This is a genomic window from Actinomyces bowdenii (genome assembly GCF_017592395.1).
Taxonomy (GTDB): Bacteria; Actinomycetota; Actinomycetes; order Actinomycetales; family Actinomycetaceae; genus Actinomyces; species Actinomyces bowdenii.
Genome location: NZ_JAGFOU010000003.1, coordinates 57,672 through 114,867 on the forward strand (window position 1 = coordinate 57,672; position 57,196 = coordinate 114,867).

Sequence of the window (57,196 nt, forward strand, 5' to 3'; positions counted from 1 at the left end):
TCCCGTGCATCATCGGCCCCCTCTCATCACTGCCTGCCGCTGATCCTCACCGCGCATGAGGACCGCGCGCACCGTCTCGCACGCGATCCGCAGGTCGCGGACGATGGTGAACCGGCGCACATCATCCAGATTGAGCGCCATCTTGGCCGGCAGCACCTCAGTCACATACACATGATCCACATCGTGGACCCCGGACAGCCGCTGGGCCTCGTCCTTGAAATGAATGCTCGCCGTCGAGGTCACTCCTGCCGGCAGCAGCAGGGTGGCCCTCATCTCCGGGGTGTACCGGCGCACGTACTCGGGAATCTCCGGCCGGGTCCCGACGAAGGTCATGGTGCCCCGCAGGACGTCGATGAGCTGGCCGATCTCATCGAGCCGGTACCGGCGCATGAAAGCGCCGACCCTGGTCACCCGAGGGTCATCGCCCACTGTGACCCGGGCTCCCGTGGGACCTGATCGATGGGCCATGGTCCGGAACTTGAAGATCCGGAACTCCCCGCCGAGCCGGGTGACCCGGCGCTGCCTGAAGAACACCGGCCCGGGGGAGTCGAGCTTGATGACCACTGCCAGGATGAGGAACAACCAGCCCAGGGCGATCATGAGGACTCCGGCCCCCAGAACGTCCAGGACGCGCTTGAGCACCAGCTCCGGGCCCCGCATCGCCAGCGCCTCGTAGTACGGGCGCACCGCCTCGGTCCGCATATCGGAGGGCAGGTCCTCCCATGGGGGCACCCTCATCCGCCCGCCCCCTTCCGGGGGGCCGTGCCCAATGGTCGGGCACCGCCCAGTGGGCACCGCCTGACCGGGGCGCCCAGAGGCGCAGGGCGCTCAGCGCCGGGGCATCGAGGAGTATGGGGATCATCAAGGATGGATCTCAGCGGTCGCATGGTCATGCTGCACCTGTCGCTATGGGATATGGGAAGGGGGTGGTGAATGAGCGCGCGCAGCACAGGCGCGGAGCGCATGGGGCGCTCTGACGAGGCAGGTCGCCACCGCTTTCCTGGCGCATGGCACTCGGAGTCACCGGCGAAGTGTCACCAGGGGCGCCCGATGAATCACGCGAGAGCCCCTGTGAACAATACGAGCATAACACTTCGGGAACAGCGCCTCCGCTGTCCCGGAGTCAGCCCCGCGGCATCACTTCCCAGCGCCCCGGAAAATCCATCAAAGAACGCCTCCCCTCCTTGTGGGCTCACTACAAGAATAATCTCGACCCAGGAGCCCGAAGCAGGAGTCAGACTATCGGGGCGGGTGGGGAGTCGGGCTTCGCAGACAAAACTCATCCCCTTCTCTTGTGCGGATCATGAGGGATGATCGGGAGGTTTCTCGATCCGAGACAATATTGCGCCGATCATTCCTTCCGCCTCGCACAAGCCGCGCCTGCGGCGGCCGCCGGTGGTCGGAGGCGGGGGTGCCGGCCCGGGTCGCGGGCGCTGAGGTGCTGGCCGGGCGTCTAGACTGACCGCATGGCACAGGACGGACCAGACCCGCGGAGCGCCAAGAGCCCTGAGGGCCGGGGCGGGGGATCATCGACCGGCACCGGCCTGGCCGTCGGCATCTCGGTGGGCTGCACGGTGGGGCTCCTGCTGTTCATGCTCACCGACAGCATCCTGTGGACCGGGTCATGCGTGGCTTCAGGGATAGCGCTGGGAACGGCCTTCGACCACAGGCAATGAGCATCCGCCCCGGTCCTGCCCGGTGCCCAGCGACTGCGGCCGGTGGGGCCGCCCGAAGGCCCCTGTCGGGTGAGGCGGGCGGCCGCCCGCATCCTGCCGGAGGCCCTCACTGATCACCCACTCCGGTCACGGCCTCCCAGGGAAGGGGCGCCCGGACCGCCACCTGTGAGGGTCCGGGCGCCCGGCCCCCTCAGCGCTCGGCCTCGACCAGCTCGATGAGCTCGCCGACACCCTCGTGGATGCCGAAGGGGCGGAAGGGGAAGGTCTCGATCTGCTCCAGGCGCGTGGAGCCCGACAGGACCAGGTGGGTGCGCAGGCCGGCCTCGATGCCGGCCTGGATGTCGGTGTCCATGCGGTCGCCCACCATGGCGGCGGCCTCGGAGTGCGCCCCGATGCGGTTGAGCCCGGCGCGGATCATCACCGGGTTCGGCTTGCCGATGAAGTAGGGGGCCCGGCCGGTGGCCGCCTGGATCATGGCGGCGATAGAGCCGGTGGCCGGCAGCGCTCCCTCATCGGAGGGGCCGGTGACATCGGGGTTGGTGGCCACGAACTTGGCGCCCGCCTCGATGAGGCGGATCGCCTTGGCCAGGGTGGAGAAGTCGTAGGAGCGGGTCTCGCCCAGCACGACGTACTCGGGGTCCTGATCGGTCATGATGTAGCCCGCCGCGTGCAGGGCGGTGGTCAGGCCCGCCTCCCCGATGACGAAGGCCGTGGACTGCGGGGACTGCTGGGCCAGGAATGCGGCGGTGGCATTGGCCGAGGTCCAGATGCGCTCCTCGGGCACGGCCAGCCCCGAGCGGGCCAGGCGGGCCGAGAGGTCGCGGTTGGTGAAGATCGAGTTGTTCGTCAGCACCAGGAAGGGCATCTCCTTGCGCTTGAGGGTGTCAAGGAACTGCTGGGCGCCGGGCAGGGCCCGGTTCTCCTTGACCAGGACGCCGTCCATGTCGGACAGCCAGGCGGTTACGGGTGGTAGCTCACTCAGGGGCAGGGGCGCTTCGAGCACGGGATCCTCCTCAAGGGCGGGCGGCCGGCCAGGGGCTCCTGGACGGCCGGATCGATCTGGGCTGCGTGTGGCTCCCACTGTAGGCAGCCCCGGGCCGTGGCGGCGGGGCGCCGCAGGGGCCTGCGGGTCATGGCCCCGACTCCGCCCGGGCCCGGCGGGGCGGGGGCTGGCCGGGCATGAACATGCTACTCAGGTCGGCCCCCTCCATCTCCAGCAGGCGCCGCTTGTGATCGACGCCCGAGGCGTAGCCGGTCAGGTTCCCACTGGAGCCCACCACCCGGTGGCAGGGGATGATGAGCGAGATCGGGTTGCGCCCCACCGCGCCGCCCACGGCCTGGGCCGCCACCCGCTCCCGCCCGGTGCGCTGGGCCACTTGCGCGGCGATCTGGGCATAGGTCATCGTCTGGCCTGAGGGGATGGAGCGCAGGATCTCCAGGACCATCCTCCTGAACGGCGATCCGTCCACGGCCAGGGCCGGGGCGGTGAGCGGGGCAGTGGAGGGTCGCGAGGACTGCTGCGGGGACGGCTGCGGGCCTCCGGCCGGACCGCCGAAGTAGGCGTCCAGCCACTGGCGGGTCTCCTGGAATATCGGCAGGTCCTCCTCCTGCACTGCCTGCTCGTCGAGGGTGGCGCGATCGTGCTTCTGCCCGTCGAACCACAGGCCGGTCAGGTGCTTGCCGTCGCTGGCCATCGTCATGGGCCCCAGAGGCGAGTGGTAGTGGCTGTAGTAGTGCATGTCGTCCCCCCTGTGCGCGGCGCCGCGGCGAGCCTGGTGAGCCGCTCGGCCCTCCGACGCTCCCAGGTCGGCGGCCGCTGCGCAAGCCTGTCGCCCCAGGGCGGACGGTGCCGGAGCGCCGTTGCACATCTTCAGGCACCGATCCACCTGCCAGCCTCGGCCTTCCCGCAGGATTCCGCGGATCTGCTCGACCGGGACGGGCTGAAGATGTGCAACGCGGGCGCCGCTGCACATCTTCAGCGCCCCCAGGCGGGTCTTGAGCTGGAGGTGCCGCGGAATCATGCGGGTCGACCAGTCGGTCGATTCTTGAAGATGTGCAGCAAGCGGGGCAGCTGGGGCGGATGGCAGATCCTGCGCAGCCCGTCTTCCCGGTCTCCTGAGGAGGGCCCGGGCGGGGATGAGGGCCCGGTGCCGGCAGGGCCGCCCCGAGCGGGAGCCGGTGCGCTCCGGGGGCGGGGCGCCGGGGTGCGGTAGTGTGCACGGGCTCAGGCAGGAGCGCAGATGGAGGATGCCGCGATGAGTGATGAGAAGAACCGGTCCGAGGGCGGGGCCGGCCACCCGGGAGCGGCCTTCGGCATCCCCGAGGGGGCCAGCGGTGAGGAGGTCGTCGACGCCGTCTTCGGGCAGGCCGTCGGCGCGCCGGGCGCCGGGGGGGAGGAGGGCATCGACCCCGAGCTCCTGCCCTACCTGGAGGCCGCGGGCCGCACCGACGGCTCGGCCCTGGTGGGCGGGCTGTCCCTGGCCGAGGCCGAGCGGGAGGGGCTGGAGGCCCAGGCCGCCGCCGAGGCCCAGGAGCAGGAGGACCGCGAGGCGCTGAGCGCCCTGGTGGCGGCCAACCTCATCCCCGGCGGGGACCTGGACCGCCTCGAGGAGCTCCTGGCCCAGGCGGATGCCGATGACGGCGATGACTGGGAGTCCTGGGAGCCCCAGCTGCCCGACATCCCCACCGGGCTGGACGGACGGGGATCCCTCAGTGAGGAGGAGGCCCACCTGGAGGACCTCCGTACCGCCGCCCGGGCCATTGAGACCGGTGAGCGCATGCGCCGGATCGAGGCCCAGATCCTGGCCCGCGCCCCCGAGCACCAGGTCCAGCCCTCCCTGGAGCGCGTGGAGATGGTCCTGGACATCCTGGGCAACCCCGAGCGCACCTACCGCACCGTCCACATCACCGGCACCAATGGCAAGACCTCCACGGCCCGTATGGTCGAGCGGCTCCTGGCGGCCACCGGCATGCGCACCGGCCGCTTCACCTCTCCCCATCTGGCCTCGATCCGCGAGCGCATCGCCCTGGACGGCGAGCCGATCAGCCCCGAGGGCTTCATCGCCGCCTGGGAGGACGTGGCCCCTTACATCGAGATGGTCGATGAGCGCTCCCAGGCCGCCGGAGGGCCGCGCCTGTCCTTCTTCGAGGTGCTCACGGTCATGGCGCTGGCGGCCTTCGCCGACCACCCGGTGGATGTGGCCATCATCGAGGTGGGCATGGGCGGGCGGTGGGACGCCACCAATGTCATCCCCGCCGATGTCGCCGTCATCACGCCTGTGGGGCGGGATCATGAGCGCTGGCTGGGCTCCTCGCTGACCGAGATCGCCGCGGAGAAGGCCGGCATCATCAAGGATGGCGGGACGCTGATCACCGCCCACCAGGAGCCGGTGGTGCGTGCGCAGATCGATGCCGCCGTGGCCGCCCGCCGCGTGGTGGAGTGGCGTGAGATCGACCCCCAGGAGGATCCGGGCGAGCCAGGGGCGGGAGTCCTGGAGGTGGGGGAGCGGCAGATCGCCGTCGGCGGCCAGCTCGTCACGCTGCGCACGCCCGCGGCGGTCTATGAGGATGTCTTCGTGCCCCTGCACGGGCAGTACCAGGCCCATAACGCCCTGCTGGCGCTGGCGGCCAGTGAGGCGGTCTTCGGGGGCGGCGCCCTGCCCGCGCGCGTCGTGGAGGACGGGTTCGCCTCGGTCACCAGTCCGGGGCGCCTGGAGGTGCTGCGCTCCTCCCCCTCGGTGCTGGTCGACGCCGCCCACAACCCCCATGGCGTCGAGGCGCTGGTGGCGGCGGTGGAGGAGGTCTTCGGGCTCCGCCACCTGGTGGCGGTGGTGGGGGCCATGGCCGACAAGGACGTCGAGGGGATCCTGGCGGGTCTGGAGCCGGTGACCGACGCCGTGGTCTGCGTGCCCATCGACACCCCGCGGGCCATGGAGGCCGCCGATCTGGCCGAGGTCGCCCGGGAGGTCTACGGGGCCGAGCGCGTCGTGGTCGCCGAGACCCTGAGCGAGGGGGTGGAGCGGGCGGTCTCGCTGTCCGAGGGCTTCGATGCGCCGCTGACGGCCTCGGGGGTGCTCATCGTGGGCTCGGTGATCCTGGCGGCGCAGGCCCGGGCCCTGTTCGGGCGCGCCTGAGGCGCTGGTGTCGCAGGCGCGGGTCGGACCCAGTGCCGGGCCGTGCGCCCAGAGGGCCCATCGGGTGCACGGCCCGGTGGTGATTCCAGGAGCGGGTTGCGCCACGAAGGGATGTGTCGCGGGTCATAGGATGTAACCCTTCCTGGCTTGTGCGCACAAGTGCATACTTGTGCGCACAAGTGGTCCGCGCGGGTGCCCGCCCCGGGCCATCAGCCTTCCCCAGGAGAGCAGCCCCATGTCCTTCCACGACAAGGTCGTCTACCAGATCTATCCCAAGTCCTTCCGCGACACCACGGGCAACGGGGTCGGTGATCTGCGGGGGATCATCGAGAAGGCCGACTACATCGCCTCCCTGGGGGTGGACATGGTCTGGCTCAACCCCTTCTTCCCCTCACCGGGCAATGACAACGGCTACGACGTGTCCGACTACTGCGCCATCGACCCGGCCATGGGCACCATGGAGGACTTCGAGGAGATGGTCGAGGCCCTGGCCCGGCGCGGCGTCGGCGTCATGCTCGACATGGTGCTCAACCACACCTCCACCGAGCACGAGTGGTTCCAGCGCGCCCTGGCCGGAGACCCCGCCTACCAGGACTACTACATCCTGCGGCCGCCCAAGGAGGACGGCTCCCTGCCCACCAACTGGGTCTCGAAGTTCGGGGGCCCGGCGTGGGCGCCGTTCGGGGAGACCGGGCTGTACTACCTGCACCTGTTCGACACCACCCAGGCCGATCTCAACTGGCGCAACCCCGCGGTGCGCGCCGAGGCCGCCCGTGTGGTCAACTTCTGGCGGGCCAAGGGGGTGCACGGCTTCCGCTTCGACGTCATCAATCTCATCGGCAAGGACGAGGTGCTGCGCGACGCCCCCGCCGGCACCGATGACCGCGCCATGTACACCGATGGGCCGCTCGTCCACGACTACCTGCGCGAGCTGGCCGCCTCCAGCTTCGGCCAGGACCCCGACGCTGTGACCGTGGGGGAGATGTCCTCCACCAGCGTCGAGGCCTGCGTGGGCTACTCCAACCCCGACAACCGCGAGCTGAGCATGGTCTTCAGCTTCCACCACCTCAAGGTCGACTACGCGGGCGGCGCCAAGTGGACGCGCATGCCCTACGACCTGGCCGCCCTCAAGCGCATCCTCGACCAGTGGGCCACGGGCATGCAGGCCGGCGGCGGCTGGAACGCCCTGTTCTGGAACAACCACGACCAGCCCCGGGCCATCGACCGCTTCGCCGACCCCGAGCACCACCACGCCGAGTCCGCCACCATGCTGGCCACCGCCATCCACCTGCTGCGCGGCACCCCCTATGTCTACATGGGCGAGGAGATCGGCATGACCGATCCCGCCTATCTGGGCATCGAGGACTACGTCGACGTCGAGGCCCGCAACGCCTATGAGGAGCTGACCTCCGGCGGCATGGACCCCCAGGAGGCCTTCGCCATCGTCCACGCCAAGGCGCGGGACAACGCCCGCACCCCCATGCAGTGGACCGAGGAGGACCCCGGTGCCGGCTTCACCTCCGGGACGCCCTGGCTGCGCCCCACCAACCAGCGGTCCATCAACGTGGCCAAGGAGGAGCGGGAGGGCCGGATCCTGCCCTACTACCGGCGCCTCATCGCCCTGCGCAAGGAGAACCCCGTGATCTCCCGGGGCCATTACGCCCCGCACGCCGCGGACCACCCCGATGTCCTGGCCTACACCCGCGAGCTGGACGGCACCCGCCTGCTCGTCATGTGCAACTTCCGGGGCCACGAGGCGGCTGTCGAGCTGCCCGAGGGCCTGGAGGCCCAGCGGGTGCGGACCCTCATCGCCAACTACGAGGACCGCGGGGCCGAGCCCCTGGCCCAGGGCGATGGTGGGACCGTGACCCTGCGCCCCTACGAGGCCCTGGCCCTCATCTCCTAGGCGGCACGGGCCCTCTCGGTCCCGCGCCCCGACCCCCGTACCGACGACCCCTTGCTTCCACCGCATTCCACCGCGCTCCGAGAGGAACCCTCATGTCACAACCCGCTGCGGACCGCCAGGTCCAGATCGTCTCCCCGGTCACGGGAACGGTCCTCGACCTGGGCGACGTCCCCGATCCCGTCTTCTCCTCCAAGGCCGTCGGCGACGGGCTCGGCGTCGAGCCCGAGGCCGGCGCCGCCAGCACCCAGGTGCTCTCCCCGGTCCGGGCGGAGGTGACCATGGTGGCCGGCACCGGCCACGCCGTCGGGCTCAAGACCGACAACGGCCTGGAGGTCCTCCTGCACCTGGGCGTGGACACCGTCGAGCTGGAGGGCAAGCCCTTCTCCCTGGAGGTGGCCCTCGGCGACACCGTCACGGCCGGCCAGCCCCTGGGCACCATGGACCTGGCGGCTGTGCGCGAGGCGGGCAAGGAGACCACCGCCATCGTGGTGCTGACCAACACCATGACCCACCTGGGGTCCCTGGAGGTCACCACCGGCCCCATCCAGGCCGGCGAGGCCATCGCCACCGCCACCCTCAAGGGCCAGGAGCCCGCCCCGGCCGCCGCCCCCGCCGGGGCCGCCGTGGAGGCGGCCGGATCCGGCGAGCGCACCGATGGGCTGACCGGCTTCGACGCCACCGCCGCCGACATCATCGCCGGCATCGGCGGGCCCGACAACGTCCGCTCCGTCATCCACTGCATCACCCGCGTGCGCTTCTACCTCAAGGACGAGTCCGTGGCCGACGACGCCGGCGTGGCGGACCTCGACGGCGTCATCGACGTGGTCAAGTCCGGGGGCCAGTACCAGGTGGTCATCGGCCCCGAGGTCGTCGACGTCTACGAGGCCATCGTCGCCCAGCTGCCCGGGGTGGGCGCCGGCGGCGCCGAGGAGGCCGTGGAGGTCGTCGAGCGGCCCTCGACGCCGTGGGGATGGGTCAAGCTCGGCTTCTCCTCCCTCATCGGGGTCATCACCGGCTCCATGATCCCCGTGGTCGGCATGCTGGCCGCCTCCGGCATCCTCAAGGGGATCCTGGCCCTCCTCACCCAGTTCCAGGTCGTCGTCCCCGACTCCGACACCTACCGGTTCATCGACGCGATGAGCTCCTCGATGTTCTTCTTCCTGCCCATCATCGTGGGCTTCACCGCCGCGCGGCGCCTGGGCTCCGACCCCATCGTCGTGGCCATCATCGGCGGTGTGCTGGCCTACCCCTCGGTGGTGGAGATGTCCAACCCCGAGTCCGAGGGCTACCACGTGGTGGCCCGCGTGGGCCGCACCGTGTTCAACGCCGACTTCTTCGGCATCCCGGTGTCCCTTCCCGAGGGCAATGCCTACGCCTACTCGATCTTCCCCATCATCGTGGCCGCCTGGCTGGCCTCCAAGATCGAGCCCGTGCTCAAGCGGATGATCCCCGCCGTCGTGCGCTCCATCTTCATGCCGCTGATCGAGATCTTCGTGGTCTCGGCCCTCATCCTGCTGGTCTTCGGCCCCATCGTCATGTTCATCTCCGGTGGCATCGCCGCCCTGATCAACGCGGTGCTGTCCTTCAACTACGCCATTGCGGGCCTGCTCATCGGGGGCTTCTACCAGTGCCTGGTCATCTTCGGCCTGCACTGGGCGGTCATCCCGCTCATCTCCTCGGAGCTGGCCGCCACCGGCAGCTCCCACCTCAACGCCATCGTCTCGGCCACCATGATCGCCCAGGGCGGCGGCGCCCTGGCCGTGTGGGCCAAGGTCAATAAGGCCAAGATCCGCGGCATGGCGGGCACGGCCACCATCTCCGCCTTCTGCGGGGTGACCGAGCCGGCCATGTACGGCCTCAACCTCAAGTACGGGCGGATCTTCCTGACCGCATCCACCGGCGGGGCCGTGGGCGGCCTGCTCACCGGCTTGCTGAACGTCAACATGTACGGCTTCACCGGCGGCTTCGTGGGCTTCCCCTCCTTCGTCAACCCCGAGGGCATCGACGCCGGCTTCACCGGCTTCTGGATCGCCTCGGCCGCGGCCCTGGTGGTCTCCTTCCTGGCCACCTACTTCTTCGGCTTCAAGCTCGCCGACTTCGACGCGGGCCGGGATGTCAAGAAGGTCCGCCTGGGCAACCGCGAGCCGGTCGCCAAGTAGTGCCCTCAGCCGCCTCGGCTCTTCCGAGCGCCATGTGAGTGCCATGTCAGTGCGCCGGCACCCCCCGTGGGGTGCCGGCGCACTCACATGCCGGTGATCGGCTGGCGGGGCAGGCGGTGGGCGGTGGCCTGGAAGGTGAAATCCACGGGGGAGTGGCGCGAGCGGGTGTACTCGAAGGGCGTGCCCGTGGAGTCGAAGACGGTGGAGGCCACCACCACCACGCAGTCCATGCCCCCCAGGTGGAGGAACTGGCGGTCCTGGGGGCTGGCGAGGCCCACGCTCACCTCGCGACTGGCCGTGGCCACCCGGATCCCCAGCTCGCCCTCGATGTAGCGGTAGACCGAGGCCTCCACGATCTGCTGGGACAGGCCCGGCACCATCTCGGTCAGGAAGCAGCTGCGGTCCCGGATGAGGGGGACGTTGCCGATGAGCCGCAGGCGCTCGACGACGGTGATGGGGGCCCCCTGGGCCAGGCCGCTGGCGGCGGCGAGGTCGGGGTCCACCGTGGTGCGCTCCAGGGAGATCATGTGGGTGGACAGCTCGATGTTCAGGCGGGAGGCGGCCTCGCTCATGGACTCGATGCCCCCGATGGTGAAGGTCGAGGCCGGGCGGGGGCGGTGGATGACCTGCACGCCCCGGCCCTGCATGGTCTGGACCAGGCCCTGGGCCACCAGCAGGGCGATGGCCTTGCGTACGGTGTTGCGCGTGCAGTCGAACTCCTGGGCCAGGGCGTTCTCCGAGGGGAGGAACTCCAGGAAGCCGTAATAGCCCGAGGTGATGCGCTCGTGAAGATCCTGGAATATCTGGTCGTACTTGGCCTGGGCCACCGAGGGCTCCTCCTGCTGCATGCTGCGGGTGTGCCGGACAGGCACTGCGGTTGTGCGCACAAGTATGGTGCCACGGGCGGTCCCCGGAGGCACCGACACGAGCGGCACCCGGGGCCGGGACCGACCCGGATCCTCGCGCGGCCCCCTCCCGGGCCCGCGCGCGACCGGCGCTGCCGCGGGCCCGCACTTGCGCCGGTGGCGGTCCCGTGAGCACCATGGCCTGCGCCCGCCACCCATGGCCGGGCGGCCCCCTCCCGGGCCCGGAGGGCCACTGACGCCGAAAGGACATCCCCCATGCCCCAGCCCACCGCCGGCCGCATCCTCATCCTCATCAAGCCCGACGCCGTCGAGCGCCGGCTCGTCGGCGAGATCCTGCGCCGCATCGAGGACAAGGGCTACAGCCTCACCGCGCTCAGGACCGTCACGCCCACCCCCGGGATCCTGGCCGAGCACTACGCCGAGCACGCGGACAAGCCCTTCTACCCCGGCATCGTGGAGTACATGACCTCCGGGCCCGTCGTCGCGGCCGTGGCCGAGGGCCAGCGCGTCGTGGAGGGCGTGCGCTCCCTCATGGGCCCCACCGACCCCACCACCGCCGCGCCCGGCACCATCCGGGGCGACCTGGGGCGCGACTGGGGCACCAGTGCCATCCAGAACCTCGTCCACGGCTCGGACTCCGAGGACTCCGCCGCCCGCGAGATCGCCATCTGGTTCCCCGAGCTCGCCGGCTGACCCCCGGCGATCGCCGGGCCGGTCCCCGCGGCTGCGCGCCGGGCCCAGCACCGCCAGCTATGGTGGGCCCGTGCACCTCAAGACGTTGACGATCAAGGGATTCAAGTCCTTCGCCTCGTCAACCACCCTCCGCCTGGAGCCGGGCATCACCGCCGTGGTGGGCCCCAACGGCTCGGGCAAGTCCAATGTGGTCGACGCCCTGACCTGGGTGATGGGGGAGCAGGGGGCCAAGAACCTGCGCGGCGGGTCCATGGCCGACGTCATCTTCGCCGGGGCGGGCTCGCGGCCCGCCCTGGGGCGCGCCGAGGTCAGCCTCACCATCGACAACACCGATGGCGCCCTGCCCATCGACTACACCGAGGTCACCATCTCGCGCACCCTCTTCCGCGGGGGCGGCAGCGAGTACCACATCAACGGCACCCAGTGCCGCCTCCTGGATGTCCGGGAGTTGCTGTCCGACACCGGCCTGGGCCGCCAGATGCACTCCATCGTGGGCCAGGGACGGCTCGACGCCGTCCTGAGCGCCACGCCTGAGGACCGCCGCGGCTTCATCGAGGAGGCCGCCGGGGTCCTCAAGCACCGCAAGCGCAAGGAGCGGGCCCTGCGCAAGCTGGAGGCCATGGGGGCCGACCTGGCCCGCGTGGCCGACCTGGCCCAGGAGCTGCGCCGCCAGCTCGGCCCCCTGGCCCGCCAGGCGGCCGTGGCCCGGCGCGCCCGCACCATCCAGATCGAGGTCCGCGACGCCTCGGCCCGCCTGCTGGCCGACGACGTCGTCCAGGCGCAGTCCCTCCTGGAGGCCGGGCAGGAGGACTCCGCCGTGCGGGAGCGCCGCCGCGCCGACGCCCAGCAGGCCCAGGACCGGGCCCGCGCCCGCCTGGAGGGCCTGGCCCAGGAGGAGGCCGCCTGCGCCCGGCGCCTGTCCCGGGCCGCCGAGGTGTGGGAGGACCTCACCGGCGCCGCGCAGTCCCTGGCGGCCCTGGAGCAGGTCGCCGCCGAGCGGGTGCGCCTGCTGGCATCCGCCACCGCCCCGCCGCGCGGGCCCGATCCCGCCGAGCTCGAGCGCCGGGCCCAGGAGGCGGCCCAGGAGGAGGCCGACCTGTCCCGGGCCGTCGAGGCCGCCGGAATCGCGCTGGAGGAGGCCTCGCGCCAGCGCGGCGAGGCCGAGGCCGCTGAGGCGCGCGCCGAGCAGCGCCTGGCCGCCCTCCAGCGCCGGCAGGCCGAGCACCGCGAGGCCCTGGCCCGCGCCGGGGGCCGCCTGGCCTCGGCCCGCAGCAGGCATGAGGCCTCCCAGGCGGCCCTGGACCATGCCCGCGCCTCCCTGGACTCCGCCCAGGGGCGCCAGGCCCGCGCCGAGGCCGATCTGGCCCGGGCCCAGCGCGACCAGTCCGGGGAGGGCGCCGGGAGACCGGCCGAGCAGGGGCCCGGGGAAGGTGCCGAGAGCGGGGGCCGCACCTCCACGGGCCTTGCCTCCGATCGGGCCGCCGCGGAGGTGGCCCGCGCCCGCCAGGCCGTCTCCCAGGCCACCGACGCCCGCCGGGAGGCCGCCGCTGAGGTGGCCACCTGGACCGCCCGCCGCGACACCCTGGCCCTGTCACTGCGCGGCCAGGACGGCACCGGGGCGCTCCTGGAGGCAGGAGTCGGCGGAGTGCTGGGGCCCCTGGCCGAGCACATCGAGGTCGAGCGCGGCTGGGAGAATGCCGTGGCCGCCCTCCTGCGCGATCTGGCGGGGGCGGGACTGGTCCAGGACACCACCAGTGCCTACGCCGCCCTGGAGCGATCGCGGGACCAGGACATGGGAGGGGTGGGCCTGGTCCTGGCCGACGCCCAGCTGCCGCCGGCGCCCCGGGTGCGCTCCGGTGAGCCCCCGGTCCCGGGGGCCCGCCCGGCCGCCGGGCTGGTCAGCGCTTCCCGGCCGGGCCTGGTCCGGGTGCTCGCCCACCTGCTGGCGGGCGCTTGGGCGGTTGAGGACATGGAGGCCGCCCGGGCCCTGCGCGAGCACGAGCCGAGCGACATCGTGGCCACCCGCGACGGGGACGTTCTGGCCCCCGGGTGGGTGGTGGGCGCGGGCCGGGGGGCCTCCTCCGTCCTGGAGCTGGCCGCCGCGCATGAGGAGGCCCAGGCCCAGGCGCAGGCCGCGGTCCGCGCCGAGGCCCGGGCCGATGCTGCGCTGGCGCAGGCCCGGGAGGCCGAGGAGGCCGCCCGCCAGCGGCTGGGCGAGGCACTGAGCGCCCTGCGCCGGGCCGACGCCGAGGCCGCCCGCGCCGCCCAGGCCATCGCCCGCCTGGCCTCCGCGGCCCACGCCGCCGGCGAGGAGGCCGAGCGCGCCCGGCACGTCCTGGAGCGCGCTCAGGACGAGGCCGCCACGCGCACCGCCGAGCTGGCCGCGGCCACCACCGCCCTGGCCGAGATCGAGGACCCGCAGGGCGGGGCCGGCCGGCAGGCCGATGGCGCCCTGGAGGAGGCGGGCCAGGCCCGCCAGGAGGCCCTCGCGGCCGCCAGGCGGGCCAGGTCCCAGGAGACCGAGGCCCGCCTGGCCCTGCGCACCGCCGAGGAGCGCGAGCGCTCCCGCCGGGGCCGGGCCGAGTCCCTGCGGGCCTCGGCCCGCCGCGAGCGCGAGCAGCGCTTGGAGGCCGAGCGGGCCGCGGCCCGGCGGGCCGCCCAGGTGGAGGTGGCCGCGCAGGTGCGCGACCGGGCCCGCGCCGCGGCTCGAGTGGCCGGTGACAGCGCCCACCAGGCCGCCGCTGAGCGCCGCGCCGCCCAGGACGAGCGCGCCCGGGTGGCGGCGGAGACCAGCCGGGCCCACGAGGAGATCGATGCCCTGGTCAAGGAGCTGGCCGCGCTCACCGATGCCGCCCACCGCGAGGAGGTGGCGAGGGCCGAGCAGCGCATGCGCCTGGAGGCGCTGGCCGAGCGCGCCATGGGCGAGCTCGGCGTGGAGCTCGAGGCGCTGGTGGAGGAGTACGGGCCTCACATGCCGGTGCCCGATGCCGTGGAGCCCCACGATGACGGGCCGCAGGCCGCCGAGCCGCCGGATGCCGGGCGGCGGCACGGCGGCCGCGGGGGCGCGCGGCGGGCGGGGCCGGAGGGGGCCCCCGGGGCGGGCAGGCCCTATGTGCGAGCCGAGCAGGAGAAGCGCCTGGCCAGGGCCACACGGGATCTGGCCAGGCTGGGGCGGGTCAACCCCCTGGCGCTGGAGGAGCATGCCGCCCTGGAGCAGCGCCACCAGTTCCTCGCCGAGCAGCTGGCCGATCTCAAGCGCTCCCGCGATGACCTGCTGAGCATCATCGAGGAGGTCGATGCCCGCGTCCAGGAGGCCTTCGCCCTGGCCTTCCAGGACACCGCCAGGGAGTTCGCCGGCGTCTTCGACAGGCTCTTCCCCGGGGGGCAGGGGCGCCTGGTGCTCACCGACCCCCAGGACATGCTCACCACCGGCGTCGATATCGAGGCGCGGCCGGCCGGCAAGAGGGTCAAGCGGCTCTCGCTGCTCAGCGGCGGGGAGCGATCCCTGGCGGCGGTGGCCCTGCTGGTGGCGATCTTCAAGGCCCGCCCCTCGCCCTTCTACGTCATGGATGAGGTCGAGGCGGCCCTGGACGACACGAATCTGGGGCGCCTGCTGGAGATCTTCACCGAGCTGCGAGCCTCCAGCCAGCTCATCATCATCACCCACCAGAAGCGCACCATGGAGGTGGCCGACGCCCTGTACGGCATCACCATGCGCGAGGGCATCACCAAGGCCGTCTCCCAGCGGCTGGCCCGCCGGTGAGCGCCGGGCCCGGCCCGCCGGCCCGGTCCCGCTGGTGGCGGGCATCCGCCGGGCGGACGGGGCCGCGGGCCTCGGGCTGCTGGCGCGCCGTTGTCCTTGACACGGCGCAAACTGGGCGAACCCTGTGGGCGAGGTATTGGAATGCTGGTGGATGACGAGGCGCTCCCAGGGCGATCATGACTGGGGCTCAGGCATTTATCAGGAGAGGTTGTTTGTCATCCGACATCTGTGCGTAAGGCTTGGGTTTTGGGTGAAGCCAGGGCACAATCCCTCCTATGGGTGCCATGATCATTCCGCTTGCCGTCGTCCTGGTGGCGGGGCTCATAGTCCTGGGTCTCGTCGTCGCCGATCGATATCCGATCTCCACCTGGCCCGCCCGCATCCGCCATCTCGTTCAGGATGCGCGCCAGGAGGAGGAGCCCGTGGAGGTCGTGCCCCAGGAGGTGCGCCTGTCCGATCTCATGACCCGCGAGGGCCCGTCCGCCTACACGCGCACCGACTCCTTCGAGGGGCTGGTCTCCGTGGTCGATCGCGCCCTGGACACCGCCGAGAAGGCCAAGGAGACCGCCGGCATCAAGGCCCAGGAGCTGGAGGCGCGCCGCCAGGCGGCCCGGCGCGCCAAGGCCCAGGTCCCCCAGCACTCCAGGCCGATCGAGGGCTGAGCCCGCCACCTCCATCCGGCCCCGCCCGCCCGGCCGCGCAGGCCCGGCATGAGGCACCCCATGGGCGCTGCGGCCCGCCGCAGGGGCGTGGCGCCCCTCTCAGTGAACATCTGGGGCAGCCCCGGTCAACACCCTGCCCGCACCCGCGGGGATCGTGCATGATGAGGCCATGGAGCCGATCCTCATCGTTGCCGTTGTCCTGGCCGTCCTCGCCCTGGTAGGAGGCCTGTGGCTCTTCGTGGGCCGCAGGCGCGGAGGCCAGGTCCCCGAGGAGGTCAGCGCCCACAAGCCCACCAGGCTCGACGACCTCTTCCCGCCCGAGGGCGAGCCCGCCGAGGGCGAGCCGCCGACCGAGGAGCCGGCGCAGGCCCCCGCCGCCACCCTGGAGCGGCCCGAGTCCATCCCCGGGCGCATGCAGCGCCTGCGCGCCCGCCTGGCGGGCTCCGGCGGCTTCGGCAAGGCGATCCTCTCGGTGCTCTCGCGCGGGGACCTGTCCGAGACCGACTGGGAGGAGATCGAGGACACCCTGCTGACCTCCGACCTGGGCATCGAGGTCACCACCGCGCTCATGGACGAGCTGCGCACCCAGGCCAAGGTGCTCGACACCTCCGACCCGCAGGCGGTGCGCGAGGTGCTGCGCGCCGAGCTGCTCGCCCTGGTCGACCCCTCCCTGGACCGCTCCTTGAACCTGGAGCGCCCCGGCGCTCCGGCCCAGGAGGACGCGGGCGCCCCTGAGGCCGGCGCCGTCGGCAGCGGTGCCGATGCGCAGGAGGCTGAGGGCGATCAGGCCCCCGGTGAGGCCGGGGCCGCCGAGGGCGCCGCGGCGGCGGGCCCCGCCCCGGGCGGCCCGGCCGCCGCCATCCTCATGGTCGGGGTCAACGGCACCGGCAAGACCACCACCTGCGGCAAGCTCGCCCGCGTCCTGGTGGCCCAGGACCGGACCGTCGTCCTGGGCGCCGCTGACACCTTCCGCGCCGCCGCCGCCGAGCAGCTGACCACCTGGGGCGAGCGCGTGGGCGTGGAGGTCGTGCGCTCCGAGCGCGAGGGCGCCGACCCGGCCTCGGTGGCCTTCGACGCCGTGCGCCAGGCCGCCGACCAGGGGGCCGACGTCGTCGTGGTGGACACCGCCGGGCGCCTGCAGAACAAGGCGGGGCTCATGGACGAGCTGGGCAAGATCAAGCGCGTCATGGAGAAGGTCGCCCCCGTCGGCGAGGTCCTCCTGGTCCTGGACGCCACCACCGGCCAGAACGGGATGCGCCAGGCCCAGGTCTTCTCCGAGGCCGTGGGCATCACCGGCATCGTGCTGACCAAGCTCGACGGCACCGCCAAGGGCGGCATCGTCGTCACCGTGCAGAAGGAGCTGGGCGTGCCCGTCAAGCTCGTCGGCCTGGGCGAGGGCGCCGACGACCTGGCACCCTTCGACCCCGAGGCCTTCGTCGACGCCCTCCTGGGCTGAGCCCCTGACCCGATCGCCGGCCCCGCGCTGCTCGCGGGGCCGGCGATGCGCTGGCGGGCGCAGGGGCCTGCGCTAGCATGGGCGGCGGACACGGGGTGCGCACCCCGACGCCGCACGGGCGTCGCAGTCGCGCTGAGATCACACCCGTGGAACCTGATCTAGCTCGTACTAGCGAAGGGAATGTCCGCATGACGCCCCTATCCTCCTGCGTCGTCCCCCGCGTGCTGTCCATCGCCGGCACCGACCCCTCCGGTGGCGCCGGAACCGCCGCGGACACCAAGTCGATCACCGCGGCCGGCGGCTACGCCATGGCCGTGTTCACCTGCCTGGTGGCGCAGAACACCCGGGGGGTGCGCGAGGTCCACACCCCGCCCATCGCCTTCCTGCGCGCCCAGCTCGACGCCGTGGGCCAGGACGTGGCCATCGATGCCATCAAGACCGGCATGCTCGGCACCATCGGGATCATCGAGACCGTCTGGGCCTGGCTGGAGGCGCTGCCCACCCAGCCCGCTCAGCATGCTGCTCGGCGCGCCCGGGTCCCCGGCCCCGGCGGCCGGCCGCCTCTCCTGGTGGTCGACCCGGTCATGGTGGCCACCAGCGGCGATCGGCTCCTGGACCCCCAGGCCGAGGCCGCCATGACCGCCCTGTGCCAGCGGGCGACCGTCATCACCCCCAACATCGCCGAGCTGGCCGTCATCACCGGGCAGGAGCCCGCCACGACCGCCGCGGAGGCCCTGGACCAGGCGCGCGCCTGGAGCCGGCGCACGGGCACTGACGTCGTGGTCAAGACCGGGCACCTCAGCGGCGAGATGGCCACCACCTCCTGGGTGGGCCCGGAGGGGCTGATCGCCGAGATCCCCACCCGGCGTCTGCCCACCACCTCCACCCACGGCACCGGCTGCTCCCTGTCCAGCGCCCTGGCCACCCGCCTGGCCGCCGGGCAGGACCCGGACCAGGCCCTGGCCTGGAGCTGCCACTGGCTCCACGAGGCCATCGCCCACGGCGCCGAACTGGGCGTGGGCCAAGGCCATGGCCCGGTCGACCACTCCCACCGCTCCCGGCGCCTGGCCCTGGCAGCCGACCCCACCCCCTGGGTGCCGCGCGAGGCGGTGCCCCCGGCGCTGGAGGAGCCCGAGCAGCTGCACGAGGCGGGGGGTGTGCCGGGCCTGGCCGCCCGGCCCGCAGCCGAGCCCGACGCCGCGGTGCCGCCGCAGGGCCCCTGGACCCGGGCGCTGTGGCGATCCGCCGGCCCCCTCATCGCCCAGATCCAGGGCAGCGGCTTCGTGCGCGCCCTGGTCGAGGGCACCCTGGCCGCCCCGGAGTTCGACTTCTACCTGGCCCAGGACACCCACTACCTGGCCCGCTACGCCAAGGCCCTGGCCACCGTCTCCACCCGCGCCCCCAGCGCCGCCCAGACCGCCGTGTGGGCGAGGACCGCCGCCGCCGTCATCGACGACGAGGCCGAGCTCCACCGCACCTGGCTGGCCGGGCGCGAGCTGCCCGCTGAGAGCCCCGTGTGCCTGGCCTACACCGATTTCCTTCAGGCCGCCGCCTCGGTGGAGCCCTATGCGGTGGCCGCGGCGGCCCTGCTGCCCTGCCCCTGGCTCTACGCCCACATCGGGGCGGGCATGCCCCAACCCGGCCCGGACCACCCCTACGCCGCCTGGCTGTCGACCTACCACGACCCGGCCTTCGCCCGGATGTCCAACCAGGTGGCCGCCCTGACCGAGCAGGCCATGGCCCGGGCCACGCCCGCCGAGCGCTCCCGGGCGGCCCGGGCCTTCCTCATCGCCTGCCGCCACGAGCTGGAGTTCTTCGAGCAGGCCCGGCGCCTGGGTGGCGCTCCGGCGCTCGCGCAGGCCGGCGGGGCGCAGGCATGAGTCGGGCCCGGCCGGGCCGCGCTGACGGCGGGCCGGCGCCCGAGCAGATGCCCCCACAGGGCCGGGCGGCGCTGCGCGCCGGCGTCGTGGGCAACTGGGTGGACAACCTCCACGTCTTCGCCCCGCTCATGGCACTGGCCCCCGCCCTGCCCGAGCTGGCGGGACCCGGCCAGGAGCTGGGGGCCGGCGCGCTCATCGTCGTGGCCATGCTGCTGGGGCGCCCCGTGGGCGGGGTGCTGCTGGGGCGGGTCTCGGACCGCCTGGGGCGCACCCGCACCACGCGCCTGGCCATCGCCGGCACCGCCGCCTGCTCCCTGCTCATCGCAGTCCTGCCCGGCTACCAGGTGCTCGGGGCGGGCACCATGGCCGCGATCCTGGCCCTGCGCCTGGCCGGCGGGGTCTTCGTGGCCGGGGAGTACTCCGCGGCGATCCCCCTGGCCATGGAGTGGAGCCCCGGTCAGCGCAGGGGCCTCATGAGCGGGGCGATCCTGTCCATGGCGCCCCTGGCCCAGGCCACCATCGCCTTCGCCACCGCGGGCCTGCTCCGGCTCCTGGGCCCCCAGGCCTATGCGGCCTGGGGGTGGCGACTGGTCTTCGCCGCCGGCGGCCTGGCCTCCCTGTCCATGCTCGCCTACTACTCCCATCGGGTGGTCGACGCCCCCATCTTCCACCGCCAGTGGGCCCGGGCCGGCTCCGGAGCGCAGCAGTGGCCGGAGCGCTCGGGCTCGCCCGGCAGGCGCCGGCTGCGCGCCCTCATCCACGGGCCCTGGGCGCCCCGGTTCTGGCAGTGCATGGTGCTCATGACCGGACTGTGGTGCCTGACCGTGACCGCCGTCCTCCTGCTCAGCGCCCGCCTGCCGGGACTGACCGGCCTGAGCGCCGCCGAGGCCTCCGTGGCCATGGGCGCCGCCTCCGTGGCCCAGGCCGCCGCCATGGCGTGGGCCGGGCACCTGTCCACCCTGGTCGGGCGTCGCCGCCTGCTCATGGCCTGGGGCGCGGTGGCAGGAGCGGTCGGGCCAGTGGCCTGGTGGTGGGCGGCCGGGGCCACCACTCTGGCCCGGGCCGCCCTGGTGGCCAGCCTCACCCAGGTGGTGACCGTGGCCGCCTACGGCCCGGTGGCCGCCTACCTCTCCGAGCGCTTCCCCACCACTGTGCGCTCGACCGGATACGGATCGGCGTACAGCCTCTCGCTCATCATCCCCTCCCTCTACCCCTTCTACCTGCCCGCCCTGGAGGCATGGGCGGGCCCGCGCACCGCCCTGACCGGCCTCATGGCCCTGGGGGGAGCGCTGGTCATCCTGGGGGCCCGCCTCGGCCCCGCGCTCAGCGGGGAGCAGATCCGGGCAGATTTGGACCGCGCCGCCCTGGGTGCGGATCACGCCGATGGTGCCGATGGATCCAGGCGCGGGGCGCGGGACCCGGTGGGGCCAGGCCGCTCCCCTTCCTCGTTGCACATCTTCGGACCGGGGCGGGATCAGTGAATGGCGTCATTGCGCCGAACCCGCCACGGCCGGGCGCCGTGAACGGACTGAAGATGTGCAGCCAGGTCCGCGTTGCACATCTTCAGCGGGCCGGTGTGATCCTGAGCCCTGGAATCATGAGGATCTTGGTGGGCAGCCCGGCCAGGAGCGGCCTGAAGATGTGCAACGTGGGCCGCAGGACTGGCGGGCCGGTAGCTGCGGCGGAGCGCCAGGGGCCTGCGGGGCTCAAGAACGGTGTCACTGAGCGGCATGGGTGTCACGTGGCGGAATGGAGGACCGCAGGCATCGCGCTCTTGCCGTGGGGTGAGGTGCCTGATCGCGAAGCGAGGTCCAGGGCCCCGGTACGGCAAGAGGCCCGGGCAGGGCGAGGAGGGTCAGTGGAGAGCAGACGGACAGGACAGGGAGAACCCCGGGGGGAGTTGCTGTGAGCACGATAGAAGACCAGGCAGGCGGGCCCGAGGCCACGGGGACCGCCGGCGATGAGAACCCAGCCGTGCCCGAAGCGCCCGGGGCTGCTCCAGGGGCGGGGCAGGACCCTGCCCGGGCCCTGCAGCGCGAGGAGCCCCCGCCCCCGAGCTGGGAGATTGAGCAGGCCGCCCCCACCATCGCCGCCGTGCGCCGAGCCCAGCCCCTTGTGCACTGCCTGAGCGCCACGGTCTCCATGGGGATCGTGGCCAACGGCCTGCTGGCCGCCGGCGGGCGCCCCATGATGACCGAGACCCTCCAGGAGGCGCCCGCCATCACCACCCTGGCCGACGCGCTCCTGATCAACCTGGGCACCCTGAGCACCGATGGCGCCGCCGGGATCCCCGCCACCGTCGCCGTCGACCCCTCCCGGCCCTGGGTGCTCGACCCCGCCGCCGTGGGGGCCGCCCCGGTGCGCACCGCCCTGGCCCGCCAGCTGCTGGCCAGCCGTCCGCGGCTCGTGCGCGCCAATGCCAGCGAGGTCAGGGTCCTGGCCGGGGCCTCCACCGGCGGTCGCGGCGCTGACTCCGTGGATGCTCCCCAGGCCGCTCGTACCGCCGCCGTGGAGGTGGCCCGGCGCACCGGGGGAGCGGTGGCCGTCTCGGGGGAGCGCGACCTCATCGTCGATGAGCGGCGTACCGTCGTCGTCGAGCGCGGCAGCGCCATGCTCACCCGGGTCACCGGCACCGGCTGCCTGCTGGGAGCTCTGAGCGCGGCCTGCCTGGCTGTCCAGCCCGACCCACTGGCCGCGGTCGCCAGCGCCACTCTCTGGCTCGCCCTGGCCGGGGAGCGGGCTGCCGCGCGCTCGCGGGGGCCGGGCGGTTTTGCCACCGCCCTGCTCGATGCCCTGGACGAGGTGGGCCGGGAGTGCGAGGGTGCGGAGGCAGGCACGGCCCCCGTCGGCCCCGCCGGCCGGCGGGGCGAGCCCCTCGACCTGCGCTGCTACCTGGTGACCTCCGGCAGTGGGCCCCGAACCGTGGAGGTGGCGGCCGCCGCCGCGGGGGCCGGGGCGGGCGTGGTCCAGGTGCGTGCCAAGGATCTGGGGGCCGCGGCGCTGCTGGAGCTGGTCCGGGCGGTGGCCGAGGCGGTCCAGCGGGTACGGCCCGCCACCCGCGTCCTGGTCGATGACCGCAGCGATGTGGCACTGGCCGCCATGCAGGCCGGGGTGCATGTCCATGGGGTCCACCTGGGGGCGCAGGACCTGCCGGTGCTTGCGGCCCGCCGGATGCTCGGGCCCGAGGCGATCGTCGGCCTGACCACCGGCACCCTGGAGCTGGTGGAGCAGGCCAATGAGGTCGCCGAGGCCATCGACTACGTGGGTGCCGGGCCCTTCCGCCCCACCCCCACCAAGCGCTCGGGACGCCCGCCCCTGGGGGTGGAGGGCTACCGGCCCCTGGTGGCCGCCAGCCGGGTGCCGGTGGTGGCCATCGGGGATGTGCGCCCCCGGGACGCCGCCGCCCTGGCTCGCAGCGGCGTGGCCGGAGTGGCGCTGGTGCGCGCCCTCATGGAGGCCGCCGACCCCGCCGGGGAGGTCGCCCGCGTCCTGGAGGGCTTCAAGCGCTCTGGCCCCCATCCCCACCGGCAGCGCCGCCCCCGCTGACGGCGCTGCCGGTGGGGATGGCGGGCGCGGCCCAGGGGCTGGGGCCGGCGCCTCACCGCCGTGACAGCGCCCGCAAGCAGGTCACCAGGCTCACCGCCGTCCACACGAGCAGGATGATGAGGTCCCTGGCCTGCCAGGTGTAGTCGCCCGGGGCCAGCCCGGCGCGCAGCAGGTCGGCCGCCGGGCGGATGGGGAGCCAGTCGTGGAGCGCCTCCAGCCACCGGGGCAGGTGGGAGGCGGGGAAGGTGACGGGCGAGAACAGCAGGATGAAGAAGACGAGCGCCTGGGTGGCGGCCTGGGCCACCATGGGGCGCAGCACCACGGCGATGGCGTAGCCGACGGTGGCTGACATGATGCTCCCCAGCAGTGCCGCGCTGACGAGAAGCGGCCAGCGCGGGTCCAGGGACAGCTCGAAGCGCAGCAGCGCCACCGCCAGGGAGGCGGCGAGCCCGGGCAGTGCGACCACCGTCCACATGGTGAGGTCGGCGACGAGGAGGATCGGGCGCGGTACCGGCAGGCTGCGCATATAGGCGAAGGTCCCGTTGTTGCGCTCCGTGGCCACGGCCTGGGGCACCATGACCAGCCCGACGGTCAGGAGCTGGACGGTGGGCGCGCCGGTGGACATGTGCAGGGCGATATCCGGAAGATCATCGATGCCGGGGATGAGCAGGGCGAATCCGAGGATGATCCCGGCTGCCATGAAGATCTGCAGCACGATGACCACGGGGAGCATCGGCCCCACGGAGAGCAGCTTCCACCGCAGCACGGTGAGGTAGAGGGTCCAGGCGCCCGGAGAGCGGGCTGGCAGCGGGTGGCCCATCTGCGTGGGCGCTGCGGCGGCGGTGGCCGGGGTGGCGGTGGTCATGCTGCGATCTCCTCGGCCTCGTCGTCCTGCTCGGAATCGGGGGCCCCGGTCAGGCCCAGGTAGGCGTCCTCCAAGGTGCTGGGGCTCAGGGCATAGGTCTCGATGGCCCCGGCCTCGCGCTGGCCAGTGGCCCACCCGACGCAGGCGGCGGCGTCGGCGGCGGGGATCGTCAGCAGGAGCCGGCGCCCGGTGCGGACCGCCTGCAGCGGCCGTGAGGGCAGGGCGGGGCTGGGGGAGGCCTGGGGCCCCGGGGCCTGCAGCAGCGGGAGGGCTGCCTCCAGGGGCGTGTCGTGAGGTGTTTCTCGGAGCGTGTCCTGGGATGAGTCCGGGGGAGTCTGCACTCCGGTCGCCAGGTGCAGTTCCAGTCGCAGGGTGCCCTCGCCGCCGCGCAGGCTCGCGGGCGTGCCGCTGGCCACCACCCGGCCGCGGTCCAGGATGACGACCTCATCGAGCACCTGATCGGCCTCGATCACGTTATGTGTGACCAGGAGGACTGCCGTCCCGGCGTCGGCCCGGCGTCGCACGGCGTCCCACAGGAGGCGCCGGCGCGAGGCGTCGACGTCGTTGGTCGGCTCATCGAGGACGAGCAGCGGCGCGGGGGCAACGGCGGCCATGGCGAAGCCGACGAGCCTGCGGATCCCGCCGGACAGGCCGCCGCCCTCGGGCAGGGCGCGGCGGGTCAGCCACGGCCCGTAGTCGAGCTCCTCGGCCAGTGCCAGGGAGGCGGCCCGGGCATCGCGAGCCGACAGCCCGCGCAGCCGCGCAGAGATCTCGACGGCCTCGCGCGGGGTCAGTCCGTCCATGGGGGACTGCGCCTGGGGCTGGAGCGCGACGGCGCGCCGCGCCGCGGCCGGGTGGGCGACGGCATCGAGGCTTCCGATGCGGATCTGCCCGGAGTCGGGCCGCAGCAGGCCGACCACTTGGGAGACCAGGGTGGTCTTGCCGGCGCCGTTGTGGCCCAGGAGGCCGACGATGGTGCCGGGCTCGACGCTCAGGTCGATGGAGTCGTTGGCGGTGACGGCGCCGAAGCGGCGCGTCAGTCCGGTGATGCTCAGACTGGGTGAGGGCATGACGACCTTTCAGATACTCTCGGTATGTGCATACCGAGAGTATCTGAGGGTGGTCCCGGGTGCAACACCTCCCTGGAGCTACGATCGGCAGGTGCACGATCTTCCCGACCCGATCAGCCGCCGGGACCGCCAGAGGCAGACCCGCGAGGCCATCATCCTGGCCGCCCGCGCCTCCTTCGCGCGCGACGGCTACCACGGCGCGCGGCTCGATGAGATCGCGCGCGCGGCGGGCTTCTCCAAGGGGGCGGTCTACTCCAACTTCGCCAACAAGGCCGAGCTCTTCCTGGCGATCATGGACATGAACATCGAGCAGTCGCTGGCCACAGGGGGCCGGGTCCTGTTCGAGGTCCCATCGGCGGAGCTGACCGACGACAGCGATGCCGCGCGCTCCGTCCGGAACTTCGCGCTGGCCACCCTGGAGTTCGTCGCCGTGGCGGCCAGGGACGAGGTCCTGAGCGCCGAGGTGGCGCGGCGCATCGACCTTCAGGTCCTGGGCTACGCGGCGGTCGCCGAGGCGGCGCGGGCGGCGCGGGCCGAACGCGGCGAGGCCGTCGATGACGATCTCGATGCCGAGCAGGTCGGGGCCCTCCTGTCCGCCCTGTATCAGGGTGCGGCGGTGCTGAGGATCGCCGGGAGCAGTGCCTTCGACGGTGATCTGCTCAAGGCGGGCAGGGCGCGGCTGCTCCAGCCCGGCGGTCTCTCGGCGGGCGAGATGCTGGAGGTCCTGGCGCAGGCGCAGCGCCTCCCGCTGGTCGAGCAGCGCATGGCCGAGGCCGCGCGCGACTGGCGCGCGAGCCGCCAGGAGGGGCGGGGGTAGTCCCTGCCGGTGGCTCGGCCGTCATGAGCGGGCGCCGCCCATCGGCCCGTCTTACTCGGAGATGATCTGGAGGCGCGGGTCGGGGCGCCGGCCATGCCGGGGGCCGATCCGCTGGGGTGGCCGTATCCGGGACGGCCCCGTGGGCGGGGCCGGCCTGTGCCGCGGTGGGCAGCGGTGGGCGGGGAGTGGGCCGGTGATGGGCCGGCTTGCCCCGCCCGCTATCCTGGCCCCGGCGTGCGCTGCGCCTAGGCCATCCTGCCCCGACCCAGAAGGACCCCTCGTGTTCGGCAACCTCTCCGACCGGCTCACCGCCTCCTTCAACCAGCTGCGCGGCAAGGGCCGCCTGACCGAGGCCGACGTCGATGCCACCGTCGGCGAGATCCGCCGCGCCCTGCTGGAGGCCGACGTCGCCCTGCCGGTGGTGCGCGCCTTCACCGCGGCGGTGCGCGAGAAGGCCACCGACGCCGCCCGCTCCCAGGTCCTCAACCCCGGCCAGCAGGTCGTCAAGATCGTCAACGAGGAGCTCGTCGAGATCCTGGGTGGGGCCACCCGCGAGATCAACTGGGCCGACCACGGCCCCACCATCATCATGCTCGCCGGCCTCCAGGGCGCCGGTAAGACCACCCTGGCCGGCAAGCTCGGGCGCTGGCTGCGCGACCAGGGCAAGCGGGTCCTGCTGGTGGCCTCCGACCTCCAGCGGCCCAACGCCGTCACCCAGCTCAGCGTCGTGGCTGAGCGCGCCGGGGTGCACGTGTGGGCCCCCGAGCCCGGCAACGGGGTGGGCGACCCGGTGGCCGTGGCCCGCTCCGGCGTGGAGCGCGCGCGCGAGAGCGGCTACGACGTCGTCGTGGTGGACACCGCCGGGCGCCTGGGCGTGGACGCCGAGATGATGGACCAGGCCATCCGCATCCGCGACGCCGTCAGCCCCCACGAGATCCTCTTCGTCCTGGACGCCATGGTGGGCCAGGACGCCGTCAACACCTCGGTGGCCTTCCGCGACGGCGTGGGCTTCACCGGCGTGGTGCTGTCCAAGCTCGACGGCGACGCCCGCGGCGGTGCGGCCCTGTCGGTGCGCGGGGTGACCGGGGCCCCGGTCCTGTTCTCCTCCACCGGTGAGGGCCTGGGGGACTTCGAGCGCTTCCACGCCGACCGCATGGCCTCTCGCATCCTGGACATGGGCGACCTGCTCACCCTCATCGAGCAGGCCGAGCGCACCATGGACCGCCAGGAGGCCGAGGACGCCGCCGCCAAGCTGGTCAAGGGCACCTTCACGCTGGACGACTTCCTGTCCCAGCTGCGCCAGATCCGCAAGATGGGCTCCATGAAGAAGCTGCTGGGCATGATGCCCGGCATGGGCCAGATGCGCGAGGCCCTGGAGAGCTTCGATGAGCGCGAGGTCGACCGCATCGAGGCCATCGTGTGCTCCATGACCCCGGCCGAGCGCAAGGACCTGTCCATCCTCAACGGCTCGCGCCGCTCGCGCATCGCCAAGGGCTCGGGCACCACCGTCCAGGCCGTCAACGAGCTGGTGGAGCGCTTCGAGCAGGCCAAGAGGATGATGGAGGCCATGGCCTCCGGCGGCATGGACGGGCTGGGCGCCGGGGGAGGGATGACGGGCATGGGCTCCCTGCCCGGCACCGGCAAGCACTCCAAGGGGCGCCAGGCCCCCAAGGCCAGGAAGAAGGGCAAGGGCGGCAGCAGGAAGGGCCGTTCGGGCAACCCCGCCAAGGCGGCGCGCCAGGCCAAGGAGTCGGCTGCCCGGTCCGAGGAGGCCGCCCAGGCGCCCGTGGCCGGCTCGGCCTTCGGGCTGGGCGGGGCAGCGGGCTCCTACGGGATCATGCCCGAGTCCTCCCCGGCGCCCGAGGCGCCCTCGCAGGCCGGTGCCGAGGAGGCCACGTCCGCCCTGCCCGAGGACCTGCGCCGCCACCTGGGGCTGTGAGCCGGCTGGGGGCAGCGGCGCCCGGGCCCGGGGCATCCCCCGGGGCCGGGGCACCGCTGACCCGGCGGGCCGGGGAGGGCTACGTCGTCCCCGGCGGGCTGGTCGACGTCCACTGCCACATCGGGCTGGGACCCGGTGGCGCCGTCGACCGTCCCACCGCCCTGGCCCAGGCGCGCGCCGCCGCGAGGGCCGGCATCGGCCTCATCCGCGACTGCGGGGCGCCCACCGACACCCACTGGCTGGAGGACCCCGCCCAGATCCGTGCCGTGGGCGCCGCGGGGATGGCCGCGCCTGGTGCGCGTGGCGCCGATGCCGATGGCCAGCGCGATCGGGATGGTGGTCGGGGCGCTGGCGGCCTGCCGCCCCTGCCGCGCCTCATCCGCGCCGGGCGCCACCTGGCCCGCCCCAAGCGGTACCTGCGCGGCTTCGCCGAGGAGCTGGACTCCCCGGGCGCCCTGATTGAGGCGGTGGCGCGCCAGGCCGGGTCCGGGGACGGCTGGGTCAAGATCGTCGCGGACTGGATCGACCGCTCCCAGGGGGCCGATGCGGATATCGCGCCCCTGTGGCCCGCACCGGTCCTGGCCGAGGCGGTGGCCGCCGCCCACGAGGCCGGGGCCCGGGTGACCGCCCACACCTTCAGCCGTGCGGCGCTGGGGCCGCTCATCGAGGCGGGGGTGGACTGCCTGGAGCACGCCACCGGCGCCGGCCCCGAGGAGATCGCCGAGATCGCGGCCCGCGGCATCGCCGTGACGCCCACCTTCCTCCAGGTCGACCGCTTCCCGGCCTTCGCCGCGCAGGGGGGAGGAAAGTACCCTCGCTACGCGGCCACGGTCACGGCCCTGCACGCGGCCCATGACGAGCAGGTCGCCGCCATGCACGCCGCCGGGGTCCGGCTCCTGCCCGGCTCCGACGCCGGAGGCGCCCTGCCCCACGACGCCCTGCCCGCCGAACTGCTGGCCTGGCGCCGGGCGGGCCTGGCCGATGCGCAGATCCTGCGCCTGGCCACCCTCAGCGCCAGGGAGTTCCTGGGCGTGCCGGTGGGCGTGCCGGCCGACCCCCGGCAGGCCGGGCCGGTGGTCTACCCCCGCGACCCTGCCGAGGACCTCGCCGCCCTGCTGGAGGCGGGGCCCGCGGCCTGAGGCGGGCGCGAGATGCTCCAGGGCGCCTGGGGCGGCTCGGGGGACTCGGGGAGGGGCGTGCCGTCCCCGTTGGTTGGTGGCCGATAGGCTGGGGCCATGAACACCACCTCAGGGGCGCGCATCCGGCGGCTGCGGCTGACGAACTACCGCAGTGTCGCCTCCTGCGATCTGGCACTGGGAGACCTGGCGGTGCTCGTGGGCCCGAACGGGGCAGGGAAGTCGAATATCCTCGACGCGCTCGCCTTCCTCAAGCAGGCGCTCTCCACGGGCCTGGGTGAGGCTATCGATGATCGTGGCGCGGATCAGATCGCTTATCGGGCTTCACGTGAGCTCCAGGCGCCCCGCGTTGAGGTGGAGGTGGAGATCGAGGGTCTCCCCGGCGGTGGCAGCGGCACGTACTCGGTGTCCTTCACCGTCACTCCGACCATCGCGCCGGTGATCACGGTGCACTCCGAGAAGTGCGCAGTGCGCACTGCTGAGGGTGCGCACTGCGCTGGTTTCTCCACCAAGACCGGCATGGCCGAGGTCGATGGCGTGCGGATACCTGTGCCCGCGATCGAGGGCTCGTCCCTGATCCTTGGGGCCTTGGCAGGGTATGACCACTTCGCGGCCGTCCGCAGGGCCCTGCTCTCCACAGCCGTGAGTGCGCCCCGGCCTGATGCGATGCGCCTGGTGACGCATCATGGGGTGGGCAAGGGGCTTGAGCGCGAGGCCGGGAACCTGGCCGCAGTCCTGCTCTGGCTCCAGCAGGAGATGCCGGAGATCAAGGACAGGGTCGAGGACTATCAGAGGCTCATCGTGCCGGGCCTGCAGACGGTCAGTCCGCGCGAGGCCGGGGGTGCCTATGTCCTCGACTTCGAGCTCGGCTCCCAGGGACCGGATGACGCCTTCCCGCTGCTCGCCGGCGTTATGAGCGACGGAACGCTCCGTGCCCTGGGCATTCTCACCGCCCTCTTCGCACCCCAGGGGGATGGGGTCCTCGGGCCAGTCGTGGTCGAGGAGCCTGAGACCGCGCTGCATCCCGCTGCCGCGGGCATTCTCTTCGACGCCGTCCGGGACGCCTCCTACAGGCGTCAGGTGCTGGTGACCACTCACAGTGGTGACCTTCTCGATGCTGGCGACCTTGCTCCCTCCGAGCTGTTCGCGGTCCGATCTGAGGCCGGGGGCACTCATGTGGGGCCACTGGACGCCGGCGGTAGGCTGGCCCTGGATGAGTCGCTGTTCAGCGCCGGGGAGCTCCTGCGCACCGACCAGCTCCAGCCCGCTCCGGATTCCCTGTCATGACAACGATCGTGGGCTCCGTCGTCGAGGGCCATGGTGAGGTCATGGCGCTTCCGGAATTGCTGCGCCGAATCGCCTATGAGGCCAGCATCTTCGATATCGAGGTGCGTCAGCCCCATCGAGTGGGGCGCGATCACATGAAGTCCGCCAAGGTCAGGGATGCGGTGCGGATGCTCTGGAAGCGCATCGAGCAAGGGGGAGGGGCTGGGATCGTCGTCGTCCTCTACGACTCTGATGATGACGACCCGGAGGAATGCGTGGAGGCGACCCGCACTGCGCTGGAGGGTCATGAGGCCGTCGTGGCCGTGGCGGTCCGCGAGTACGAGGCATGGTTCCTCGCGGGGATCGAATCGCTTCGCGGCCATCGGGCGATCAAGGATGACGCCGTCTATGACAAGGACCCTGAAGTGAAGCGGGGAGCCAAGGAGGCCCTTGAGAAGCAGATGGTCGAGAAGTATGTGGAGACACGCCATCAGGTCGCCTTCTCAGCAGAACTGGACTTGGATACCGCCGCTAAACGCTCGCCCTCCTTCGCGCGTTTCCGAGAGCAGTACCTCGAAGCACTCGCAGCAGTGACCACGGCTCACGCGTGAAACGCGAGTGCGGGGTACAGAATGCGATGACCCCGCACTCGCATTGTGCACCCCGCACTCGCATGTCAGGCGCTGATGACCTCGATGGGGCAGCGCGTGCCCGGGGCCGCGGCGATGCGCGCATCGCCGCTGACCAGGGTTCAGCCCTCCGCCTCGGCCAGCGTGACATAGGCGGCGACATAGGAGGAGAGGCCATCCTTGAGCTTCCAGATCCGGCTCACCAGTGGCGCCGCCGGCCCCAGGCCCTTGCGGTCCTGCTGCGCCCGCGCAGCATCAAGGATCCCCAGGGCCTGGGCAGGATCGAGCCGCGCCGCCGCCTCCTGGTGCGCCAGGCACTCCAGGGCCTCGATGGTGCTGGCCCGGCTGTGCTCCCGGATCACCAGCTCCAGGAGGTAGGCCTGCAGGGACTGCCCGCGCCTCCTTGCGCGCTCAGCCAGGGCCTGGCGGACCTCCTCAGGGACATTCCGGATCTGCAGGGCAACCGTGCATGCATTTCACATGCAACCTCTGCCTGAGGAGGCGGCGCGAGGCGTGAGACCGGCTGGCGGGACGGGGATGGGGGAGCGCCATGAGCACCGAGGCGGGCCTCCGCTCCGGGCGGCTGGCGGGATGGGGGAGGAGCCTCACAGCCAGCCGTTGCGCTCGGCGGTGCGGGCGGCCTCGGTCCGGTTGCGGGCATGGGTCTTGGAGATCGCGCTGGACAGGTAGTTGCGCACCGTCCCCTCGCCCAGGTGCAGGGCCCGGGCGATGCCGTGCGCGTCATCCCCGCGCGCGGCCAGCCGCAGGACCTCCCGCTCCCGGTCCGTGAGCGGGTTGGGGCCCAGAAGCACCGACTCCTGGGCCAGGGTCGGGTCGATGACCCGCATGCCCGAGTGGATGCGGCGCACCGCCTCGGCCAGCTGCTCGGGCGGGGTGTCCTTGACCAGGAAGCCGGCGGCACCGGCCTCCAGGGCCCGGGACAGGTACCCCGGGCGGCCGAAGGTCGTCACGATGAGGCTGCGGCACCCCATCCCCGAGGCGGCCAGGGCCGCGGCGGCGGCCAGGCCATCGCCGTCGGGCATGTCGATGTCGAGCAGCGCCACATCGGCCCGGTGCTCGCGCGCCGCAGCCACCACCTCCCTGCCCGTTCCCACCTGGGCCACCACCTCCAGGTCCGGCTCCAGGCCCAGCAGGGTGGCCAGGGCCCCGCGCACCAGGGCCTGGTCATCGGCGATGAGCAGGCGTATCGGGCCGCTCACAGGATCACCTCCACCTCTGCTCCCCGGCTGCTCCGCGCCTGGCCGGACGGCGGCCGGGGCGCGGGGCTGGTCAGGCGCAGCTCCCCGCCCGCCGCCTCGATGCGCTGGCGAAGGCCGCGCAGGCCGTTGCCGAGGGCCGCCCCGTCCATACCACAGCCATTATCAACCACTCTCAGGCGTCCTGGGGCCACCTCGACCTCCACACAGGAGGCCCCCGCATGGCGCAGGATGTTCGTCGTCGTCTCGCGCAGTGCCCAGGAGATCAGCTCGCGCTGCCCCAGGGGCACCCGATCCACGTCACCGGTGAAGACCGCCTCGATATCCGCCGCCGCGAAGGCGGTGCGCGAGGACTCCACCTGGCTGGCCAGATCAGGGGCGTGCAGCCGGGTCACCGTGGATCGCACATCGGCCAGGGCCGCGCGGGAGAGCTCGATGACCTCGGCCAGCTCCCGCTCGGCCGCCTGCGGGTCGCGGCTGATCAGGCGCTGGGCCACCTCGGCCTTGAGGGTCAGGAGCGTCAGGGAGTGGCCCAGGATGTCATGGACCTCCCGGCTGATCTCCTCGCGCTCGGCCGCCACCGCAGCGGCCCGGTTCTGACGGGAGCGCTGATTCTCCAGCCCGGCGCCGAGCCGCGACAGGACCACGGTCCCCGTCGAGAAGGCGCAGCCCATGGCCAGGTGGTGGACTGGCCTGCTGTCGGTTCCGAGCAGGACGATGAGCAGGATCGCTGAGATCAGCGCTGCGGACAGGATGAGGCCGGTGCGCAGCCTGGTGGTGAACAGGATGATCGCGCAGTAGTAGGGCAGGTAGAAGGCGAACCACCAGTGGATCGCCACCAGGGAGATCCCCGCGCACAGCGTCATCGCCGCCAGCGGGCGCACCAGGGGCGCCAGCTCCTGGCTCAGCGGTGTCGAGGGCGTCAGCTGGGTGAAGTCCCGGATCCTGCTGACCTGCCAGACATAGATGGCGCTGAAGCCGAGGATGCTGCCCACGCCCACCGCCTTGACCCATATCGGGGCAGGGGAGGACAGCACGAGGACGATGGGCCAGGCCATGAAGAGGATCCAGATCGAGGCCCACCAATCGATGCCCAGCCACCCCCTCCGGCCGGCACTGCCGCCCCGCTCCGCCCAGCGCCCGGAGGCCCCCGGGGCCGCCCCACCGCGGGGCCTCGCGCTCATCGGCTTGCTCATCGGGTGCTCCTCGCCATCGCGGGGCGCCTCAGCGGTGCAGCGTGGCCCGGCGGCGGGAGGCCAGGCAGATCAGGGCCAGGATGAGCGTCCATGCCACGAGGTTAGCGAGTTGGAGCCACATGCCCTCCCTGATCGGCCCGGTGGCCGTGACGACCATGTCCTCCAGGATCGGGCGCTGGCTCAGGCCCGCCGCCCCGTAGAGCGGCGTGGCATGGGCGATCGTGAACAGGGTGCCGCCCAGCGGCATGAAGATATTCGACAGGAACCCCCACACCGACACCGAGGCCGAGGCGATGCCCACAGCGCCCTGGGAGGGGAACCACAGGCCGATGGCCAGGCCGTAGAGGGAGAAGGGGATGGTCGGGGTCAGGCACAGCAGGTAGGAGCCCGCCCACACCAGGGGGCTGTCGCACCTGGCGCCCAGGAGGGCCCCGGCGGTGAAGATCAGGGTCACCGGCACCAGGGACAGCAGGACCGCCGCGGCGGTCTTGACGAGGATGTAGGAGCGCATGCCCCCCGGTGTCAGGGCCATCTGCCGCCCCCAGCCCCCGGCCAGCTCGACGGCGGAGGTCCCCGCCACGCTCGTGGCCGCCATGGCCGTGGAGAACACCGCCATATTGACCATGACGACGGCATTGACATTGCCCCGGCCGGCGTCGAAGTCGCCATAGGAGGCCATGGCCCCGAACATGAGGTAGAAGGCCAGCGGCATGATGATGATGAAGATGATGGTATCGGCCCGGATGACGGTGTTGCGCAGCTCGGTGACGATATAGGGCACCAGGCTCGGGCGCTCCCGGTGAGCGGCGCCGGCAGTGCCGGGGGCGGGGACGACTGGGACGGCGGGGGCGGACATGAGCTTCTCCGATCTCCTCGGGGGTGGCAGTGGGTGGTTCTCAGCTGGTCGGTTGCGGATCGCGGGGGTGGTTCCAGGGGCAGTCAGGGTGCTCCGGATCAGGCCGCCGGCGCGGGATCACCGGCGGGGGCCCGGACGAGCTCGGTGAAGACCTCATCCAGGCTCAGGGCGGTGATGCCCAGGTGGTGGGCGGGGGTGCGGGTCAGCAGGAGGCGGGCGACGTCGTCGGGCGCGCTGGTGCGGATCTCCAGGTGCTCCCCGTGCACGGAGGAGCCCAGAACGGCCGGGCCCACCTCGGCGAGCGCCTCGCACAGCTCCGCGGCGCCGGACAGGCCCGGCCAGGTGGCCGTGATCGTGGTGCCCTCGCCCAGGGACCGCACCTCGTCGACCGAGCCGGCCGCCACGATGCGGCCATGGCTGATGATGACGATGCGGTCGGCGAAGTCCGCCGCCTCCTGGAGGTAGTGGGTGGCGAAGAGAACGGCCCGGTCCCCGGCGGCGCGCTCTCGGATCGCGGCCCAGAAGTCCCGGCGCGCCGTGACGTCCATGCCCGCCGTGGGCTCATCGAGGACCATGAGGTCGGGGTTGCCCAGGAGAGCCAGGGCCAGGCGCAGGCGCTGGCGCTCGCCACCGGAGCACTTGACCACCTTGCGGCGCAGGATCGGCGTGATCCCGGCCAGCCGGGTGACCGCGGCGATGTCGTGGCGGGCCCCGCGCATGGCGGCCACGATGCTGATCGTCTGGCCCACCGTGTAGTCGGGCAGGAGGCCGCCCTCCTGGAGGATGGCGCCTGTGCGCATCCGCCTGGCGGCCTGGGCGGGTGCGGCGCCGAAGACCCGGGCAGTGCCGGCCTCGGCTGTGGTGAAACCGAGGATGATGTCCAGGGTGGTGGACTTCCCGGCCCCATTGGGGCCCAGGAAGGCGACGATCTCACCGGGCCGGACGGTCAGGTCGATGCCGTCCACGGCGCGGATGCGCCCGAAGGTCTTGACCAGGCCGGTGATCTCCACGGCGGCGCCGGTGCCCACGGCCGCGGGGGCGCCACGACCGGCCTCCAGGGGCGCGGCGGTGGAGGAGGCGGTGAGAGGGGGAGGGCTGTTGCGGGTGGTGACTGTCGTGCTCATGGCCCCAGGGTGATCCGCGGGTGCGCGAGCCGGTACTGAGCGCTGTCACCGCCTGGGGATGACAGGTGTCATGCGCGGATCGTGGGCGGCCGGGGCAGTAGTGGTGGCACTGGCCTGCGGCGCGGCCTGCCGAACGCAGGGGTGTCCGCAGGATGCGGGTCTCCCGGAAGGAAAGGCGCATATACCGGCCATGGGACTCGGGGCTGACAAGGACCGGCCATCCTTGGTGGCGGCACGGCGGAGACGCCCTGATACGGAGATGCGCCTACTGTGCGGGGGCGTAGGCGGCGAGACCCGACTCCGTGATCGCTATCAGGAGGCCGTCGCGGGCGATGGTCACCTTGGCTCGGTGGTCGAAGAGCGGCGGGGGAAGGGGAACCATCCGGTTGTGATCGAGATCGAGGATTCGCACTTGTCCATATCGGGCGGAGACGCCACGGCCAATGATGAGATAGTTCTGATACCTTGATGTTGTTGTGCCGAGATAGAGAACGGGCATTGGAAGAAAATCGGAGTTCCCGCCCGTGACGCGGGACTGGCCGTTGGAGCATGCGTTCTTGTGCTTGCATTTAAGGGAGACTGAGGCCCATGACGTGTTGTCCTGCGAGAATGCTGCCTTGTACTGCTCGAGTGTGGGGACGCCGGAATCGCTCAAGAGCAATGTGCTGAAGCCGTGCCTCGCCGTGTAGGACTCGATCTGCGTGCCATCAGGCGCGAGTGAGCTGATGGCCCGGTCCGTCTTGTGGTCGTGGGTCAAGAGCCACCCGTCAGCGGCTGGAATAAGATCGAAGGTAATGCTGCTGGGATCCCGGGTCTCTGTGATCTGCCCGTCGGCCAATGAGATGAAAATGATGCTCGGAATCTCGTCGCTCCCGTTGAATACCTGGGCTGGTGCGATGCCGTCCACGACGGGGTATCCCAGGGGTGTGACTCCGAGACTGAATGAGGGTGAGTGTTCTCCGGGGAAATCGACCGGACCCCAGCGCAGGGAGGCGGCTCCCTCGCTCAGGTCCCAGCCGGTGCAGGTGGGTGTCCGATAGAGGCAGGTGACGATGGTGTCCTCGGTGGCGAGCACGACGATGCTCTGGCGGTCCCATGGGGCCTCGATGTCCTCCCCCGTGGCGGGGTCGAGGATCCCCTGGTAGGTCACCAGTGCGGAGGAGGTCAGAGTGACCAGTCCATCGGCGCGGTCTCGTGACCATATCTCTTGAGGGATCCCATTCGAGAGGCTGTATCCGTGCAGGCGGGGGTGGGTCTCGCCCTTCTGGTCATAGACGATGAGGTAGTCATCGTTGACACGGGTATCCGCCGTCCTTCGCGAGAACTGGTCGATATCCGTGGTCCAGATCTGCTGCCATGTGTCGTCGGCGGTCGACGTGGCGGTAGGGGGTGGGGCGGAAGCTGCTCCGCTCGTCGGGGACGGGCCCGTGCGGTGTGAGGCGCTGGGTGGGGAGGCCGTCAGGGCCGGGACCTCAGAGCGGCTGTTGAGGATGTCCACCAGGGCAGCGGCGGTGAGCGTGATGACAAGCGCCACGGCGCTGGCGGCGAGGAGCATGGCTGTCCGACTGCGAGGGGCCCTGTGGTTGAACCCTCCTGAGAGGGTCCGCTTGCTCCGTGGGCCCTGATTCGGGGGTGGAGGTGCGGGTTCCTTTCCCGTGCGGGAGTCATGGCCGTGCTTGTCGCGGAGCCGGGGAGGCTGCAGGGAGCGGTTCAGCCTCGGGCTCCGCTGATGCGTCGAGGGCGCGGGCGGGCGCAGCAGACGTGACAGGAAGGAGCCGGAGGTGCCGGGTGGGCGGATCCCCGAGGGGGCGCCCGGTGGGCGCAGGCGGGAGGAGGGGAACTTCATGGTGTCAGTATCGTCTCAGCGCACCAGGGCGGTCCACGGGCTCCCGTCCTCCTGGACGGTGCTTGGCGTTGCCTGGGTGCGGAGTTTCGCGCTGGCGCTCCATATGCGAAGCACAGGCGACCAGGCTCTCATCCTCAACGCCGATGAGCGTATCGGGTTGGGCCGCCGCCGTTGGTCTGCCTCTGCTTGCGCAGGACAGAGCTATCCGCCAGGACGCGAAGGTGACCATGGGAAGCCCCCGCGACTCCCCGTTCAGTGCGATCCGCCGGGATGAGAGCCGGTACTGAGCACTGACACCGCCTGGGGATGACAGGTGTCATGGGCCGGTCGCCGGTCGCCGGTCGCCGGTGGCCTGCGGTCGCCTTGGGCGTTGCACATCTTCAAGAATCGACCGTCTGGTTGATCCGCGTGATTCCGCGGTTCGGCTGCCTGGGGCCGGTCTGAGCGACGCTGAAGATGTGCAGCGGTGACCTGGCTGCACATCTTCAGCCCGCACCGGGCTCGGCCACTGGCGGGATTCTGCGGGAGAAGTGGGGCAGGGCGGTGGGCCGGGACCTGAAGATGTGCAGCAAGGGCTGGGGCGCGGCTGATGGTGCGGGGCGGGCTGCGCCGCCAGGCGCCTTCCCCGGCTGTGCGCCGTCGTCCACAAGGCGCGCGCTCCACGGCGGCCCGGTGGCGAGCGGCCTCGCCGCCCGCAGCACCCTGTGGGCGATCTCGCACGGGACTCCGGCGGATCGGAGGGCGGGGAGGTGGCGGCCACCGCCCGGCCTCTGGCAAAATCTCCCGCTGTACTCGGCTGGACGTCGGTCCCTCTCCCGGCCCCGGTCGCGTCTCGGCTCACGCCGGAAACCGTTGCTTGACCCCACCGGGGACCAGCGCGCGCCAAACCGATTGAGAACCAGGAGTTCCACCAAGTGGCAGTCAAGATTCGCCTCAAGCGCATGGGCAAGAAGTTCGCCCCCTTCTACCGGGTCGTCGTCCTGGACTCCCGCAAGAAGCGCGACGGCCGTGTCATCGAGGAGATTGGTCTGTACGACCCGATGCAGGAGCCCTCGCTCATCCGCATCGACTCCGAGCGCGCCCAGTACTGGCTCGGCGTGGGCGCCCAGCCCACCGACGCCGTCTTCAAGCTGCTGAAGATCACCGGCGACTACCAGGCCTTCAAGGGCCTGGCGGGCGCCGAGGGCACCTTGAAGGTCAAGGACGCCGAGGCGGCCTCGGCCGCCAGGCAGGAGGCCGTCAAGGCGGCCGCCGCCGACGCCGAGAAGCGCAAGGCCGCCGCCGCAGAGGCCAAGGCCAAGGCTGAGAAGGAGGCCGAGGAGGCGCAGTCCGCCGAGGCCCCCGAGGACAGCGCCGAGGCCCCCACCGGCGACGGCGCCGAGGCGTCCGAGGAGGCCTGAGATGCTGGCTGACGCCCTCGAGCACCTCGTGCGCGGCATCGTCGACAACCCCGACGACGTCACCGTCACCTCCCGCTCGCTGCGGCGCGGCGACCTGCTCGAGGTGCGGGTCAACCCCGAGGACCTCGGCCGCGTCATCGGCCGCTCAGGGCGCACCGCCCGGGCCCTGCGCACCGTCGTGGGCGCCCTGGCCGACTCGCCGGTGCGCGTCGACGTCGTCGACACCGACCGGCGCTGAGCCCAGCACGACACCATCGCAGTGCCCGGCCCCATCCAGGGGCCGGGCACTGCGCTCATGCCGCCCTGCCGCACATGGCTGGCGCCGCCCGCCGGCCCGCAGCGGCCGGGTGGGGGCCTCTCACCACCGGGCCCGCCGGGCACGGCCGGCACCGGCGCGCCGGAGGGCGGGGTGGGGCGGGCCGCACTGCGGATACCTCACACCCGCCCAGCGCGGCTCACGGGCCCGGGCGCGGTAGGTTGGGGCCAGTCCGCCCGCCTGCCACGCATTGGAGACCAGGTGCTTCTCACCGTCGCCGTCATCGGCCCGGCCCACGCCCTCAAGGGCGAGGTCCGCCTTGAGATCCGCACGGATGATCCCCGCGGTCGCCTGGCCGAGGGGACCAGCCTGCCCACCGACCCCGCCTCGGCCGGGCCCCTGACGGTCTCCCGCCTGCGCTTCGACGGCACGCGCTGGTTCGCCGCCTTCGACCAGGCCCGCGACCGCACCGCCGCCGAGGCCCTCCGGGGCGTGCGCCTGCTCGTGGACACCGATGAGGAGATCGAGCAGGACGACGATGAGTCCTGGTACCGCCACCAGCTCATCGGCCTGCGCGCCCTGTCCACACGGGGGGAGCACATGGGCGAGGTCGTCGACCTGGAGCCGGGCGTGGCCCAGGACCGGCTCGTCGTGCGCACCCCCCAGGGCCGGCGCGTCGCCGTCCCCTTCGTCGCCCCGCTCGTGCCCGAGGTCGATCCGGAGGGCGGGACCGTCACCCTCGACCCGCCCGGCGGCCTGTTCCCCGAGGATGGCCCCGAGGACGACGGTGCCGCCGCGGGTGCGGCCGCAGAGGCGGCCGAGGACCTCGGCGAGGGCGCGGACGAGGATGCCGCAGGCACCGGGGGGCGCCGGTGAGGATCGACGTCGTCACGATCTTCCCCGACTACCTGCGCGCCCTGGACCTGTCCCTCATCGGCAGGGCCGCGGCCGGCGGGGCCCTGGACCTGGCCGTCCACGACCTGCGGGAATGGACCACCGACCGCCACCGCACCGTCGATGACACCCCGATCGGCGGGGGAGCGGGCATGGTGATGAAGCCCGACATCTGGGGCCGGGCCCTCGACGAGGTCCTCGCCGCCCCGGGCCCCGGCCCCGCCGGCGAGGCGCGGCCCCGGCCGGTGCTCATCATCCCGACCCCGGCCGGGGAGGTCTTCACCCAGCGCACCGCCGAGGAGCTGGCCGGCGCCCAGCACCTGGTCCTCGCCTGCGGGCGCTACGAGGGCATCGATGGGCGCGTCGCCCGCCACTACGCCCAGCAGGGGGTGGAGGTGCGCGAGCTGAGCATCGGGGACTACGTCCTCAACGGCGGCGAGGCCGCCGCACTGGTCATCATCGAGGCCGTCGCCCGCCTCCTGCCCGGGGTCCTGGGCAACCCGGACTCCGTGGTCGAGGAGTCCCACGGCTCCTCAGGACTGCTGGAGTACGAGGTCCACACCCGCCCCACCGCCTGGAGGGGCCTGGAGGTCGATCCCGTCCTGCTCAGCGGGGACCATGCCCGCATCGCCCGCGCCCGCCGCGACCAGTCCATCGCCCGCACCGCGGCGCGCCGCCCCGACCTCATCGCCGCCCTCGACGCCGCCGCGCTGGACGCGCAGGACCGCGCCGCCCTGGCCGCCCATGGGTGGGTCGCGCCCCCCGGTGCCCCCTACCCGCGCCCGCTGACGATCCGGCCCGCACGCGCCGCGGACGCGGCCGAGCTCGTGGACCTGGCGGCCCGCACCTTCCCCGACGCCTGCCCCGGGCACATCCCGCCGGAGTACATCCGCCAGCACGTGGAGACCCACCTGACCCCCGAGCTGTTCTCCTGCTGGATCGAGGATGAGCGCGTCGGCCTCTTCGTCGCCGAGCTCCCCGAGGGCGCCCCGGCCGCCCAGGCCCCGGTCCCGCCGGGCCGCCTGGTGGGCTACAGCGCCGTTATCATCGAGGCCCCCGACCAGACCGGGGCCCTGCCGCCCGGCCTGGACGAGCGCCCGCCCGGCCTGCCGGCCGGCCCCGACGACCTGATCGCCGAGCTGTCCAAGGTCTATGTCGACGCCGCCATGCGCGGCTCCGGACTGGCCCCGGCCCTCGTGGAGGCCGCCGTCGCGCATGCCGCCGATCGCGGCGCCGACCTGGTGTGGCTGGGCACCGCCACCGCCAACAGGCGCGCCCAGAAGGCCTACCGGCGCTCCGGCTTCGCCGTCGCGGGGGCGCGGGACTACCGGGTGGGGGAGCAGGTCTGCCGCGACGTCGTCATGGTCCGCAGGCCCGGCCCCGCCGCCGCGCCGACGGTGAGGAGCGCCGGGGGAGCCTCGTGAGACGGGATGAGAGCGGCGCCGAGAACGTGACTGAGGATGGCAGCAGGGAGAGCATGACTGAGACGCACACCGACAACAGCGCCGACAGCGCCGTCAAGGCCGCCCGGGCCGGTGGTGCCGACCAGGGCAGGGGCGCACCGCGGGCGGACGATCCGGAGCAGGACCCCGGCCCGGCCCTCGGCCCCGTGCAGGCCCGCCTCGTGCGCTGGGGGATCACCGCCCTGTACGCGGTCGGCGCTGTTCTCATCGTGGCCCTGGTGCGCACCTTCATCGTGCAGTCCTTCATCATCCCCTCGGGCTCCATGGAGGACACCCTGGTGGAGGGCGACCGGGTGGTGGTCACCATGTACGACTCCGAGCAGATCGAGCGGGGCGACGTCGTGGTCTTCACCGACCCCGACAACTGGCTGGATGTCACCGAGCCCACCGGCCTGCGGGGCCTGGGCCAGGACATCCTGGAGACGGTGCGGATCCTGCCCCGGGACGCGGGCCACCACCTCATCAAGCGCGTCATCGGCCTGCCCGGGGACCACGTCGTGGCCGACGGCGAGGGCTCCCTGAGCGTCAACGGCGTGCCGATCCAGGAGCCCTACCTCAAGCCGGGCCGCCTGGCCTCCGAGGTGCCCTTCGACGTCGTCGTGCCCGAGGGGCATGTGTGGGTCATGGGGGACAACCGCTCCAACTCCGCCGACTCCCGCTTCCACCGCACCGACGCCCACGGCGGCTTCGTCCCCCTGGGCAACGTCATCGGCGTGGCCAAGTCGGTGGTCTGGCCGGTGGGCCACTGGGCGGGGCTGTCCCAGGGGGAGCAGGCCTTCTCCGAGGTCCCCGAGCCCGAGGCCACCGCCACGACCAGTGCCTCCCGGAGCCCCGCGGCGCCGTCGGCCGTGGTCGGCGCCGGGCCGGGCGTGAACTCCGGCACGTCGGCCCCGGGGGCCTCGCCGCTCACCGGGCGCCTGTGGCACACTGAGCGGGCTCTGGGGCTCCGCACGGCCTCCGCCACTGGGGCGGCTCTGCATCAAGGAGACCCTCGGGCATCCCGACCTCGGCGCGAGCCGGCCCTGAGTGGCTGAGGCCCACGCGCCGCCGGACAAGCACCCCTGACCAGTGGCACGGGTGTGGAGAGAACCATGAACCTGATCGACCAGATCAACCAGGCCTCCCTGCGCGACGACATCCCGGCCTTCCGCCCCGGTGACACCCTCAAGGTGCACGTCAAGGTCGTCGAGGGCTCGCGCAGCCGTGTGCAGGTCTTCCAGGGAGTCGTCATCGCCCGCCAGGGCGCAGGCGTCTCGGAGACCTTCACCATCCGCAAGGTCTCCTTCGGCGTCGGCGTCGAGCGCACCTTCCCGGTCCACACCCCCTCCATCGACAGGATCGAGGTCGTCAGCCGCGGCCGCGTGCGCCGCGCCAAGCTGTACTACCTGCGCAACCTGCGCGGCAAGGCAGCCAAGATCAAGGAGCGCCGCGAGGTCTGAGCCCTCGCCTCCGGTAGCGCCCCGGGGCCGGCAGGGCCCCGGGGCCGCCTGCATCAGCGGCCCGCCGCCACCGCCTCCCGCCAACCGCCCCGGCGCCCCATCGCCCGGGCGCCTGCAGCCCCACCTGCCCGACCAGACGAAACCAGCACCGCACCAGGCCGCCCATGACGAGAAGAGGGATACGGTGAGCGCACCGCACGACGATGCCCCCGGCAGCCCTCCTGCGCCCGTCCGCCCGGAGCCGGCCCCCACCCTCGACGAGGCCGAGTCGCCCGCCCGCACTGCGGCCAGCGCCCCCACCAGTCCCTCCCCCCAGGACCCCGCCGACCCGGCCGATGAGGAGCCCGGCGCCCCCGAGGTGCTCCCGGCCCCCGCCGTCCTGCCCCCCTCCATCCCGCCCCGACAGCGCCCGCTTCCCTCCATCGCCCCGGCCTCCTCTCAGGCCCGTGCCCGGCGCCCGCGCTTCCCCTCCACCCTGACCGTCTTCGTCCTCATCCTGCTCTTCGCGGCGCTGTTCAAGAGCTATGTCCTGCAGACCTACGAGATCCCCTCGGGCTCCATGGAGGATACCCTGCGCTCGGGGGACCAGGTCGCCGTGACCATGTACGACTCCGAGCAGATCGAGCGGGGCGACGTCGTGGTCTTCACCGACCCCGACAACTGGCTGGATGTCACCGAGCCCACCGGTGTGCGCGGCCTCGTCCAGGACACCCTCGAGCTCCTCCGGCTCCTGCCCCAGGACACCGGGCACCACCTCATCAAGCGCGTCATCGGCGTGGGGGGCGACCACATCGTGGCCGATGGCCAGGGCTCCCTGAGCGTCAACGGGGTCCCCGTCGACGAGTCCTACCTCAAGCCCGGGACCCTGGCCTCCGAGGTGCCCTTCGACGTCGTCGTGCCCGAGGGGCATGTGTGGGTCATGGGGGACAACCGCTCCAACTCCGCCGACTCCCGCTTCCACCGCACCGACGCCCACGGCGGCTTCGTGCCCCGGGAGAACATCGTGGGCGTGGCCCGCTCCGTCATCTGGCCCGTCGGCCGGTGGGAGCGCCTGGGGCAGGGCCGTGAGGTCTTCGCCCACGTGGACCAGCAGGACCAGGACTCCGACCCCGCGGCCCAGGAGGGCCAGTGAGCGGGGGCCGGTGAGCCCGCGGTCCCGCATCCGGCCCGACCGCGCCCTGGAGACCGAGCTGCTCGCGGGCACCGCACTGGTCGCGGGGATGGACGAGGTCGGGCGCGGCGCGCTGGCCGGCCCGGTGAGCGTGGGGCTCGCGGTGGTCTCGCGCGCCACCCCGGCCCGAATGCCCCCGGGCCTGGCCGACTCCAAGCAGTTGACCGCCCGGCGCCGCCAGGGCCTGGTCTCACCGGTGCGCCAGTGGGTGGTGGACTGCGCGGTGGCCCACGCCTGGCCCCAGGAGATCGACAGCCTCGGGATCATCGGCGCGCTCAGGCTCGCCGGCCTGCGAGCCCTGGAGGAGGTCAGCGGGCGCGGGCACCGACCCGGCGCCATCATCCTGGACGGCAGCGCCAACTGGCTGGCCCCGCCGTCCCCCGACCTGCTGCCCGGCCTCGATCCCCTGCCCGCCCGGGCCCTTCCAGGGGCGGTGCCCGGCCCGCCGGGAGCCGGGGCGGGGCAGGGCGGCGGCGGTGGGGCGCTGCCGCCCGTGCACATGCGGATCAAGGCCGATGCGCGCTGCGCCGTCGTCGCCGCGGCCTCCGTCCTGGCCAAGGTCGAGCGTGACGGGCTCATGGAGGAGCTGGCGGATCCCGGCTACGGGTGGGCCTCCAACAAGGGCTATGCCAGTCCCGCCCACATCAGCGCCCTGGCGCGACTGGGGGCCAGCGAGCAGCACCGCCGCAGCTGGCGCCTGCCCGGCCTGGAGGGCCGCACCGCCTCCGGGTGATCACCCCTGCGCCCCACCGGGCGGAGCCCGGGGCATGGAGCCGGCCCGGGGTTGCCCAGCCCACCCGGCATCGGTGCCGACTCGCCCAGCAGCCTGGCGGCGGTACGCGACCGCGGCGGGCATGATGGCCCGGTGAGCGCTGAAGACCTCGAGGCCTATGAGAACGAGCTGGAGCTCTCCCTGTACCGGGAGTACCGCGACGTCGTCTCGCTGTTCTCCTATGTGGTGGAGACCGAGCGCCGCTTCTACCTGGCCAACGCCGTGGACGTCCAGGTGCGGGGCAACGGCGAGGAGGTCTTCTTCGAGCTGACCCTGGAGGACGCCTGGGTGTGGGACATCTACCGGACCTCGCGCTTCGTGAAGTCCGTGCACGTGGTGACCTTCAAGGACGTCAACGTCGAGGAGCTGACCAAGCTGGAGATGGACATCCCCTCCTAGCCGTCCTTCCCCGGGGTCCTGGTCGGGGTGGGTGGGGCCGGCAGTGATGCGCCGCCGGGAGGAACAAGAGGGCCCAGGGGGCCACGCGCTCCGGGAGATCAGCGTGTCGCCGGGAGGGACACGGGCTCGGGAGGGCGGTGGGGCCGCAGGTTGGGCGTCACTTCGCGACAAGCGCGATATTTCGCGACGTGGACGGTACTTGCAGGTGTCGCTCTTTGCGCGAAGTGACGCCTCCGTCGTGAAGTGAGGCCCCATCGAACCTGGCCCGTCGCCAGCCCCACCCATCACCCTCCCGGCTGACAACCTCCCAGGCAAGCGCCCCCAGAGCGAGGCCCCGGGCCGGACCTGGGGCGCCTTGCCCGGGACGCCCCTGCCGGATCGGCGGTATCGCGCAGCGAGCCGGTCACCCCAGGTCGTCCCGCTGCACCCTCCCTCCACAGGGCCGGTCCCAGGCGCTGCACGGCTCGCCGGTGGCGCAGCACCCTGGTCGCGGAGGTGATCATCGTGCCCCTACCCATCGCAGTGACCGCAGACCCCCGCAGCGCCGAGCGGGCCCGCACCGGGCGCCATGGCGAGGACCTGGCCGCCGCCTACCTGTCCGACATCGGCTGGCAGGTCCTGGATCGCAACTGGCGGCCGGGCAGAGGGATGCGCGGCGAGCTCGATCTCATCGCCCTGGAGGCGACCCCGCGGAGCGCTCGGCCAGTCCTGGTGGTCATCGAGGTCAAGACCCGCCGCTCCCTGCGCCAGGGGCCGCCGGCCGCCGCCGTGGACGGGCGCAAGCTCGCCCGCCTGCGGGCACTGGCCGCAGCCTGGGCCGCAGCGCACCGGGTGGCCCACTCGTGGCTGCGCATCGACGTCATCTCGGTGCTGCTGCCCGAGGAGGGCCCCGCCCAGCTGCGCCACCACCGGGGAGTGGGTCTGTGATGGGCCTGGCGCGCACCCTGGCGGTCACCCTCACCGGCCTGCGCGGGCACCTGGTCGAGGTCGAGGCCCACTGCGCCCAGGGGCTGCCCGGATTCACCCTCGTGGGCCTGCCCGACGCCGCCGTGCGCGAGTCGCGCGAGCGCGTGCGCGCCGCCCTGAGCAGCTGCGGCGTCACCTGGGGCGAGCACCGCCTGACCGTCAACCTCTCACCGGCGGACCTGCGCAAGAGCGGCACCGGGCTGGACCTGGCCCTGGCCCTGGCGGTGCTGGGCGCTCGCGGCAGGCTCGGCAGCAGGGCCGCCGCGCAGCTGGAGCGGACGGTCTACATCGGCGAGCTCGGGCTGGACGGCTCGGTCCACCCGGTGCGCGGTGTGCTGCCCTGCGTCCAGGCGGCCGTCAGTGCCGGGATCGAGGAGATCGTCGTCTCCCAGGGCGCTGCGGCCGAGGCCGGGCTCGTTCCGGGCGCCCAGGTGACGGCCGTATCCCATGTGGGCCAGCTCGTGGAGCGCTACGGCGGCCGGCTGCCCGCAGCCGTGGCCTCGGCGGTGGCGAGGATCGGGGAGCGGCCGGAGGCCCGCTCGCGGGAGGCATCGGGGCAGATGGCACCTGAGCATCCCGATCTCGCCGACGTCGTCGGCCAGGCCGAGGCCCGCCACGCCCTGGAGGTGGCCGCTGCCGGGGGCCACCACCTGCTCATGGTGGGGCCTCCGGGAGCCGGCAAGACGATGCTCGCCGAGCGCCTGCCCTCGATCCTGCCGCCCCTGGAGCAGGCCGATGCCGTCACCGTCACGGCCATCCACTCCGTGGCCGGGACCTTCAACCCCGATGCGGGCCTCATCACCGCGCCCCCCTTGCGCAGCCCCCACCACACCGCCACCCGGGCCGCCGTGGTCGGCGGGGGATCGGGCATGCCCCGCCCCGGGGATGCCTCCCTGGCCCACCGAGGGGTGCTCTTCCTGGATGAGGCCCCGGAGTTCAGCGCCGGGATCCTGGACTGCCTGCGCCAGCCGCTGGAGTCGGGGACAGTCACCATCGACCGTGTCGGCGGGCGCGCCACCTACCCCGCCGCCTTCCAGCTGGTCCTGGCGGCCAACCCCTGCCCCTGCGGGAAGGCCGGGGGACGCGGGCTGGAGTGCACCTGCACCTCCCTGCAACGGCGCCGCTACTTCTCGCGCCTGTCCGGCCCGTTGCTGGACCGGGTGGACATCCAGGTGGGGCTCACCGCCGTCAGCGTCACCGACCTCGCGCATGCCGACGACGGGGAGCCAAGCGCCGTGGTGGCGCAGCGGGTGGCCCGGGCGCGCGAGCGCACCCGGCGCCGGCTTGCGGGCACGCCCTGGAGGCTCAATGCCGAGGTCCCCGGATCCTACCTGCGCGGCCCCGACGGAGGCCTGCCAGATGCGCTGGGCAAGCGCCTCATCGCGGCCATGGAGCGCGGCGACCTGTCCCTGCGCGGGGCGGACCGCGTCCTGCGGCTGACCTGGACACTGGCCGACCTCGACTGCGCCACCACCCCCACCCTCACCCATCTTGGGACCGCCCTGGCCCTGCGAACCTCAGGAGCACGACCATGAGCCAGTCACCGACCAGCCGCCCCGCCGCGCACTGCGCCGCCTCCCCCGCCGCGCCGACAGGCGATGGTGCGTCGGCCGGTCAGGGGAAGCCGCCTCCTGCGGCGCGCCTGCCCTACGACCACCACGATCCCGCCCTGGCCCGCGCCACCTGGTCGCGCCTGGCCGAGCCGGCCGATCAGGCCGCCTGCGCCCTGGTCGGCGCCCTGGGGGCCGCCAGCGCCCTGGACTGGCTGCTGGAGGAGGCCCTGGACGCCCGGGGGCGGGTGCGCAGCGCTCCGCGCCCGCCCCTGCCCACCGGCGGGGAGGCGCCCAGGGCCAGCGCGCACTGGGCCCAGGCGGCCTCCCGGTGGGTGCCGCGCCTGGAGGGCCTGGACATCCGCCGCGAGCTCGACATCCTCGACAGGCTGGCCGGGAGCCTCATCATCCCCGGCGACCCGTGGTGGCCCCCGGGCCTGGAGGAGCTGGAGCACCCGCCCTTCTGCCTGTGGCTGCGCGGGGACCCGGCACTCCTGGTCAGCGCCCGGGACCTCCAGGCCGGATCAGGCGCCCCGGGTGGCGGTGCCGCCACTGCCGGTCCCGGCTGCGAGGGCTCCAGGGGCGTGGAGCGCTCCGAGCGCACCGAGAGCACCGCCAATGGTGAGAGCTCCGAGACCCGCCGGGGAGGCGGGAGCGGCGAGGGCGCCGGCAGCGGAGGCGGGGGCCGCCGCCTTCCCGCGCGGGAGGATCGCATGCCCGTGGGCCCGGCCCGGGGCAGCAGTATTGCGCTGGTCGGCGCCCGCGCCTCCACCCGCTACGGCGATGAGGCCGCCAGCGCCCTGGCCTCGGGCATGACGACGCGCGGCGCCCTGGTCATCTCCGGCGGGGCCTTCGGCGTGGACGCCTGCGCCCACCGCGGCTCCCTGACGGCGGGGCCCACACTGTCCGTGGCGGCCGGGGGAGTGGACCGCCTCTACCCGGCCGGCAACGCCGAGCTCCTTCAGGCGGTCATCGCCGAGGGGGCCCTGGTGGCCGAGGCCCCGCCCGGCTGCCAGCCGGCCCGGCACCGCTTCCTGACCCGCAACCGGCTCATCGCCGCCATGGCCGGCGCCACCATCGTCGTGGAGGCGGCCTGGCGCTCGGGGGCACTGTCCACCGCCCATCACGCGATGGAGATCGGCAGGCCCGTGGGCGCCGTGCCGGGCCCCATCACCTCCATGGCCTCGGTGGGGTGCCACCGCCTCCTGCGCAAGGGCGCCGTCTGCATCACCGACGTCGATGACGCCCTGGAGCTCGTGGGCCCCCTGGGCGCCGTCGACGCCGATGCCGCCAGGGCCCAGGATCCGCGCCTGGCCGGGAGCGGGCTCCTGGACGGCCTGGATCCGGACAGCGCCGTGGTCCTGGACGCCCTGCCCGCACGCGCCTCGGCCACGACGGAGGCCGTCGCCCGGGCCAGTGGGCTCTCCGTGCGCGAGGCCACCGCCGCCCTGGGCATCCTCGAGCTCGCGGGCAGAGTGGAGCGCGGCGGCAAGGGCTGGAGGCGCCGCTGCCCGTGAGGGGCTGCGCCAGCCCCTGGTCGAGGAGCAGGTGATCGAGGCAGCCCTCGACCTGCTGGAGAGCGCGCTGCCTGAAGGCGGGATCGGGGGTGACGGGAAAGCGCATGGCCAGCCCGTCGCCGGCCCATCGGCGAGGCCGGGCAGGGTGGTCGCCGCCGGAGCCGCCCGCACCCTGGGCCTGCGCGCCGACGGTGCGGTCCTGGCGATGGGGGCCAACACCTATGGGCACAGGGGCCTGAGTGCGCTCGCGCCTCAGCCCGAGCCTCGGCGGCGCTGAGCACCACCGCGGCTATGGTGGGCGCATGACCTCATCCGCCGGCCGGGCGCCGGCAGCCGGCGTGCACGCACCCGGCACGCGCGGGAAGCTCCTGGGCGCCTACCAGCGGCACATGTCCCTCCAGCGCGGCATGTCCGAGCACACGGTGCGCGCCTACCTCGGGGACCTGGTGGACCTGCTGGACTTCCTCGGCGTCGGAGCCGAGGAGGACGAGCCCACGGGCCCCGCCCTGGCCAGCATCGACCTGGCCGACCTGCGCGCCTGGCTGGCCCAGCTCGCCGCCGACGGCCACGCCCGCGCCACACTGGCCCGCCGCGCCGCCTCCGTGCGCGCCTTCTGCGCCTGGGCCCACCGCGAGGGTCTCCTGGAGACCGATCCCTCCACCCGGCTGCGAGCGCCGCGCCCCGACAACCGCCTGCCCAGTGTGCTGAGCACCGATCAGGCCACCAGGCTCATGGAGACAGCGGCCCGCCTCGCCCGCGACAGCGACCCCGGGACCAGGCCCCTGGCCCTGCGCGACGCCGCCATCGTGGAGACCCTCTACGCCACCGGGGTCCGGGTCTCCGAGCTCGTGGGCCTGGATATCGGCGACCTCGACGAGGGCCAGCGCACCCTGCGCGTCCTGGGCAAGGGGGGCAAGGAGCGCACCGTGCCCTACGGGCTGCCCGCCGCCCGGGCCCTGGAGGCCTGGCTGGCCGTGCGCGGCCAGCTGCGCGCCGACGACACCGGGCCGGCCCTCTTCCTGGGCGCTCGCGGGCGCCGCATCGACCCGCGCATCGTGCGCGAGGCCATCCACCGGCTGTGCGCGGCGGCGGGCGTGCCCGACCTGGGGCCCCACGGTCTGCGCCACAGCGCCGCCACCCACGTGCTCGGCGGGGGAGCGGATCTGCGCAGCGTCCAGGAGATCCTGGGCCACTCCTCCCTGGCCACCACCCAGCGCTACACCCACGTCTCGGCCGAGCGCCTGCGCTCGGTCTACGACCAGGCCTTCCCCCGGGCCTGAGCCGGCCAGCGGTCCCACCCTGCTGCCTGCCCTGCTGCCTGCCCCTGCGGCCCGGTCAGGCCCCGCAGGATCCACGGCCCGGCCTCTACCGCCACGCCCCGGAGTGGGCGCGCAGCCCGCCCCGGCTCAGCCCTCCACCGGCTTGAGGCGGATGACCGGGGGCTGGAGCAGCCGCAGGGGATTGACATAGGTCTTGGGGCCGATGCGCGCGCCCCAGTGCAGGGCGCTGACCCCATCACCGCGGTGCCCGGCCAGCAAGGTCCCGATCACCTCCCCTCGCCCCACCGCCTGGCCAGCGCTCACCACCGGCTCCACCGGCTCATAGGTGGTGCGGATCCCATCGGCGTGGTCCACCGAGACCACCGGCCGCCCGGCCACCATCCCGGCGAAGGCCACCACGCCATCGCCCGCGCTGCGCACCGGCGAGCCCTCCGGGGCGGCCAGGTCCACGCCGCGGTGACCTCGCCCCCACGCCACCGCCGGAGGATCGAAGCCCTCCACCACCGGCGCGGGAGCGCCCGTGGGCCAGTGGTAGGGATCCCGACGATGCTGGGCGCCTCCGGCCCGGCCAGCACCCCCGGCCGCGCCCCAGGCCATGGCCGAGGCCGGAGCAGGGGTGCCTCGGACCTCCTGGCCGATCGCTCCTGGGGGACCCGCCGCCGGAACGGGTGGCGCCGCGGTGGCCATGAGCGTGGCGGCGGCGCCCAGGACCGCCCAGGCACGGGCCGTCCTGCGGGGGAGAAGGAGGGGGAGGGCGCGCGAGGAAGGCATGGCACGAGCATCGGCGTGCCGGAGCCCGGGAGCATTCCGGGGAATCGGCCCTGTGGAGGGCGGGTGCGGGAGCGCCGCCTGTGGTGACCGGGACGACTCGATATAGTGCGGAATCGAGATGCTGTGCGCACCAGTGCCTGTGATAATCTCGCCCCCGCAGCTTTCCGCGGGTCGCGCCGGGATTGAATCGGCCGTGGGCCGCGGGGGCTGACTTCGCGTGCCCGTACCCGAGCCTCGGGATATCCCTTCCGGATGACGCAGCCGCGGTCCCGCCCTCCCCGGAGGACGGGCGGTTGCGCGTCGCGGGCACCAGGCCCCGCAGCCACCGGGCGGCCCAGCCCGCCACCGGCCCACCACGCGGGGGACAACCGGAGAACACAGCACACGGGACGCCGCCGCTCCGGCGGAGCGCGTCCCCCGAATGACACGCATGCCGAGCAACCTCTCGGCATGCACGGAAGGACCGTCATGGCCGTCGTCACCATGCGCCAGCTCCTGGAGAGCGGTGTCCACTTCGGGCACCAGACCCGCCGCTGGAACCCCAAGATGAAGCGCTTCATCCTCACCGAGCGCAACGGCATCTACATCATCGACCTCCAGCAGTCCATCGAGGGCATCAACACCGCCTACGACTTCATCAAGGAGATCGTGGCCCGCGGCGGGAACATCCTGTTCGTCGGCACCAAGAAGCAGGCCCAGGCGGCCGTGGCCGAGCAGGCCCAGCGCGTGGGCATGCCCTACGTCAACCAGCGCTGGCTGGGCGGCATGCTCACCAACTTCTCCACCGTGCGCGCCCGCCTGGACCGCATGAAGGAGCTCGAGCAGATCGACTTCGACGACGTGGCCGGCTCCGGCCACACCAAGAAGGAGCTGCTCATGATGCGCCGCGAGAAGGACAAGCTCCAGCGCACCCTGGGCGGGATCCGCGACATGGGCAAGCTCCCCGCCGCCGTGTGGGTGGTGGACACCAAGAAGGAGCACCTGGCCATCTCCGAGGCCCAGAAGCTCGGCATCCCCGTCATCGCCATCCTCGACACCAACTGCGACCCCGACGAGGCCACCTACGGCATCCCCGGCAACGACGACGCCATCCGCGCCGTGAGCCTGCTGACCCGCGTCGTGGCCGACGCCACCGCCGAAGGCCTGCTGGCCCGCTCCGGGGGCCGCGTGCGCACCGGTGAGGAGGCCGAGGCCGCCGCCCCCGAGGCCGAGCCGCTTCCCGAGTGGGAGGCCGAGCTCCTCGCCGGCGCTGAGGCCGCCGACGCCGTCGTGGCTGCCGGGGCCCCCGCCGCCAGCGCCGAGCCGGCCGCCGAGGCCCCTGCCGCCGAGGGCGCCGGGCAGGCCTGAGGGCCTCCCCACGCACACCACTCCCGTCACAGATCCTTCAGGAGACATACATGGCGAACTACACCACCGCTGACATCAAGGCGCTGCGCGAGCAGACCGGCGCCGGCATGCTCGACGTCAAGAAGGCCCTCGACGAGGCCGGCGGCGACACCGAGAAGGCCATCGAGATCATCCGCGTCAAGGGCCTCAAGGGCATCGCCAAGCGCGAGGGCCGCAGCGCCTCGGCCGGCCTCATCGCCGCCCGCGTCGTGGACACCGACAAGGGCCAGGTCGGCGTCCTGGTCGAGATCAACGCCGAGACCGACTTCGTGGCCAAGAACCAGAAGTTCCTCGACTTCGCCGAGCAGGTCCTCACCGCCGCCATCGACTCCGGCGCCCAGGAGGCCGAGGCCCTGGCCGAGGTCGAGGTCGACGGCACTGCCGTCAAGGACCTCACCGACGGCATGCAGGCCGTCATCGGCGAGAAGATCGTCGTGCGCCGCGTGGGCCGCATCGAGGCCCCCAGGGTCGAGCTCTACCTGCACCGCACCAACCCCGACCTGCCCGCCCAGGTCGGCGTGCTCGTGGGCACCGACGAGGCGGCCGCCGAGGCCGCCCACGACGTGGCCATGCACATCGCCGCCTACTCCCCGGCCTACGCCACCCGCGAGGACGTGCCGGCCGAGGTCGTGGACAAGGAGCGCGCCATCGCCGAGGAGACCACCCGCGCCGAGGGCAAGCCCGAGAAGGCCATCCCCAAGATCGTCGAGGGGCGCCTGGGCGGCTTCTTCAAGGAGACCGTGCTGGTCGAGCAGGCCTTCGCCAAGGACCCCAAGACCACCGTCGGCAAGGTGGTCGAGGCCACCGGCGGTGAGCTCATCGGCTTCGTGCGCTTCCGCGTCGGCGCCTGAGCCCGCGCCACCGGCATCCCGCTGGAGCCCCGGCCACCAGCGGCATGCCGCCCCCGGCACCGCCCCGCCGCCGGCCATGAGCCCGACGGCGGGGCGGCCCGCACCCGGGGGCCGGGCGGCGAGCACCGCTGCTGCGCCCCTGGCGGCCCCAGTCCCTTGGCGCAGCGGAGGCGGCCGAACGCGGTACGCTGTCCCGAGCGCCTGAGCACCACCGCAACCAGACCCAGGAGGCCCCGCCCATGAGTGAGTCCCCGGAACGCGACGACCGCGTTGCTCACGGACAGCATCCCCGCCGAGTGCTCCTCAAGCTCTCCGGCGAGGTCTTCGGGGGCGGGGCGGTGGGCCTGGATCCCGACGTCGTGGCCGACGCCGCCCAGCAGATCGCCCGGGCCGTGGCCCAGGGCGTGCAGGTCTCCGTCGTCGTGGGCGGGGGCAACTTCTTCCGCGGCGCCGAGCTCTCCGCCCGCGGCATGGACCGAGCCCGCGCCGACTACATGGGCATGCTGGGAACCGTCATGAACGCCCTGGCCCTCCAGGACTTCATCGAGAAGGCCGGGACCCCCGCCCGGGTCCAGACCGCCATCGCCATGGGGCAGGTCGCCGAGAGCTACGTGCCGCTGCGGGCCATCCGGCACATGGAGAAGGGCCGCGTCGTCGTCTTCGGGGCCGGCGCCGGCCTGCCCTACTTCTCCACCGACACCGTCTCGGCCCAGCGCGCCCTGGAGACCCACTGCGATGAGCTGCTGGTGGGTAAGAACGGCGTCGACGGCGTCTACACCGCCGACCCCCGCAAGGACCCCAGCGCCGAGCTCCTGGACTACCTCACCTACGAGCGCGCCCTGGTCGAGGGCCTCCAGGTGGTCGACGCCTCGGCCTTCGCCCTGTGCCGCGACAACGGCCTGTCCATGCGGGTGTTCGGCATGGGGGAGCCGGGTAACATCACCCGCGCCCTGCTGGGTGAGAAGATCGGCACGCTCGTCAGCCAGGACTGAGGGGTCCTGCCGGACCCGACCACCAGCCACCACCCACCCACGCGAACAAGGAAGCACCATGATCGACGACGTCATGCTCGAGGCAGAGGACAAGATGGACAAGGCGCTTGAGGCCGCCATCCGAGAGCTCGCCTCCATCCGCACCGGCCGGGCCAACCCCTCCATGTTCAACGGGATCATGGTGGACTACTACGGCGCCCCCACCCCGCTCCAGCAGTTGGCCTCCATCACCATCCCCGAGGCCCGCACCGTGCTGGTCAGCCCCTTCGACCGATCCGCCATGAAGGACGTCGTCACCGCGATCCGCGAGTCCGACCTGGGAGTCAACCCCACCGACGACGGCACCGTCATCCGCGTCAACCTGCCCGCCCTGACCGAGGAGCGGCGCAAGGACTACGTCAAGCTCGCCCGCTCCCGGGCCGAGGACTCCCGCGTCCAGGTGCGCGGCATCCGCGGCAAGGCCAAGAAGGAGCTGGAGGCCATCAAGAAGGACGGCGAGGCGGGGGAGGACGAGGTCAAGCGCGCCGAGGGCGAGCTCGACGCCCTGACCAAGCGCTTCGTGGAGCAGATCGACGCCGCCCTGGCCACCAAGGAGGGCGAGCTGCTGGAGGTCTGAGCCCAGCGGCCCGCCAGTACCGAACCGACCCTCTGACGATCAGCCCGTGAGCACCATGCTGAGCCCGCGCCCCACGCGCAACCGCGATCCCCTGCCCTCCACCGGCAGGGCCGGGCGCAACCTGCCCGCCGCCCTGGCGGTCTCCGCCCTCCTCATCGCCCTGGTGGTGGTGCCGATCATGGTCGACACCATCCTCTTCGTCGTCGTCGCGGTCATCGCCGTGTGCGGGGCGCTGTGGGAGCTGGCCGCGGCCTTCGCCCGCAAGGGCATCCGCCTGCCCCTGGCGCCCCTGTGGCTGGGGACCCTGGGGATCGCGGTGACCGCCTGGCAGGTGGGGGCCGAGGCCGCCTTCGGCGCCTACGCGGCCACCGCCGGGGCCTGCGTGCTGTGGAGCTTCATGGACCAGGCCGAGGCCGATACCGGCACCGCCCTGGAGGAGGCGGGCGTGGACGTGCCGCGCACCGACGCCCACGACGTCGTGCGCCGCTCCCGCTCCGCCTCCGCCGTCGCCTCCGTCTTCGCCGCCACCTACCTGCCCTTCCTGGCCGGCTACGCCGTCCTGCTGGCCGCCCAGGACCAGGGAGTGGCCAAGGTCCTGCTGCTCATCGCCCTGCCGGCGGCCAACGACACCGGGGGATGGCTGGTGGGCGTGACCCTGGGCCGCCACCCCATGGCGCCCTCCGTGTCGCCCAAGAAGTCCTGGGAGGGATTCATCGGCTCCCTGCTGGCCACCGTGGGCGCCGGGGCGGGCGCCATGCACCTCATGGGCGGGCCCCTGTGGGCCGGTGCGGCGCTGGGGGCCTGCATCGTGGTGGTCTCCACCCTGGGGGACCTGGGCGAGTCGCTGCTCAAACGTGACCTGGGCCTGAAGGACATGGGTACCCTCCTGCCGGGGCACGGGGGCATCATGGACAGACTGGACTCCATCCTGGTGGCGGCCCCCGTCGTCTACGTCTTCAGCCTCCTGGTCCTCTAGGAGCCTCGACGGCGCGCCGCGCCAGCCGCCTGCCCGCGCGAGCCCCGCCCCGCACCGACCCCATCCGCAACGGAAAGGAGGCGCCCGTGAGCCCCGCCCGCCCCCCGCGCACCGGCCGCACCCAGCCGGTGGCGATCCGGCGCGCCCCGGCCGGGCCGCGCCCCGGCGAGGTCCAGGTGCTTCCCACCGACCAGCCGCCCGAGGGCGCCACCAGCCCTGACGCCCGCCCCCGCCTGTCCTTCGCCGTCCCCCCGGCCCGCGGCAAGGCCCCCCGCCACCTGGCCGACCTCGACCTGGCCGGTCGCAAGGCCGCCCTGAAGGACTCCGGCCTGCCGGGCTTCCGCGCCGACCAGCTCTCCCGCCACTACTTCACCCACCACACCCGCGACGCCGCCGAGATGACCGACCTGCCCGCCGGCCAGCGCGAGCAGCTGTGCGCCGAGCTCCTGCCAGAGCTCATCCACGAGGTGCGCGCCCTGCGCGCCGACGGCGGCCGCACCATCAAGCACCTGTGGGAGCTGCATGACGGGGTGCGGGTCGAGTCCGTCCTCATGCGCTACAAGGACCGCACCACCCTGTGCGTCTCCTCCCAGGCCGGCTGCGGGATGGCCTGCCCCTTCTGCGCCACTGGCCAGATGGGCCTGACCCGCAACCTGTCCACCGCCGAGATCATCGAGCAGGTGCGCCACGCGGCCCGCCTCTCTGCCGAGGGCGGCCTGGCGGGGGGGCCGGCGCGCCTGTCCAATGTGGTCTTCATGGGCATGGGCGAGCCCATGGTCAACTACAGGAGCGTCGTCGCCGCCCTCCACCGGCTCATCGACCCCGCCCCCCAGGGCTTCGGCCTGTCAGCCCGGGGCGTGACCGTCTCCACAGTGGGACTGGTGCCACTCATCCGCAAGCTCGCCGGGGAGGGCCTGCCCGTGACCCTGGCGGTGTCCCTGCACGCCCCTGACGACGAGCTGCGCGACGAGCTCATCCCGGTCAACTCCAAGTGGAAGGTCGGCGAGCTGCTCGATGCCGCCCACGACTACTTCCGGGCCACCGGCAGGCGCGTGTCCATCGAGTACGCCCTCATCAAGGACATGAACGACCACGCCTGGCGCGCCCAGCTGCTCGCCGATGAGCTCAACCGGCGGGGCAGCGGATGGGCGCATGTCAACCCCATCCCGCTCAACCCGACCCCCGGCTCCATCTGGACCTGCTCCGAGCCCGGGGTCCAGGATACTTTTGTCGATACGCTGCGCCGTGCGGGCATCACCACCACAGTGAGGGACACTCGTGGCAGTGACATCGACGGCGCCTGCGGCCAGTTGGCGACCGAGGTACTCAACCAGGAGAAGGCTAAGAGGCGATGAGCAGCATGTTCCCCAAGTCGGCGCTCCTGCGACCGGGCTACCGCCCCGAGCAGGTCGACCGCTACTTCGAGACGGCCCGTGAGATCTACGACGCCGGCGAGCTCGACGAGATGGACTCCGAGGGCGTGCGCACCGTCGCCTTCGACGTCGTGCCCGGCGGCTACCAGCCGGTGGCGGTCGACGCCGCCCTGGACCGCCTGGAGGCCGCCTTCCTCCAGCGCCGCCGCGCCAGCTTCGTGGCCCAGCACGGCCGCCAGGCCTGGATGGACCAGGTCACCCAGTTGGCCACCACCCTCTACCCGCGCCTGCTGCGGCCCATGGGCGAGCGCTTCGCCCCCGCTGACCGCCAGGGCTACTCCAAGGCCGACGTCGATGCCCTCATGGACCGCATCGCCGGGTACTTCGACTCCGACACCACCCTGAGCTCCGCCGAGGTGCGCG

Annotated in this window: 51 protein-coding genes, 1 pseudogene and 1 riboswitch (2 of these 53 only partly in view); of the genes and pseudogenes, 37 read left to right on the top strand and 15 right to left on the bottom strand. The window is 73.0% G+C overall.

Features of this window, described 5'->3' with window-relative positions:
- Together J5X07_RS02085 and J5X07_RS02090 are read right to left on the bottom strand one after the other, a co-directional pair.
- Positions 1–13: the beginning of a glycosyltransferase family 2 protein gene (locus J5X07_RS02085; protein WP_208478503.1), read on the bottom strand. 746 nt of this gene lie to the left of the window's left edge; only the first 13 of its 759 coding nucleotides appear in the window; its start codon is at positions 11–13; its stop codon lies beyond the left edge, outside the window.
- Complete coding sequence (locus J5X07_RS02090) at positions 10–738, bottom strand: sugar transferase (RefSeq protein ID WP_124933287.1); 729 nt, start codon at positions 736–738, stop codon at positions 10–12. Before J5X07_RS02090 ends, J5X07_RS02085 begins: the two co-directional genes overlap by 4 nt.
- Before the next feature lie 728 nt (positions 739–1,466).
- Here J5X07_RS02090 and J5X07_RS02095 point away from each other — a divergent pair.
- Positions 1,467–1,676, top strand: a complete 210-nt coding sequence (locus J5X07_RS02095; protein WP_124933288.1) for a hypothetical protein — start codon at positions 1,467–1,469, stop codon at positions 1,674–1,676.
- Between the two features lie 190 nt (positions 1,677–1,866).
- Here J5X07_RS02095 and J5X07_RS02100 read toward each other — a convergent pair whose 3' ends face one another.
- A complete protein-coding gene (locus J5X07_RS02100; RefSeq protein WP_124933368.1) occupies positions 1,867–2,619 on the bottom strand; it encodes an HAD-IIA family hydrolase in 753 nt (250 codons plus the stop codon).
- Positions 2,620–2,806: 187 nt separating this feature from the next.
- Entirely contained in the window at positions 2,807–3,415 is a 609-nt protein-coding gene (locus tag J5X07_RS02105) for a methylated-DNA--[protein]-cysteine S-methyltransferase (protein WP_124933289.1), read from the bottom strand.
- A 516-nt stretch (positions 3,416–3,931) separates the two neighbouring features.
- Between J5X07_RS02105 and J5X07_RS02110 the strand changes: the two genes are divergently transcribed.
- The 3 genes from J5X07_RS02110 to J5X07_RS02120 all read left to right on the top strand — a co-directional run bounded on the left by J5X07_RS02110 (position 3,932) and on the right by J5X07_RS02120 (position 9,874).
- A complete protein-coding gene (locus J5X07_RS02110) occupies positions 3,932–5,809 on the top strand; it encodes a bifunctional folylpolyglutamate synthase/dihydrofolate synthase (RefSeq protein WP_208478504.1) in 1,878 nt (625 codons plus the stop codon).
- Between the two features lie 235 nt (positions 5,810–6,044).
- Positions 6,045–7,715: an alpha,alpha-phosphotrehalase gene (gene treC, locus J5X07_RS02115; RefSeq protein ID WP_208478505.1), complete on the top strand. Its 1,671-nt coding sequence runs from the start codon at positions 6,045–6,047 to the stop codon at positions 7,713–7,715.
- Positions 7,716–7,807: 92 nt separating this feature from the next.
- Positions 7,808–9,874, top strand: a complete 2,067-nt coding sequence (locus J5X07_RS02120; RefSeq protein ID WP_208478506.1) for a PTS sugar transporter subunit IIABC — start codon at positions 7,808–7,810, stop codon at positions 9,872–9,874.
- 83 nt (positions 9,875–9,957) lie between these two features.
- Here J5X07_RS02120 and J5X07_RS02125 read toward each other — a convergent pair whose 3' ends face one another.
- Entirely contained in the window at positions 9,958–10,722 is a 765-nt protein-coding gene (locus tag J5X07_RS02125; protein WP_243896327.1) for a UTRA domain-containing protein, read from the bottom strand.
- A gap of 273 nt (positions 10,723–10,995) precedes the next feature.
- Here J5X07_RS02125 and ndk point away from each other — a divergent pair, with 273 nt between their 5' ends.
- The 7 genes from ndk to J5X07_RS12800 all read left to right on the top strand — a co-directional run bounded on the left by ndk (position 10,996) and on the right by J5X07_RS12800 (position 22,740).
- Positions 10,996–11,433: a nucleoside-diphosphate kinase gene (gene ndk, locus J5X07_RS02130; protein ID WP_208478507.1), complete on the top strand. Its 438-nt coding sequence runs from the start codon at positions 10,996–10,998 to the stop codon at positions 11,431–11,433.
- Between the two features lie 70 nt (positions 11,434–11,503).
- Positions 11,504–15,196: a chromosome segregation protein SMC gene (smc, locus tag J5X07_RS02135; RefSeq protein ID WP_208478508.1), complete on the top strand. Its 3,693-nt coding sequence runs from the start codon at positions 11,504–11,506 to the stop codon at positions 15,194–15,196.
- Between the two features lie 284 nt (positions 15,197–15,480).
- Positions 15,481–15,858, top strand: a complete 378-nt coding sequence (locus J5X07_RS02140; protein ID WP_341769375.1) for a hypothetical protein — start codon at positions 15,481–15,483, stop codon at positions 15,856–15,858.
- A 169-nt stretch (positions 15,859–16,027) separates the two neighbouring features.
- Positions 16,028–17,314, top strand: a complete 1,287-nt coding sequence (gene ftsY / locus J5X07_RS02145; RefSeq protein ID WP_208478509.1) for a signal recognition particle-docking protein FtsY — start codon at positions 16,028–16,030, stop codon at positions 17,312–17,314.
- Positions 17,315–17,395: 81 nt separating this feature from the next.
- Positions 17,396–17,512: riboswitch (TPP riboswitch) on the top strand.
- Complete coding sequence (locus J5X07_RS02150) at positions 17,503–19,194, top strand: bifunctional hydroxymethylpyrimidine kinase/phosphomethylpyrimidine kinase (RefSeq protein WP_208478510.1); 1,692 nt, start codon at positions 17,503–17,505, stop codon at positions 19,192–19,194. It overlaps the preceding riboswitch by 10 nt.
- Positions 19,191–20,675 carry an MFS transporter gene (locus J5X07_RS02155; protein WP_208478511.1) on the top strand — a complete coding sequence of 495 codons (1,485 nt, stop codon included), beginning with the start codon at positions 19,191–19,193 and terminating at the stop codon, positions 20,673–20,675. Before J5X07_RS02150 ends, J5X07_RS02155 begins: the two co-directional genes overlap by 4 nt.
- Before the next feature lie 424 nt (positions 20,676–21,099).
- Positions 21,100–22,740 carry a thiamine phosphate synthase gene (locus tag J5X07_RS12800; RefSeq protein ID WP_341769376.1) on the top strand — a complete coding sequence of 547 codons (1,641 nt, stop codon included), beginning with the start codon at positions 21,100–21,102 and terminating at the stop codon, positions 22,738–22,740.
- Between the two features lie 52 nt (positions 22,741–22,792).
- Here J5X07_RS12800 and J5X07_RS02170 read toward each other — a convergent pair whose 3' ends face one another.
- Both J5X07_RS02170 and J5X07_RS02175 read right to left on the bottom strand, forming a co-directional pair.
- Positions 22,793–23,605, bottom strand: a complete 813-nt coding sequence (locus tag J5X07_RS02170; protein WP_208478512.1) for an ABC transporter permease — start codon at positions 23,603–23,605, stop codon at positions 22,793–22,795.
- On the bottom strand, positions 23,602–24,675 hold the full coding sequence (locus J5X07_RS02175; RefSeq protein ID WP_208478513.1) for an ABC transporter ATP-binding protein: 1,074 nt from the start codon (positions 24,673–24,675) through the stop codon (positions 23,602–23,604). Before J5X07_RS02175 ends, J5X07_RS02170 begins: the two co-directional genes overlap by 4 nt.
- Before the next feature lie 91 nt (positions 24,676–24,766).
- Here J5X07_RS02175 and J5X07_RS02180 point away from each other — a divergent pair, with 91 nt between their 5' ends.
- From J5X07_RS02180 to J5X07_RS02200, 5 genes are all read left to right on the top strand, one after another.
- Positions 24,767–25,492: a TetR/AcrR family transcriptional regulator gene (locus tag J5X07_RS02180; protein WP_341769377.1), complete on the top strand. Its 726-nt coding sequence runs from the start codon at positions 24,767–24,769 to the stop codon at positions 25,490–25,492.
- Between the two features lie 280 nt (positions 25,493–25,772).
- Positions 25,773–27,431 (top strand): signal recognition particle protein, encoded by a 1,659-nt coding sequence (gene ffh, locus J5X07_RS02185; protein WP_208478515.1) that lies wholly within the window; start codon positions 25,773–25,775, stop codon positions 27,429–27,431.
- On the top strand, positions 27,428–28,570 hold the full coding sequence (locus J5X07_RS02190; RefSeq protein WP_208478516.1) for an amidohydrolase family protein: 1,143 nt from the start codon (positions 27,428–27,430) through the stop codon (positions 28,568–28,570). The genes ffh and J5X07_RS02190 overlap by 4 nt, the downstream gene beginning before the upstream one ends.
- A gap of 96 nt (positions 28,571–28,666) precedes the next feature.
- Complete coding sequence (locus J5X07_RS02195) at positions 28,667–29,854, top strand: AAA family ATPase (RefSeq protein WP_208478517.1); 1,188 nt, start codon at positions 28,667–28,669, stop codon at positions 29,852–29,854.
- Positions 29,851–30,444: a DUF4276 family protein gene (locus tag J5X07_RS02200; RefSeq protein ID WP_208478518.1), complete on the top strand. Its 594-nt coding sequence runs from the start codon at positions 29,851–29,853 to the stop codon at positions 30,442–30,444. Before J5X07_RS02195 ends, J5X07_RS02200 begins: the two co-directional genes overlap by 4 nt.
- 140 nt (positions 30,445–30,584) lie before the next feature.
- On the opposite strand, the gene J5X07_RS02205 is transcribed toward J5X07_RS02200, so the two are convergent.
- From J5X07_RS02205 to J5X07_RS02230, 7 genes and pseudogenes are all read right to left on the bottom strand, one after another.
- Positions 30,585–30,824: a hypothetical protein gene (locus J5X07_RS02205; RefSeq protein WP_208478519.1), complete on the bottom strand. Its 240-nt coding sequence runs from the start codon at positions 30,822–30,824 to the stop codon at positions 30,585–30,587.
- Between the two features lie 15 nt (positions 30,825–30,839).
- Positions 30,840–30,920: pseudogene (locus J5X07_RS13460) on the bottom strand (FitA-like ribbon-helix-helix domain-containing protein); the annotation flags it as partial.
- A 147-nt stretch (positions 30,921–31,067) separates the two neighbouring features.
- A complete protein-coding gene (locus tag J5X07_RS02210) occupies positions 31,068–31,682 on the bottom strand; it encodes a response regulator transcription factor (RefSeq protein WP_208478520.1) in 615 nt (204 codons plus the stop codon).
- Positions 31,679–32,875, bottom strand: coding sequence for a sensor histidine kinase (locus J5X07_RS02215; protein WP_243896328.1), 1,197 nt, complete (start codon positions 32,873–32,875; stop codon positions 31,679–31,681). The genes J5X07_RS02210 and J5X07_RS02215 overlap by 4 nt, the downstream gene beginning before the upstream one ends.
- 28 nt (positions 32,876–32,903) lie before the next feature.
- A complete protein-coding gene (locus tag J5X07_RS02220; protein WP_124933305.1) occupies positions 32,904–33,731 on the bottom strand; it encodes an ABC transporter in 828 nt (275 codons plus the stop codon).
- Between the two features lie 98 nt (positions 33,732–33,829).
- Complete coding sequence (locus J5X07_RS02225; RefSeq protein WP_208478521.1) at positions 33,830–34,855, bottom strand: ABC transporter ATP-binding protein; 1,026 nt, start codon at positions 34,853–34,855, stop codon at positions 33,830–33,832.
- A 265-nt stretch (positions 34,856–35,120) separates the two neighbouring features.
- The gene (locus J5X07_RS02230) at positions 35,121–36,410 is read right to left on the bottom strand and encodes a hypothetical protein (RefSeq protein ID WP_208478522.1); all 1,290 of its coding nucleotides are present in this window, start codon (positions 36,408–36,410) and stop codon (positions 35,121–35,123) included.
- Positions 36,411–37,615: 1,205 nt separating this feature from the next.
- Between J5X07_RS02230 and rpsP the strand changes: the two genes are divergently transcribed.
- The 14 genes from rpsP (at position 37,616) to J5X07_RS02300 (ending at position 49,808) form a co-directional block, all read left to right on the top strand.
- On the top strand, positions 37,616–38,101 hold the full coding sequence (gene rpsP, locus J5X07_RS02235; RefSeq protein WP_124933308.1) for a 30S ribosomal protein S16: 486 nt from the start codon (positions 37,616–37,618) through the stop codon (positions 38,099–38,101).
- Position 38,102: 1 nt separating this feature from the next.
- The gene (locus J5X07_RS02240; RefSeq protein WP_003786440.1) at positions 38,103–38,339 is read left to right on the top strand and encodes an RNA-binding protein; all 237 of its coding nucleotides are present in this window, start codon (positions 38,103–38,105) and stop codon (positions 38,337–38,339) included.
- Positions 38,340–38,618: 279 nt separating this feature from the next.
- Complete coding sequence (gene rimM / locus J5X07_RS02245; RefSeq protein WP_208478523.1) at positions 38,619–39,233, top strand: ribosome maturation factor RimM; 615 nt, start codon at positions 38,619–38,621, stop codon at positions 39,231–39,233.
- Positions 39,230–40,675, top strand: a complete 1,446-nt coding sequence (gene trmD, locus J5X07_RS02250) for a tRNA (guanosine(37)-N1)-methyltransferase TrmD (RefSeq protein WP_208478524.1) — start codon at positions 39,230–39,232, stop codon at positions 40,673–40,675. Before rimM ends, trmD begins: the two co-directional genes overlap by 4 nt.
- Positions 40,676–40,728: 53 nt before the next feature.
- Positions 40,729–41,748: a signal peptidase I gene (gene lepB, locus J5X07_RS02255; protein WP_208478525.1), complete on the top strand. Its 1,020-nt coding sequence runs from the start codon at positions 40,729–40,731 to the stop codon at positions 41,746–41,748.
- Positions 41,749–41,805: 57 nt separating this feature from the next.
- Entirely contained in the window at positions 41,806–42,153 is a 348-nt protein-coding gene (gene rplS, locus J5X07_RS02260; protein ID WP_124933311.1) for a 50S ribosomal protein L19, read from the top strand.
- A 184-nt stretch (positions 42,154–42,337) separates the two neighbouring features.
- A complete protein-coding gene (lepB, locus tag J5X07_RS12805; RefSeq protein ID WP_341769378.1) occupies positions 42,338–43,285 on the top strand; it encodes a signal peptidase I in 948 nt (315 codons plus the stop codon).
- 10 nt (positions 43,286–43,295) lie between these two features.
- The gene (locus tag J5X07_RS02270) at positions 43,296–44,057 is read left to right on the top strand and encodes a ribonuclease HII (protein ID WP_208478526.1); all 762 of its coding nucleotides are present in this window, start codon (positions 43,296–43,298) and stop codon (positions 44,055–44,057) included.
- Between the two features lie 132 nt (positions 44,058–44,189).
- On the top strand, positions 44,190–44,495 hold the full coding sequence (locus J5X07_RS02275; RefSeq protein WP_026426588.1) for a DUF2469 domain-containing protein: 306 nt from the start codon (positions 44,190–44,192) through the stop codon (positions 44,493–44,495).
- A gap of 495 nt (positions 44,496–44,990) precedes the next feature.
- Positions 44,991–45,422 (top strand): YraN family protein, encoded by a 432-nt coding sequence (locus J5X07_RS02280; RefSeq protein WP_424924074.1) that lies wholly within the window; start codon positions 44,991–44,993, stop codon positions 45,420–45,422.
- On the top strand, positions 45,422–46,996 hold the full coding sequence (locus J5X07_RS02285) for a YifB family Mg chelatase-like AAA ATPase (RefSeq protein WP_208478565.1): 1,575 nt from the start codon (positions 45,422–45,424) through the stop codon (positions 46,994–46,996). Before J5X07_RS02280 ends, J5X07_RS02285 begins: the two co-directional genes overlap by 1 nt.
- Positions 46,993–48,528, top strand: coding sequence for a DNA-processing protein DprA (locus J5X07_RS02290; protein ID WP_208478527.1), 1,536 nt, complete (start codon positions 46,993–46,995; stop codon positions 48,526–48,528). Before J5X07_RS02285 ends, J5X07_RS02290 begins: the two co-directional genes overlap by 4 nt.
- 31 nt (positions 48,529–48,559) lie before the next feature.
- The gene (locus J5X07_RS02295; protein WP_124933315.1) at positions 48,560–48,805 is read left to right on the top strand and encodes an RCC1-like domain-containing protein; all 246 of its coding nucleotides are present in this window, start codon (positions 48,560–48,562) and stop codon (positions 48,803–48,805) included.
- A gap of 25 nt (positions 48,806–48,830) precedes the next feature.
- Complete coding sequence (locus J5X07_RS02300) at positions 48,831–49,808, top strand: tyrosine recombinase XerC (RefSeq protein ID WP_124933316.1); 978 nt, start codon at positions 48,831–48,833, stop codon at positions 49,806–49,808.
- 126 nt (positions 49,809–49,934) lie between these two features.
- Here J5X07_RS02300 and J5X07_RS02305 read toward each other — a convergent pair whose 3' ends face one another.
- Positions 49,935–50,579 (bottom strand): murein hydrolase activator EnvC family protein, encoded by a 645-nt coding sequence (locus tag J5X07_RS02305; RefSeq protein WP_243896329.1) that lies wholly within the window; start codon positions 50,577–50,579, stop codon positions 49,935–49,937.
- Between the two features lie 468 nt (positions 50,580–51,047).
- On the opposite strand from J5X07_RS02305, the gene rpsB reads away from it, so the two are divergent.
- From rpsB to J5X07_RS02340, 7 genes are all read left to right on the top strand, one after another.
- On the top strand, positions 51,048–51,926 hold the full coding sequence (rpsB, locus tag J5X07_RS02310) for a 30S ribosomal protein S2 (RefSeq protein WP_208478566.1): 879 nt from the start codon (positions 51,048–51,050) through the stop codon (positions 51,924–51,926).
- Between the two features lie 50 nt (positions 51,927–51,976).
- Positions 51,977–52,816, top strand: coding sequence for a translation elongation factor Ts (tsf, locus tag J5X07_RS02315; RefSeq protein ID WP_208478528.1), 840 nt, complete (start codon positions 51,977–51,979; stop codon positions 52,814–52,816).
- Between the two features lie 239 nt (positions 52,817–53,055).
- Positions 53,056–53,808, top strand: coding sequence for a UMP kinase (gene pyrH / locus J5X07_RS02320; protein ID WP_124933318.1), 753 nt, complete (start codon positions 53,056–53,058; stop codon positions 53,806–53,808).
- 58 nt (positions 53,809–53,866) lie between these two features.
- Positions 53,867–54,424 (top strand): ribosome recycling factor, encoded by a 558-nt coding sequence (gene frr / locus J5X07_RS02325; RefSeq protein WP_124933319.1) that lies wholly within the window; start codon positions 53,867–53,869, stop codon positions 54,422–54,424.
- A gap of 46 nt (positions 54,425–54,470) precedes the next feature.
- Positions 54,471–55,400 (top strand): phosphatidate cytidylyltransferase, encoded by a 930-nt coding sequence (locus tag J5X07_RS02330; protein WP_341769380.1) that lies wholly within the window; start codon positions 54,471–54,473, stop codon positions 55,398–55,400.
- A gap of 86 nt (positions 55,401–55,486) precedes the next feature.
- A complete protein-coding gene (rlmN, locus tag J5X07_RS02335) occupies positions 55,487–56,755 on the top strand; it encodes a dual-specificity RNA methyltransferase RlmN (RefSeq protein ID WP_208478529.1) in 1,269 nt (422 codons plus the stop codon).
- On the top strand, positions 56,752–57,196 hold the 5' portion of the coding sequence (locus tag J5X07_RS02340; protein ID WP_124933322.1) for a DivIVA domain-containing protein. The gene runs 101 nt beyond the window's last position; 445 of the gene's 546 nt are visible here — the first part of the coding sequence; its start codon is at positions 56,752–56,754; its stop codon lies beyond the right edge, outside the window. The genes rlmN and J5X07_RS02340 overlap by 4 nt, the downstream gene beginning before the upstream one ends.

Excerpts from the sequence above, each read along its gene's own strand:
- J5X07_RS02090 (WP_124933287.1), bottom strand. The coding sequence starts at position 738 with ATGAGGGTGCCCCCATGGGAGGACCTGCCCTCCGATATGCGGACCGAG.
- J5X07_RS02095 (WP_124933288.1), top strand. The coding sequence starts at position 1,467 with ATGGCACAGGACGGACCAGACCCGCGGAGCGCCAAGAGCCCTGAGGGC.
- J5X07_RS02100 (WP_124933368.1), bottom strand. The coding sequence starts at position 2,619 with ATGGACGGCGTCCTGGTCAAGGAGAACCGGGCCCTGCCCGGCGCCCAG.
- J5X07_RS02105 (WP_124933289.1), bottom strand. The coding sequence starts at position 3,415 with ATGCACTACTACAGCCACTACCACTCGCCTCTGGGGCCCATGACGATG.
- J5X07_RS02110 (WP_208478504.1), top strand. The coding sequence starts at position 3,932 with ATGAGTGATGAGAAGAACCGGTCCGAGGGCGGGGCCGGCCACCCGGGA.
- treC (WP_208478505.1), top strand. The coding sequence starts at position 6,045 with ATGTCCTTCCACGACAAGGTCGTCTACCAGATCTATCCCAAGTCCTTC.
- J5X07_RS02120 (WP_208478506.1), top strand. The coding sequence starts at position 7,808 with ATGTCACAACCCGCTGCGGACCGCCAGGTCCAGATCGTCTCCCCGGTC.
- J5X07_RS02125 (WP_243896327.1), bottom strand. The coding sequence starts at position 10,722 with ATGCAGCAGGAGGAGCCCTCGGTGGCCCAGGCCAAGTACGACCAGATA.
- ndk (WP_208478507.1), top strand. The coding sequence starts at position 10,996 with ATGCCCCAGCCCACCGCCGGCCGCATCCTCATCCTCATCAAGCCCGAC.
- J5X07_RS02140 (WP_341769375.1), top strand. The coding sequence starts at position 15,481 with ATGATCATTCCGCTTGCCGTCGTCCTGGTGGCGGGGCTCATAGTCCTG.
- ftsY (WP_208478509.1), top strand. The coding sequence starts at position 16,028 with ATGGAGCCGATCCTCATCGTTGCCGTTGTCCTGGCCGTCCTCGCCCTG.
- J5X07_RS02150 (WP_208478510.1), top strand. The coding sequence starts at position 17,503 with ATGACGCCCCTATCCTCCTGCGTCGTCCCCCGCGTGCTGTCCATCGCC.
- J5X07_RS02155 (WP_208478511.1), top strand. The coding sequence starts at position 19,191 with ATGAGTCGGGCCCGGCCGGGCCGCGCTGACGGCGGGCCGGCGCCCGAG.
- J5X07_RS02170 (WP_208478512.1), bottom strand. The coding sequence starts at position 23,605 with ATGACCACCGCCACCCCGGCCACCGCCGCCGCAGCGCCCACGCAGATG.
- J5X07_RS02175 (WP_208478513.1), bottom strand. The coding sequence starts at position 24,675 with ATGCCCTCACCCAGTCTGAGCATCACCGGACTGACGCGCCGCTTCGGC.
- J5X07_RS02195 (WP_208478517.1), top strand. The coding sequence starts at position 28,667 with ATGAACACCACCTCAGGGGCGCGCATCCGGCGGCTGCGGCTGACGAAC.
- J5X07_RS02200 (WP_208478518.1), top strand. The coding sequence starts at position 29,851 with ATGACAACGATCGTGGGCTCCGTCGTCGAGGGCCATGGTGAGGTCATG.
- J5X07_RS02215 (WP_243896328.1), bottom strand. The coding sequence starts at position 32,875 with ATGAGCAAGCCGATGAGCGCGAGGCCCCGCGGTGGGGCGGCCCCGGGG.
- J5X07_RS02220 (WP_124933305.1), bottom strand. The coding sequence starts at position 33,731 with ATGTCCGCCCCCGCCGTCCCAGTCGTCCCCGCCCCCGGCACTGCCGGC.
- J5X07_RS02225 (WP_208478521.1), bottom strand. The coding sequence starts at position 34,855 with ATGAGCACGACAGTCACCACCCGCAACAGCCCTCCCCCTCTCACCGCC.
- J5X07_RS02230 (WP_208478522.1), bottom strand. The coding sequence starts at position 36,410 with ATGCTCCTCGCCGCCAGCGCCGTGGCGCTTGTCATCACGCTCACCGCC.
- J5X07_RS02240 (WP_003786440.1), top strand. The coding sequence starts at position 38,103 with ATGCTGGCTGACGCCCTCGAGCACCTCGTGCGCGGCATCGTCGACAAC.
- lepB (WP_208478525.1), top strand. The coding sequence starts at position 40,729 with ATGACTGAGACGCACACCGACAACAGCGCCGACAGCGCCGTCAAGGCC.
- rplS (WP_124933311.1), top strand. The coding sequence starts at position 41,806 with ATGAACCTGATCGACCAGATCAACCAGGCCTCCCTGCGCGACGACATC.
- J5X07_RS02285 (WP_208478565.1), top strand. The coding sequence starts at position 45,422 with ATGGGCCTGGCGCGCACCCTGGCGGTCACCCTCACCGGCCTGCGCGGG.
- J5X07_RS02290 (WP_208478527.1), top strand. The coding sequence starts at position 46,993 with ATGAGCCAGTCACCGACCAGCCGCCCCGCCGCGCACTGCGCCGCCTCC.
- J5X07_RS02300 (WP_124933316.1), top strand. The coding sequence starts at position 48,831 with ATGACCTCATCCGCCGGCCGGGCGCCGGCAGCCGGCGTGCACGCACCC.
- J5X07_RS02305 (WP_243896329.1), bottom strand. The coding sequence starts at position 50,579 with ATGCCTTCCTCGCGCGCCCTCCCCCTCCTTCTCCCCCGCAGGACGGCC.
- rpsB (WP_208478566.1), top strand. The coding sequence starts at position 51,048 with ATGGCCGTCGTCACCATGCGCCAGCTCCTGGAGAGCGGTGTCCACTTC.
- tsf (WP_208478528.1), top strand. The coding sequence starts at position 51,977 with ATGGCGAACTACACCACCGCTGACATCAAGGCGCTGCGCGAGCAGACC.
- pyrH (WP_124933318.1), top strand. The coding sequence starts at position 53,056 with ATGAGTGAGTCCCCGGAACGCGACGACCGCGTTGCTCACGGACAGCAT.
- frr (WP_124933319.1), top strand. The coding sequence starts at position 53,867 with ATGATCGACGACGTCATGCTCGAGGCAGAGGACAAGATGGACAAGGCG.